The sequence below is a fragment of the Leucobacter allii genome, assembly GCF_022919155.1.
Taxonomy (GTDB): Bacteria; Actinomycetota; Actinomycetes; order Actinomycetales; family Microbacteriaceae; genus Leucobacter; species Leucobacter allii.
This window is the reverse complement of sequence record NZ_CP095045.1, coordinates 3,225,377-3,281,313: the sequence shown is the minus strand read 5'-3', so window position 1 is coordinate 3,281,313 and position 55,937 is coordinate 3,225,377. Positions and strand designations below refer to the sequence as shown.

Annotated in this window: 53 protein-coding genes and 1 pseudogene (2 of these 54 running past the window's edge); 41 read left to right on the top strand and 13 right to left on the bottom strand. The window is 73.5% G+C overall.

The genetic code is table 11. From position 1 onward, the window contains the following. Positions 1–390, top strand: partial view of an RraA family protein gene (locus MUN78_RS15165; protein WP_244730119.1) — the 3' portion only. Its footprint begins 297 nt before the window's first position; 390 of the gene's 687 nt are visible here — the last part of the coding sequence; its start codon lies beyond the left edge, outside the window; its stop codon occupies positions 388–390. Positions 391–452: 62 nt separating this feature from the next. Here the strand turns inward: MUN78_RS15165 and MUN78_RS15160 are convergent, their stop codons facing one another. Next, entirely contained in the window at positions 453–1,556 is a 1,104-nt protein-coding gene (locus tag MUN78_RS15160; protein ID WP_244727557.1) for a diaminopropionate ammonia-lyase, read from the bottom strand. 89 nt (positions 1,557–1,645) lie between these two features. On the opposite strand from MUN78_RS15160, the gene MUN78_RS15155 reads away from it, so the two are divergent. Together MUN78_RS15155 and MUN78_RS15150 are read left to right on the top strand one after the other, a co-directional pair. Beyond that, positions 1,646–2,542, top strand: a complete 897-nt coding sequence (locus tag MUN78_RS15155) for a LysR family transcriptional regulator (protein ID WP_244727555.1) — start codon at positions 1,646–1,648, stop codon at positions 2,540–2,542. Positions 2,543–2,644: 102 nt separating this feature from the next. Beyond that, a pseudogene (locus tag MUN78_RS15150) lies at positions 2,645–4,821 on the top strand (heavy metal translocating P-type ATPase). Between the two features lie 65 nt (positions 4,822–4,886). Here MUN78_RS15150 and MUN78_RS15145 read toward each other — a convergent pair. Further along, entirely contained in the window at positions 4,887–6,482 is a 1,596-nt protein-coding gene (locus MUN78_RS15145; RefSeq protein WP_244692044.1) for an isocitrate lyase, read from the bottom strand. Positions 6,483–6,882: 400 nt separating this feature from the next. Between MUN78_RS15145 and aceB the strand changes: the two genes are divergently transcribed. Beyond that, a complete protein-coding gene (gene aceB / locus MUN78_RS15140; RefSeq protein WP_244694079.1) occupies positions 6,883–8,472 on the top strand; it encodes a malate synthase A in 1,590 nt (529 codons plus the stop codon). 131 nt (positions 8,473–8,603) lie between these two features. Then, positions 8,604–8,744, top strand: coding sequence for a hypothetical protein (locus tag MUN78_RS15135; RefSeq protein WP_244727553.1), 141 nt, complete (start codon positions 8,604–8,606; stop codon positions 8,742–8,744). On the opposite strand, the gene MUN78_RS15130 is transcribed toward MUN78_RS15135, so the two are convergent. Further along, the gene (locus MUN78_RS15130; RefSeq protein WP_244692042.1) at positions 8,707–9,366 is read right to left on the bottom strand and encodes a MarR family winged helix-turn-helix transcriptional regulator; all 660 of its coding nucleotides are present in this window, start codon (positions 9,364–9,366) and stop codon (positions 8,707–8,709) included. The two genes, MUN78_RS15135 and MUN78_RS15130, sit on opposite strands and share 38 nt — an antisense overlap. Positions 9,367–9,531: 165 nt before the next feature. Here MUN78_RS15130 and MUN78_RS15125 point away from each other — a divergent pair, with 165 nt between their 5' ends. The 7 genes from MUN78_RS15125 to MUN78_RS15095 all read left to right on the top strand — a co-directional run bounded on the left by MUN78_RS15125 (position 9,532) and on the right by MUN78_RS15095 (position 16,078). Further along, complete coding sequence (locus MUN78_RS15125) at positions 9,532–10,659, top strand: polyprenyl synthetase family protein (RefSeq protein ID WP_244727551.1); 1,128 nt, start codon at positions 9,532–9,534, stop codon at positions 10,657–10,659. Positions 10,660–10,750: 91 nt separating this feature from the next. Beyond that, on the top strand, positions 10,751–11,566 hold the full coding sequence (locus MUN78_RS15120; RefSeq protein WP_346730639.1) for a phytoene/squalene synthase family protein: 816 nt from the start codon (positions 10,751–10,753) through the stop codon (positions 11,564–11,566). Next, positions 11,563–13,167: a phytoene desaturase family protein gene (gene crtI, locus MUN78_RS15115; protein WP_244727550.1), complete on the top strand. Its 1,605-nt coding sequence runs from the start codon at positions 11,563–11,565 to the stop codon at positions 13,165–13,167. Before MUN78_RS15120 ends, crtI begins: the two co-directional genes overlap by 4 nt. After that, positions 13,164–13,514, top strand: a complete 351-nt coding sequence (locus MUN78_RS15110; RefSeq protein ID WP_429951080.1) for a lycopene cyclase domain-containing protein — start codon at positions 13,164–13,166, stop codon at positions 13,512–13,514. Before crtI ends, MUN78_RS15110 begins: the two co-directional genes overlap by 4 nt. Continuing rightward, positions 13,511–14,689, top strand: a complete 1,179-nt coding sequence (locus MUN78_RS15105; protein ID WP_244692039.1) for a prenyltransferase — start codon at positions 13,511–13,513, stop codon at positions 14,687–14,689. The genes MUN78_RS15110 and MUN78_RS15105 overlap by 4 nt, the downstream gene beginning before the upstream one ends. A gap of 220 nt (positions 14,690–14,909) precedes the next feature. Next, entirely contained in the window at positions 14,910–15,413 is a 504-nt protein-coding gene (locus tag MUN78_RS15100; RefSeq protein WP_244692038.1) for an FBP domain-containing protein, read from the top strand. Between the two features lie 101 nt (positions 15,414–15,514). Beyond that, positions 15,515–16,078 (top strand): dihydrofolate reductase family protein, encoded by a 564-nt coding sequence (locus MUN78_RS15095; protein ID WP_244727548.1) that lies wholly within the window; start codon positions 15,515–15,517, stop codon positions 16,076–16,078. Positions 16,079–16,130: 52 nt separating this feature from the next. Here MUN78_RS15095 and MUN78_RS15090 read toward each other — a convergent pair whose 3' ends face one another. Next, the gene (locus tag MUN78_RS15090; protein WP_244727546.1) at positions 16,131–16,793 is read right to left on the bottom strand and encodes a VOC family protein; all 663 of its coding nucleotides are present in this window, start codon (positions 16,791–16,793) and stop codon (positions 16,131–16,133) included. A gap of 158 nt (positions 16,794–16,951) precedes the next feature. Here MUN78_RS15090 and MUN78_RS15085 point away from each other — a divergent pair, with 158 nt between their 5' ends. The 8 genes from MUN78_RS15085 to MUN78_RS15050 are packed head-to-tail and all read left to right on the top strand — an operon-like array spanning position 16,952 to position 25,600. Next, a complete protein-coding gene (locus MUN78_RS15085) occupies positions 16,952–17,986 on the top strand; it encodes an ABC transporter substrate-binding protein (RefSeq protein ID WP_244727544.1) in 1,035 nt (344 codons plus the stop codon). A 39-nt stretch (positions 17,987–18,025) separates the two neighbouring features. Beyond that, positions 18,026–18,838: an ABC transporter permease gene (locus tag MUN78_RS15080; protein WP_244692034.1), complete on the top strand. Its 813-nt coding sequence runs from the start codon at positions 18,026–18,028 to the stop codon at positions 18,836–18,838. Then, positions 18,811–19,638, top strand: coding sequence for an ABC transporter ATP-binding protein (locus tag MUN78_RS15075; RefSeq protein ID WP_244727542.1), 828 nt, complete (start codon positions 18,811–18,813; stop codon positions 19,636–19,638). The genes MUN78_RS15080 and MUN78_RS15075 overlap by 28 nt, the downstream gene beginning before the upstream one ends. After that, positions 19,635–21,080, top strand: a complete 1,446-nt coding sequence (locus MUN78_RS15070) for an acyl-CoA thioester hydrolase/BAAT C-terminal domain-containing protein (protein ID WP_244727540.1) — start codon at positions 19,635–19,637, stop codon at positions 21,078–21,080. Before MUN78_RS15075 ends, MUN78_RS15070 begins: the two co-directional genes overlap by 4 nt. Continuing rightward, entirely contained in the window at positions 21,077–22,099 is a 1,023-nt protein-coding gene (locus MUN78_RS15065) for a zinc-binding dehydrogenase (RefSeq protein WP_244727538.1), read from the top strand. The genes MUN78_RS15070 and MUN78_RS15065 overlap by 4 nt, the downstream gene beginning before the upstream one ends. Continuing rightward, positions 22,096–22,524 (top strand): PaaI family thioesterase, encoded by a 429-nt coding sequence (locus MUN78_RS15060; protein WP_244727536.1) that lies wholly within the window; start codon positions 22,096–22,098, stop codon positions 22,522–22,524. Before MUN78_RS15065 ends, MUN78_RS15060 begins: the two co-directional genes overlap by 4 nt. A gap of 8 nt (positions 22,525–22,532) precedes the next feature. Next, the gene (locus MUN78_RS15055) at positions 22,533–24,155 is read left to right on the top strand and encodes a class I adenylate-forming enzyme family protein (protein WP_244727534.1); all 1,623 of its coding nucleotides are present in this window, start codon (positions 22,533–22,535) and stop codon (positions 24,153–24,155) included. Then, positions 24,152–25,600, top strand: a complete 1,449-nt coding sequence (locus MUN78_RS15050; protein ID WP_244727532.1) for a M20/M25/M40 family metallo-hydrolase — start codon at positions 24,152–24,154, stop codon at positions 25,598–25,600. Before MUN78_RS15055 ends, MUN78_RS15050 begins: the two co-directional genes overlap by 4 nt. Before the next feature lie 84 nt (positions 25,601–25,684). Here the strand turns inward: MUN78_RS15050 and MUN78_RS15045 are convergent, their stop codons facing one another. Next, positions 25,685–26,464 (bottom strand): SDR family NAD(P)-dependent oxidoreductase, encoded by a 780-nt coding sequence (locus MUN78_RS15045; protein WP_244727530.1) that lies wholly within the window; start codon positions 26,462–26,464, stop codon positions 25,685–25,687. Positions 26,465–26,747: 283 nt separating this feature from the next. Between MUN78_RS15045 and MUN78_RS15040 the strand changes: the two genes are divergently transcribed. Beyond that, positions 26,748–27,356, top strand: a complete 609-nt coding sequence (locus MUN78_RS15040) for a flavodoxin family protein (RefSeq protein ID WP_244727529.1) — start codon at positions 26,748–26,750, stop codon at positions 27,354–27,356. Positions 27,357–27,362: 6 nt separating this feature from the next. Here the strand turns inward: MUN78_RS15040 and MUN78_RS15035 are convergent, their stop codons facing one another. Then, entirely contained in the window at positions 27,363–28,466 is a 1,104-nt protein-coding gene (locus MUN78_RS15035) for a type I restriction endonuclease (RefSeq protein ID WP_244727527.1), read from the bottom strand. An 88-nt stretch (positions 28,467–28,554) separates the two neighbouring features. Next, positions 28,555–29,580, bottom strand: a complete 1,026-nt coding sequence (locus tag MUN78_RS15030) for a dioxygenase family protein (protein ID WP_244727525.1) — start codon at positions 29,578–29,580, stop codon at positions 28,555–28,557. 254 nt (positions 29,581–29,834) lie between these two features. Between MUN78_RS15030 and MUN78_RS15025 the strand changes: the two genes are divergently transcribed. Next, positions 29,835–31,568, top strand: a complete 1,734-nt coding sequence (locus MUN78_RS15025; RefSeq protein WP_244727523.1) for an HNH endonuclease signature motif containing protein — start codon at positions 29,835–29,837, stop codon at positions 31,566–31,568. A gap of 4 nt (positions 31,569–31,572) precedes the next feature. Here MUN78_RS15025 and MUN78_RS15020 read toward each other — a convergent pair whose 3' ends face one another. From MUN78_RS15020 to MUN78_RS15010, 3 genes are read right to left on the bottom strand one after another with little or no spacing between them, the layout of a single operon-like run. Next, positions 31,573–32,577, bottom strand: coding sequence for a dihydrodipicolinate synthase family protein (locus tag MUN78_RS15020; RefSeq protein WP_244727521.1), 1,005 nt, complete (start codon positions 32,575–32,577; stop codon positions 31,573–31,575). Beyond that, positions 32,574–32,963 carry an antibiotic biosynthesis monooxygenase family protein gene (locus MUN78_RS15015; protein WP_244727519.1) on the bottom strand — a complete coding sequence of 130 codons (390 nt, stop codon included), beginning with the start codon at positions 32,961–32,963 and terminating at the stop codon, positions 32,574–32,576. Before MUN78_RS15015 ends, MUN78_RS15020 begins: the two co-directional genes overlap by 4 nt. Beyond that, the gene (locus MUN78_RS15010) at positions 32,960–33,970 is read right to left on the bottom strand and encodes a redoxin family protein (RefSeq protein ID WP_244727517.1); all 1,011 of its coding nucleotides are present in this window, start codon (positions 33,968–33,970) and stop codon (positions 32,960–32,962) included. The genes MUN78_RS15015 and MUN78_RS15010 overlap by 4 nt, the downstream gene beginning before the upstream one ends. Before the next feature lie 211 nt (positions 33,971–34,181). On the opposite strand from MUN78_RS15010, the gene MUN78_RS15005 reads away from it, so the two are divergent. Further along, positions 34,182–34,712 (top strand): DUF805 domain-containing protein, encoded by a 531-nt coding sequence (locus MUN78_RS15005; RefSeq protein WP_244727515.1) that lies wholly within the window; start codon positions 34,182–34,184, stop codon positions 34,710–34,712. On the opposite strand, the gene MUN78_RS15000 is transcribed toward MUN78_RS15005, so the two are convergent. Continuing rightward, a complete protein-coding gene (locus MUN78_RS15000) occupies positions 34,709–35,842 on the bottom strand; it encodes a LacI family DNA-binding transcriptional regulator (RefSeq protein ID WP_244727513.1) in 1,134 nt (377 codons plus the stop codon). The two genes, MUN78_RS15005 and MUN78_RS15000, sit on opposite strands and share 4 nt — an antisense overlap. Positions 35,843–35,971: 129 nt before the next feature. Between MUN78_RS15000 and MUN78_RS14995 the strand changes: the two genes are divergently transcribed. From MUN78_RS14995 to MUN78_RS14935, 14 genes are all read left to right on the top strand, one after another. Beyond that, positions 35,972–37,492, top strand: a complete 1,521-nt coding sequence (locus tag MUN78_RS14995; RefSeq protein WP_244727511.1) for an aldehyde dehydrogenase family protein — start codon at positions 35,972–35,974, stop codon at positions 37,490–37,492. A gap of 63 nt (positions 37,493–37,555) precedes the next feature. Beyond that, entirely contained in the window at positions 37,556–39,535 is a 1,980-nt protein-coding gene (gene iolD / locus MUN78_RS14990; protein WP_244727509.1) for a 3D-(3,5/4)-trihydroxycyclohexane-1,2-dione acylhydrolase (decyclizing), read from the top strand. After that, positions 39,532–40,347 (top strand): HpcH/HpaI aldolase family protein, encoded by an 816-nt coding sequence (locus MUN78_RS14985; RefSeq protein ID WP_244727508.1) that lies wholly within the window; start codon positions 39,532–39,534, stop codon positions 40,345–40,347. The genes iolD and MUN78_RS14985 overlap by 4 nt, the downstream gene beginning before the upstream one ends. Further along, positions 40,344–41,261, top strand: a complete 918-nt coding sequence (locus MUN78_RS14980; RefSeq protein ID WP_244692015.1) for an NAD(P)-dependent oxidoreductase — start codon at positions 40,344–40,346, stop codon at positions 41,259–41,261. The genes MUN78_RS14985 and MUN78_RS14980 overlap by 4 nt, the downstream gene beginning before the upstream one ends. Positions 41,262–41,341: 80 nt before the next feature. Then, positions 41,342–42,364, top strand: a complete 1,023-nt coding sequence (locus tag MUN78_RS14975) for a substrate-binding domain-containing protein (protein ID WP_244692014.1) — start codon at positions 41,342–41,344, stop codon at positions 42,362–42,364. Between the two features lie 22 nt (positions 42,365–42,386). Continuing rightward, complete coding sequence (locus MUN78_RS14970; protein ID WP_244692013.1) at positions 42,387–43,433, top strand: ABC transporter permease; 1,047 nt, start codon at positions 42,387–42,389, stop codon at positions 43,431–43,433. Beyond that, the gene (locus MUN78_RS14965) at positions 43,430–44,410 is read left to right on the top strand and encodes an ATP-binding cassette domain-containing protein (RefSeq protein ID WP_244727506.1); all 981 of its coding nucleotides are present in this window, start codon (positions 43,430–43,432) and stop codon (positions 44,408–44,410) included. The genes MUN78_RS14970 and MUN78_RS14965 overlap by 4 nt, the downstream gene beginning before the upstream one ends. A gap of 337 nt (positions 44,411–44,747) precedes the next feature. Beyond that, complete coding sequence (locus MUN78_RS14960) at positions 44,748–45,971, top strand: Gfo/Idh/MocA family protein (RefSeq protein WP_244727504.1); 1,224 nt, start codon at positions 44,748–44,750, stop codon at positions 45,969–45,971. A 64-nt stretch (positions 45,972–46,035) separates the two neighbouring features. Next, a complete protein-coding gene (locus MUN78_RS14955; protein WP_244727502.1) occupies positions 46,036–46,905 on the top strand; it encodes a sugar phosphate isomerase/epimerase family protein in 870 nt (289 codons plus the stop codon). After that, positions 46,902–47,978: a Gfo/Idh/MocA family protein gene (locus MUN78_RS14950; protein WP_244727501.1), complete on the top strand. Its 1,077-nt coding sequence runs from the start codon at positions 46,902–46,904 to the stop codon at positions 47,976–47,978. The genes MUN78_RS14955 and MUN78_RS14950 overlap by 4 nt, the downstream gene beginning before the upstream one ends. A gap of 53 nt (positions 47,979–48,031) precedes the next feature. Beyond that, complete coding sequence (locus MUN78_RS16750; protein ID WP_346730591.1) at positions 48,032–48,550, top strand: SDR family NAD(P)-dependent oxidoreductase; 519 nt, start codon at positions 48,032–48,034, stop codon at positions 48,548–48,550. After that, positions 48,520–48,831 carry an SDR family oxidoreductase gene (locus tag MUN78_RS16745; RefSeq protein ID WP_346730590.1) on the top strand — a complete coding sequence of 104 codons (312 nt, stop codon included), beginning with the start codon at positions 48,520–48,522 and terminating at the stop codon, positions 48,829–48,831. Before MUN78_RS16750 ends, MUN78_RS16745 begins: the two co-directional genes overlap by 31 nt. Positions 48,832–48,891: 60 nt before the next feature. Next, the gene (locus MUN78_RS14940) at positions 48,892–49,890 is read left to right on the top strand and encodes a Gfo/Idh/MocA family protein (RefSeq protein WP_244727499.1); all 999 of its coding nucleotides are present in this window, start codon (positions 48,892–48,894) and stop codon (positions 49,888–49,890) included. Further along, positions 49,887–50,954, top strand: coding sequence for a Gfo/Idh/MocA family protein (locus MUN78_RS14935; protein WP_244727497.1), 1,068 nt, complete (start codon positions 49,887–49,889; stop codon positions 50,952–50,954). The genes MUN78_RS14940 and MUN78_RS14935 overlap by 4 nt, the downstream gene beginning before the upstream one ends. On the opposite strand, the gene MUN78_RS14930 is transcribed toward MUN78_RS14935, so the two are convergent. Then, entirely contained in the window at positions 50,854–51,528 is a 675-nt protein-coding gene (locus tag MUN78_RS14930) for a TetR/AcrR family transcriptional regulator (protein ID WP_244727495.1), read from the bottom strand. The two genes, MUN78_RS14935 and MUN78_RS14930, sit on opposite strands and share 101 nt — an antisense overlap. 53 nt (positions 51,529–51,581) lie before the next feature. On the opposite strand from MUN78_RS14930, the gene MUN78_RS14925 reads away from it, so the two are divergent. Continuing rightward, entirely contained in the window at positions 51,582–51,965 is a 384-nt protein-coding gene (locus MUN78_RS14925; protein WP_244727493.1) for a DUF952 domain-containing protein, read from the top strand. Here the strand turns inward: MUN78_RS14925 and MUN78_RS14920 are convergent. Then, positions 51,904–53,295 (bottom strand): amidase, encoded by a 1,392-nt coding sequence (locus MUN78_RS14920; protein WP_244727491.1) that lies wholly within the window; start codon positions 53,293–53,295, stop codon positions 51,904–51,906. The genes MUN78_RS14925 and MUN78_RS14920 overlap by 62 nt on opposite strands. 109 nt (positions 53,296–53,404) lie before the next feature. Here MUN78_RS14920 and MUN78_RS14915 point away from each other — a divergent pair, with 109 nt between their 5' ends. The 3 genes in view from MUN78_RS14915 to MUN78_RS14905 are tightly spaced (each overlapping or abutting the next) and all read left to right on the top strand, a layout consistent with a single transcriptional unit that may run on beyond the window. After that, complete coding sequence (locus tag MUN78_RS14915) at positions 53,405–54,526, top strand: metal ABC transporter substrate-binding protein (protein ID WP_244727489.1); 1,122 nt, start codon at positions 53,405–53,407, stop codon at positions 54,524–54,526. Continuing rightward, positions 54,523–55,305, top strand: coding sequence for a metal ABC transporter ATP-binding protein (locus MUN78_RS14910; RefSeq protein WP_244727487.1), 783 nt, complete (start codon positions 54,523–54,525; stop codon positions 55,303–55,305). The genes MUN78_RS14915 and MUN78_RS14910 overlap by 4 nt, the downstream gene beginning before the upstream one ends. After that, a protein-coding gene (locus MUN78_RS14905; protein WP_244727485.1) for a metal ABC transporter permease crosses the window boundary here: on the top strand, positions 55,302–55,937 show its 5' portion. The gene runs 246 nt beyond the window's last position; the window shows 636 of its 882 coding nt (coding positions 1–636); it begins with the start codon at positions 55,302–55,304; the stop codon falls past the right edge of the window. The genes MUN78_RS14910 and MUN78_RS14905 overlap by 4 nt, the downstream gene beginning before the upstream one ends.

Genomic DNA, 55,937 nt, shown 5'->3' with positions numbered 1-55,937 from the left:
ACCCAGCTCCGCGTCAGGGGAGCGGCCGGCGTGGTCGTCGACGGCGCGGTGACCGACATCGAGCAGCTCCGCCGGATCGGCGTGCCGGTCTACGCGCGGGGCACCAGCCTGCTGACCACGAAACTGCATGGCACGGGCGGCGGCGGGATCGGCGTCGGCGTGGCCTGCGGCGGCGTGAGCGTCGTGGCCGGGGACATCGTGCTCGCCGATGCCAACGGGGTGCTCGTCAGCGACCGCGAACGGCTGCGCAGCGTGCTGCGGGAGGCCGCCGACGACGACGCCGCGGAGCCCGAGCTGCTGCGCGCGATCGAGGCCGGCGGGCTCCTCGGCGAGCTGAGCGGGGCGACGGCCCTGGTGCGGCGGCTGAGCCGCCCCGCGGGCGCCGAATAGAGGCGAACGGATCGGCGGCGCCGCGCCCGCACCGGAGCGCGGGGCGCCGCCGATCCTGCGTCTCAGACCGGATTCGCCGCGAGGCTCTCGGTGTTGAAGAGCACGATCGTGCTGCTCGCCCCCAGCCCGAGCGCCTCGCCGAGGCGCTCGAGCGCCCGACGTGCGCCGGCGAGGGTCGCAGCCCCGCACGGGCCGGCGTCGACACCGGCCTCCCGCAACTCGCGCACGGCGCGGAGCGTCTCGGCGTCGTCCACGAGCACGGCCGCGTCGACGCCGTCGCGGAGCACCGGCCAGGCGAGTTCCGAGGGGGTCCCGCAATTGAGGCCGAGCATCACGGTCCGTCCCGTCGCCACCGGCTCGGCGACACCGGTCTGCAGGGCGTGCATGATCGCCGGAGCAGCGACCGGCTCGACCACCGCGACCGTCGGGGGAGCATCGACGCTGCGGAAGTGGGTGACGATCGCCTGCGCCAGCGAGCCGACCCCGGCGGGGGCGACGACGAGATCCGTGCGCGGCTCGCCGGTCTCGTGGAGCTGCGCCTCGAGCTCGGCGAGCATGGTGCTGTAGCCGTCGACGATCCAGCCGGGGATCTCTCGATATCCGGGCCACGCCGTGTCCTGGATCACGAGCGCCTCCTCGGGCGTCGCCGCGTGCGCGCGCATCGCGGCGACGACATCGTCGTAGGGAGCATCGAGCTCGCGCACCTCGGCGCCCTCCGCGGCGATCGCCCGCTTGGCCTCCTGCGTGAGGGAACCGGGGATGAAGACGCGGCACGGCAGTCCGATCGTCGCCGCCGTGCGCGCGACGGCCCTGCCGTGGTTGCCGTCCGTGGCGCAGAGGAGCGTCACGGGCGGCTGCCGCCGCGCGGCGGCCCGCAGCTCGTCGACCGTCACCGCCCCGGTGAGGTTCCAGCGCGCGGCGAGCGCGCGGGAGATGGCGTACGAGGCGCCCAGCACCTTGAACGCCGGGAGGCCGAGTCGCGAGGACTCGTCCTTGAGCAGGACGCGACCCACGCCGAGCTCGGCGGCGATCCCCGGGAGCTCGAGGAGCGGGGTCGGGGCGTAGCCGGGGAGCGATCGGTGGAAGGCGAGGACCTCGGCGCCGGGCCGCGCGAATCCGCGGTGCCGGGCCGGGGGATGGTGATAGATCGTGTCGATGGTGTGCATGGGACCAGCGTGGCAAATCTCTTTGTGCAAGAAAAGCGGATAGAATCGGCCGTGAACGTTCAGAAAAAGCGGATGATACGGAGGAACGCATGGCGGAGATCCGTCGCCTGCAGACCTTCCTCGACTTCGTCAGGCTCGGCACGATCGCGGCGGTGGCGGCGGAGGCCCGGTACAGCAGCTCCGCCGTCTCGCAGCAGCTCGAGCGACTGTCCGTCGAGCTCGGCGCTCCGCTCCTCGAGGCGGACGGCCGCGGGCTGCGGCTGACGCCCGAGGGCGAGCTGCTCGCCGAGCTCGGCCCGCGGCTGCTGGACGACTGGGAGGAGCTGCGCGCGCGACTCGCCGCGCGTCGCGACGAGCTCGTCGGCGCGGTCGCCGTGGCCGCCTTCCAGACGGGGTGCCTCGCGCTCTTCCCGCCGCTCATCGAACGGCTGCGGGAGGACGCGCCCGGCATCGAGCTCGGCTGCGTCCAGGCCGAGCCCGAACGCTCCATCCCGGCCCTGCGCGCGCGGGAGATCGACATCGCCATCATCGAGCGCTACCCGCGGCATCGCGGGGCCCCGCTCCCGGAGCTGCGCGAGACGCCGCTCGGCGACGACGCCATGCTCGTCGCGGCGCCCGCCTCGTGGGGCGCCGCCGGGGAGCTCGCGCGCCTGGCCGATCGGCCCTGGGTGCTCGAGGCGCAGGGGAGCCCCGCGCGCGCGTGGGCCGAGTCGCTCTGCCACGAGGCCGGGTTCGCCCCGCGGATCGCGCACGAGACCTCCGACGTGGTCGTGCAGTGCGCGCTCGGCGCGTCGGGCGCCGCCGCGGCGCTCATCCCCGCCCTCACGCCCGAGGCGCTGCGCGGCGGCGCGCACTGCGTTCCCCTCGCGCCCGTCCGCACGCGCGCCATCCTCGCCGTGACCCGGCGCAGCGCCGCCGAACGACCCGCGGTCCGGGCCGTGCTCGCCGCGCTCGCCGCCGACGCGGGCGCCCGCACCGACGCGTGAGGCGCACCGTTCGCGTAGACCGCTCGCACGGAATACCCCCAGGGGGTACTCTGTTGTGAGTGGCGAGGCGCCCGGAGGGGTGCCGGACGAAGGAGCGAGGCCATGAGCGATCCGCACGCGCAGCACGAGCACCACCACGGGCGCCACGACGGGCCGGGCACCGCCGAGCGCGGCAGCACCGCCGAGGGCATCGGCACCGGTGGTCACGTCCATCCCGACCACGACGCCCCGGACCACGCGGACCACACGGGACACGCAGGCCCTACCGGTCACGCGGACCACTCCGGCCATGCGGGCCACGCGGGGCACGTCTCGCGCTTCCGCCGCCTGTTCTGGGTGAATCTGCTCGTCGCGGTGCCCGTCGTGGCCGCCTCCCCCATGTTCGCGATGCTCCTCGGCTACCGGGTGCCCGGTTGGGCGGGGTGGATCGCCCCGGTGCTCGGCACGGCGATGTTCGCGTGGGGCGGCTGGCCGTTCCTCTCGGGCGCCGTCGGCGAGCTCCGGGCGCGCAAGCCGGGCATGATGCTGCTGATCGGGCTCGCGATCTCGGTCGCCTTCCTCGCCTCGTGGGGGGCCACGATCGGCATCCTCCACCACGAGCTCGAGTTCTGGTGGGAGCTCGCGCTCCTGATCGTGATCATGCTGCTCGGGCACTGGCTCGAGATGCGCTCCCTGGCGCAGACCTCCTCCGCGCTCGACTCCCTCGCCGCGCTGCTGCCCGATACGGCCGAGCGGGTGGAGGGCGATCGGATCGCGGTCGTGGCGCCGAGCGCGCTGCGGGTGGGCGACGTCGTCCTCGTGCGGCCGGGCGGCGGCGTGCCGGCAGACGGGACGATCGTGGACGGCCGGGCCGACATGGACGAGTCCATGATCACCGGCGAGTCGCGCCCCGTCGCCCGCGGAGCCGGTGACGGGGTGATCGCGGGCACCGTCGCGACCGATTCCGGGCTCCGGGTCCGGGTGACCGCGATCGGCGACGACACGGCGCTCGCGGGCATCGGGCGCCTCGTCGCCACCGCGCAGGCCTCCTCCTCGCGCGCGCAGCGGATCGCCGATCGCGCCGCCGCCCTGCTCTTCTGGTTCGCGCTCGCCGCGGCCGTCGTCACCGCGGTCGCCTGGACCGTCTGGGGCAGCCCCGACGACGCCGTCGTGCGCGCGATCACGGTGCTCGTGATCGCCTGCCCCCACGCGCTCGGCCTCGCGATCCCGCTCGTCGTCTCCATCGCGACCGAGCGGGCCGCGCGCGGCGGCGTGCTCGTCGCGGATCGGCTCGCCCTCGAGACCATGCGCACCGTCGAGACGGTCGTGTTCGACAAGACGGGCACCCTCACCACGGGGGAGCCGACGCTCACCTCCGCAGCGCCCGTCGCAGGAACGACGGGCGACCGGCTGCTGGCGCTCGCGGCGTCCGCGGAGGCCGACAGCGAGCACCCGCTCGCGCGGGCCATCGTGCGCGCGGCTCGGGAGCGCGGCCTGCCGCTGTCGACCGTCTCGGGATTCGTCTCCGCGCCCGCGGTCGGGGTGACCGCGACGGTCGACGGCCGGGAGATCCGGGTCGGCGGCCCGCGCCTGCTCGAGGAGCTCGGGGCGGCCGAGGTCGCCGAGGCCGACGACTGGCGCGCCGAGGGCGCCATCATCCTGCACGTCGCCGCGGACGGCGCCGTCATCGGCGGCCTCGCGCTCGCCGATGAGGTGCGCCCCGAATCGCGGGAGGCGGTCGACGCGCTGCACGCGGCCGGCGTGCGGGTGGTGATGCTCACCGGCGACGCCGAGGCCGTGGCCCGCTCGGTCGGCGCGCAGCTCGGCATCGACCGCGTGTTCGCGGGGGTGCGGCCGGAGGACAAGGCCGCGACCATCGCGGAGCTCCAGGCCGGGGTGCGAGGGTCGCGATGGTCGGCGACGGCGTCAACGACGCGCCGGCGCTCGCGCAGGCGGACGTCGGGATCGCGATCGGCGCCGGGACGGACGTCGCCATCGCCTCGGCGGGCGTCGTCCTCGCGAGCGACGACCCCCGCTCCGTGCTGTCGGTGATCGAGCTCTCCCGCGCGGCGTATCGCAAGATGCGTCAGAACCTCTGGTGGGCGGCCGGGTACAACCTGCTCTCCGTGCCCCTCGCCGCCGGCGTCCTCGCCCCGATCGGCTTCGTGCTCCCCATGTCCGTCGGCGCCGTGCTCATGTCCCTCTCCACGATCGTCGTGGCGGCGAACGCGCAGCTGCTGCGCCGGCTCGACCTCTCGCCCGCGGCGAGCGCCCGGGCCGTCCGCGCGGGGGCTCGCTGATCGACCCCGCCCGGACACGGCGGAGGGGGTCCCGGCCGCGGCCGGGACCCCCTCGAGGCGTCCGCTCAGGCGAACTGGTTCATCGTGTTGTCCTTGCCGCCGGCCTTGAGGGCCGCATCCCCGGCGAAGTACTCCTTGTGGTTGTCGCCGATGTCGCTGCCGGCCATGTTCTGGTGCTTCACGGTGGCGATGCCTTGCCGGATCTCCTCGCGCTGCACGTCGCGAACGTAGGTGAGCATGCCCTCCTCGCCGAAGTAGCCCTTCGCGAGGTTATCGGTCGACAGCGCCGCCGTGTGGTAGGTCGGGAGGGTGATGAGATGGTGGAAGATGCCGGCGCGGGCCGAGCCGTCGCGCTGGAAGGTGCGGATCTTCTCGTCGGCGAGGCTGGCGAGCTCGGTGCCGTCGTAGTCGACGCTCATGAGCTTGTCGCGATCGTAGGCCGAGACGTCCTTGCCCTCCGCGACGAACTGGTCGTACGCCTGCTGGCGGAAGTTGAGCGTCCAGTTGAACGAGGGGCTGTTGTTGTAGACGAGCTTCGCATCGGGCACGACCTCGCGGATGCGATCGACCATGCCCGCGATCTGCTCGACGTGGGGCTTCTCGGTCTCGATCCACAGCAGATCGGCGCCGTTCTGCAGCGAGGTGATGCAGTCGAGCACCACGCGGTCCTCGCCCGTGCCGGCGCGGAACTGGTAGAGGTTCGAGGCGAGGCGCTTCGGGCGCAGCAGCTTGCCGTCGCGCTTGATGACGACGTCGCCGTTGCCGAGCTCCGCCTCCGAGATCTCCTCGACGTCGAGGAAGGCGTTGTACTGGTCGCCGAGGTCGCCCGGCTCGGCGGTGACGGCGAGCTTCTGCGTGAGGCCGGCGCCGAGCGAGTCGGTGCGGGCGACGATCACGCCGTTGTCGATGCCGAGCTCGAGGAAGGCGTAGCGGACGGCGTTGATCTTCGCGATGAAGTCCTCGTGCGGCACGGTGACCTTGCCGTCCTGGTGGCCGCACTGCTTCTCGTCGGAGACCTGGTTCTCGATCTGGATCGCGCAGGCGCCCGCCTCGATCATCTTCTTCGCGAGGAGGTAGGTCGCCTCGGGGTTGCCGAAGCCGGCGTCGATGTCGGCGATGATCGGCACGACGTGGGTCTCGTGGGTGTCGATCTGGGACTGGATGAACTCGATCGCCGTCTCGTCGCCCGCGGCGCGGGCGTCGTCGAGCTGCGCGAACAGGAGGTCGAGCTCGCGGGCGTCCGCCTGGCGCAGGAAGGTGTAGAGCTCCTCGATGAGGGCGGGGACCGCGGTCTTCTCGTGCATCGACTGGTCGGGGAGGGGGCCGAACTCCGAGCGGAGGGCCGCGACCATCCAGCCCGAGAGGTAGAGGTAGCGCTTGTTCGTGCTCTTGAGGTGCTTCTTGATGGAGATCAGCTTCTGCTGGCCGATGAAGCCGTGCCAGACGCCGAGGGACTGCGTGTAGACCGAGGCGTCGGCGTCGTACTCCGCCATGTCGCGGCGCATGATGTCGGCGGTGTACTGGGCGATCTCGAGACCGGTGCGGAAGCGGTTCTGCGCCCGCATGCGGGCGACGTACTCGGGATTGACGGCATCCCAGCCCGAGCCGTTCTGGTCTTTCAGCGTCTGCACGGCGGCGATGTCGGTGGTGAACGCACTCATGATGGATCTCTTTCAAGGTCGATGTTCTGGAGTAGTTCCACTCTGCGCCCCTGACCAACCGCGCCCTGGCCCAATTGGGGGGTGAAGATACGCGAATATTCTGCGAATTCGAAAAATTCACACTTCCTCGAGGCGGATCGGGCCTTCAGTGGCGCGGATTGCGTGGACAGTCCGGAAATCCTGGATTCTTTCAGATCGGTGAAAAGTGTCGGATGTTCCCCCGCGGAATCGCCGGAGCGCCGCACCGCGGGCCCCGCATGATGGATCCATCAGCAGGCATCGCCCCGCGCCGGACGGCCGGGGCCCGGACACAGGAGTCATCGTGAACGCTGCATCGACAGGAACCATCGAGACGGTCCGCCCCGCGGCGGCGGAGCGACCCGCGGCGAGCGCCGCGCGCATCGAGGTGCTCGGCCGCCCGTTCGAGCGCAGCGATGAGATCCTCACGCCCGAGGCGCTGCAGTTCCTCACCGAGCTGCACGACCGCTTCGCGAGCACGCGCCACGAGCGGCTCGCCGACCGCCAGCGCCGCCGCTACGAGATCGGCAACGGGCGCGACCCGAAGTTCCGCGAGGACACGCGGAGCATTCGCGAGGACGCCAGCTGGCGCGTGGCCGGCGCCGGTCCGGGGCTCGAGGACCGGCGCGTCGAGATCACCGGTCCCACCGACCCGAAGATGACCATCAACGCCATGAACTCGGGCGCGCGGGTCTGGCTCGCCGATCAGGAGGACGCGACGAGCCCGACCTGGCGGAACGTCGTCGGCGGCCAGCTCTCCCTCTTCGACGCGATCCGCGAGCGGCTCGAGTACACGAGCCCGGAGGGCAAGGAGTACCGCGTCACCGCCGACCGCACGCCGACGATCGTGATGCGGCCGCGCGGCTGGCACCTCGTCGAGAAGCACCTGCGCTACACGGACGCGCAGGGGCGCGCCGGCGCCGCCTCGGGCAGCCTCGTCGACTTCGGCCTCTACGCCTTCCACAACGCCCGCGAGCTCGTCTCCCGCGGCCGCGGCCCCTACTTCTACATCGCGAAGCTCGAGTCGAGCGAGGAGGCGAAGCTCTGGGACGACGTCTTCGCCTACACCGAGCGGGCACTCGGACTCGATCACGGCACGATCCGCGCCACGGTGCTCATCGAGACGCTGCCCGCCGCATTCGAGATGGAGGAGATCCTGTACGTGATGCGGGATCACATCGCGGGGCTCAACGCGGGCCGCTGGGATTACATCTTCTCGATCATCAAGAACTACCGCGGTCGCGGCGCGCGCTTCGTGCTCCCGGATCGCAGCGAGGTGACCATGACGGTGCCGTTCATGCGGGCCTACACCGAGCTGCTCGTGCAGACCTGCCACAAGCGCGGCGCGCACGCCATCGGCGGCATGAGCGCGTTCATCCCGAACCGGCGCGATCCCGAGGTCACGCAGCGCGCGGAGGAGAAGGTCCGCGCCGACAAGCACCGCGAGGCCGGCGACGGCTTCGACGGCACCTGGGTCGCGCACCCCGACCTCATCCCCGTCGCCCAGGCGGAGTTCGACGCCGTGCTCGGCGACCGCCCGAACCAGCTCGACCGTCTCCGCGACGACGTGCACGTGACCGCGGCGCAGCTGCTCGACGTGCGCATCGGCCGCGACATCACCGAGTCCGGGGTGCGCGAGAACGTCTCCATCGGCATCCGCTACATCGAGGCCTGGCTCCGCGGCCTCGGCGCGGTGGCCATCGACAACCTCATGGAGGATGCGGCGACCGCCGAGATCAGCCGTTCGCAGATCTGGCAGTGGATCCACCAGGACCAGTCGACCGCCGACGGCACGCGCATCACCCGGGAGTGGGTGGCGGGCATCGTGGAGGAGACCGTCGCCGGCTTCGCGCGCTTCGACGGCGACCGCTACGACGACGCGGCGGAACTCTTCGCCGACGTCTCGCTCGGCGACGACTTCCCCACCTTCCTCACGGTGCCGGCCTACAGCCGCTACCTCGTCGACGCGTAGAACCGGGCGGCGGCGCGGCGCGGGGATCGCGCCGCGCCGCCGCATGACGAGCCCGCGGAGGCTCTTCGTCACTGCACGGCGGACAGGGCCGACGGCTCCCGCCCCATCGCCGTCGAGCGCGCGCCGTCCCTGTGCTGGCCGGGCTCGGCCGCCTCGGCACGAACGGATTCGCCGCGGGCATGATCCTCTCCTCCTGCGCCGTGGTCTGCCCGCTCCTCGCGATCCTGCTCGCGGTCATGGCCGCGATCTCGGCGCTCGCCCGGCGTCGGTGACGTCGGCGTGCTCCGCGGCCGAGCCGACTCCCGCGCCCCCTGCCGCATCCTCCCCTGCCCAGGCGACGTCGCGGAGCGAGAGCTCCTGCGTCATGTCCGTGAGGAAGCCGATCACGACCTCACGCTCATCGCGCGTGAGCCGGGCGGCCGCGAGGAAGCGCCGCGACTGCTGCTTGCCGAGGGTCTGCATCGCGGAGTGCTCGGTCTCGGCGGTCACGGCGATCGCGAAGGCGCGGCGATCCGAGGGGTGCATGTTGCGCATGACGTGCCCGCCCCGCTCGAGCCGGTTGAGCAGCTTCGTGGTGGAGGCCGGGGAGATCTTCAGGTGCGCGGCGAGCCGCCCGGGGGTGACGATCTCCTGCCGGTTCTTCGCCACGATGAGGTAGTGCAGCGCCCGCATGTCCTGCGCGCTCAGCCGCATGTAGCGCTCGGAGGCCTGCGCGAGCGCGCGCTCGGCGTCGCGCAGGCCCGAGAGCGCCTGCATGAGGCGTCCGATCTGGGCGATGTCCTCGCGGTCGAGGTCGGAGCGATCCACGAGCTCGCTCCGAGGGTCGCTCGAATCGATGTCGTACAGCCTCTCTGAGACCGCATCTCGACCGGGGGTGGCACCGGAATCCGCCATATCGCAATCCTATGCTCAGGAGAACATTCGGGGAATATATTCAACTGTTAGTTACTATAACTCAAAGTACTCAGTATGCTGAGGGAAATAGTTGTCCCGAGTGAAGGGAGTCGCGATGCTCGCGAATCAGCCCGGCGCCGCGGCGCCTCCCGCCGGGGAGCGATCGTGAGCCGCGGCGTGCTCACCCGGAGCGGGCCGGCTGCGCTCGAGATCGAGGACGTGCAGCGGGAGATCGACCGCATGCTGGCCGAGCGCGGCGCGCGAGCCACGGCCTACGGCGCGCACTTCGCTCGGCTCTGGGCGGCGGCCGCCGAGTGCATCACCGGCGGCAAGCTGCTGCGACCGCGCCTGCTCATCGGCACCTTCGAGGGCGCGGCGGACGGTGATGGCGGCCCGGCGGCCGACCGCGGCGCCGTGCTCCGGGTCGCCGCGGCCGTCGAACTGCTGCACTACGCCTTCCTCCTCCATGACGACGTGATCGACCGCGACCTGCTGAGACGGGGCCGGCCGAACCTCATCGGCACGGTGCTGCGGGACCGCGACGCGGCGGCGTTCGAGGGGGCGAGCGCGGGCGGCACGCCGCCGGACCCCGCAGACCTGCACTGGGCGAGTACCAGCGGCATCCTCATGGGGGATCTCCTGCTCGCCGCGGTGCACCAGGTGTTCGCCCGCGAGCGGCTCCCGGAGCCGATGCGGCTGCGCCTGCTCGATCTCCTCGACCACGCGATCACGGAGTCGGTCGCCGGCGAGCACCTCGATGTCGCGCTGAGCCACGGCGTCGCCCCGTCCGAGCTCGCCTCCGTGCTCGACATGAGCCGGCTGAAGACCGCGACGTACACCTTCGAGCTGCCGCTGCGGGCCGGCGCCGTCCTGGCCGGCGCCTCGGCGGAGACGGAGGAGGCGATCGCACGGCTCGGCCGGCACCTCGGCGTCGCGTTCCAACTGCAGGACGATCTGCTCTCCACCTTCGGCCGCGCGGAGGAGCACGGCAAGGACCCGTACTCGGATCTCCGCGAGGGGAAGGAGACCGCGATCATCGCGTACGCGCGGCTGACCGAGGCCTGGCCCGAGATCGCCCGGGGCTTCGGCAGCCCGACGCTCACCGCGGCGCAGGGCGCGCGGATGCGCGACCGGCTCATCGACTGCGGCGCCCACCGCTTCCTGCGCTCGCTGATCGAGGAGGAGATCGGGGCGTGCGCCGAGCTCCTCGCGGCGCCGGGAGCGGGCATCCCGCCCGCGCTCGCCGCCTACATCGGGCGCCTCATCGAGTCGATCGAGGAGCGGCGGCTGTGAGGCGCTCGCTGGACGGGATGAGCACCTTCGACCGCTACACGGCGGCCTCGGAGCTCGCGGCGGGCCGGATCATCGCGGCCTATTCCACCTCATTCGGCGCGGCGACCCGGCTCCTCGGGCCCCGCCACCGCACGCACGTGCGCAGCATCTACGCCCTCGTGCGCGTGGCCGACGAGCTCGTCGACGGCGCGACGGCCGAAGCCGGCATCCCCCGGAGGCGCAGCGCGAGGCCCTCGCGCGGCTCGAGGCCGAGACGGACGGCGCGATCGCCTCCGGCTACAGCAGCAACCCCATCGTGCACGCCTTCGCGCACACGGCGCGGGCGGCGGGCATCACGCGCGAGCTCACCGGGCCGTTCTTCGCCTCGATGCGCTCCGACCTCGCGGGGGAGCGCGCAGACGGGGACCCGCTCACCGGCCTCGACGACGCGGCGCACGCCGCGTACGTGCACGGCTCCGCCGAGGTCGTCGGCCTCATGTGCCTCCGGGTCTTCCTCCGGGAGGAGCACCGGACCGACGCGCAGCGGCGCACGCTCGAGTTCGGTGCGCGCCGCCTCGGCGCGGCGTTCCAGAACGTGAACTTCCTCCGCGATCTCGCCGACGACACGGAGCGCCTCGGGCGCAGCTACCTCAGCGCGGACGGCACGGTCGACGCGGCGCTGCAGCGGCGCTGGATCGCGATCATCCGGGAGCAGCTGGACGATGCGGCCGCGGCGCTGCCGCTGCTGCCCCGGGACGCGCGGATCGCGGTCGACTGCGCGCTCCGGATGTTCGCGCGCCTCGCCGAGCGCCTGGCGCGCACGCCGGCCGCGCAGCTCACCGAGCGACGCGTCCGTCTCTCGGCCCCGGCGAAGGCCGGGATCGTCGCGCAGTCGGCCCTGGCGCTGCGGAAGGAGCGCATCGCATGACCCGCACGATCGTCATCGGCGGAGGCGTCGCGGGGCTCGCGACCGCCGCCCTCCTCGCGCGCGAGGGGCACAGCGTCCGGCTCCTCGAGCGGAACTCCCGGGTCGGCGGCCGCGCCGGCGTGCTCGAGCGCGACGGGTTCCGCTTCGACACCGGTCCGTCCTGGTACCTCATGCCGCGCGTCTTCGAGCACTTCTTCTCGCTCCTCGGCACGAGCGCCGAGGAGCAGCTCTCGCTGCGCACCCTCGACCCCGGCTACCGGGTCTTCGCCGAGCCGAACCGCGACGCGCCCGCGCGCGAGCTCGAGATCCCCCTCGGCGCCGACCGCGTCGTCGAGGTCTTCGAGCGCGTGGAGCCGGGGGCGGGCGGGCGGCTGCGGCGGTATCTCGCCTCGGCCGCGCGCAGCGCCGACATGGCCGAGCGCTTCTTCCTCTACAACCCCTTCACGAGCGCCCGCTCGCTCGCAGCGCCCGAGGTGCTCCGGGCGCTGCCGCAGCTCGCCGCCCTGCTCGGGACGAGTCTCGAGCGCTTCGTCGCCCGGCGCTTCGCCGACCCCGTGCTGCGCCAGGTGCTCGGCTACCCCGCGGTCTTCCTCGGCACCGACCCGAGCCGCGCACCGGCGATGTACCACCTCATGAGCGCGCTCGATCTCGAGGAGGGCGTGCAGTACCCCATGGGCGGCTTCTGGGGCCTCGTCGAGCGCCTCGAGGCGCTCGCCGTGGCCGAGGGCGTCGAGATCGCGACCGACGTCGAGGTCACCGGCATCCTCACCCGCACCGAGGGCGGCCGGCCCGCGGTGAGCGGGGTCCGCTCGCGCGATGCGCGCGGCGAGCACATCGAGCACGCCAACATCGTCGTGTCCGCCGCGGATCTGCACCATACCGAGACCGCCCTGCTCGAGCCCGCGATGCGCAGCTACCCCGAGCGCTGGTGGCGCCGCCGCGAGAGCGGACCCGGTGCGGTCATCGCCATGCTCGGCGTCGAGGGGGAGCTGCCGCGACTCGCGCACCACTCCCTCTGCTTCACCCGGGACTGGCACGCGAACTTCGACGCGATCTTCGGCGATGCGCCGCGCCTGCCCGATCCCGCCTCCCTCTACGTCTGCAAGCCGAGCGCGACCGATCCGGGCGTCGCGCCGCCCGGGCACGAGAACCTCTTCGTGCTCATCCCCGTGCCCGCCGACACCGGGATCGGCGCCGGGGGAGCGGATGGCGGCGGCGACCCGGCCGTCGAGGGCGCCGTCGACGCGGCGATCGAGCAGATCGCGCGCTGGGCCGGGATCCCGGATCTCCGCGCGCGGATCGTCGTGCGCGAGACGCTCGGCCCCGCCGACTTCGCCGCGGACTACCACTCCTGGAGGGGCGGCATGCTCGGGCCCTCGCACATCCTCAGGCAGAGCGCCCTCTTCCGGGCCCAGAACGCCTCGAAGCGGGTCGATCGGCTCTACTACGCCGGGGCGACGACCGCCCCCGGCGTCGGGGTGCCGATGTGCCTCATCAGCGCGGAGCTCGTGCTCAAGCGGATCCGCGGCGATCGCTCCGCCGGGCCCTCGGCGGCCCGCGCCGCCGCGGCCCGGTCCGCGGCCGGGTCGGAGCGCCGATGATGCCGCTCGGCTACCTCGGCTGCCTGCTGCTCGGGATCGCCTGCATGTTGCTCCTCGACCGGCGCTTCCGGCTCTTCTTCTGGCGCGACCCCGCGGCTGCGGGACTCGTGACGGCGGCGGGCACGGCCTTCCTCCTGCTCTGGGACGCGGCCGGCATCGCGAGCGGCATCTTCCTCCGCGGCGCGTCCGGCTTCGCCACCGGCATCGTCCTCGCCGAGGAGCTGCCGCTCGAGGAGCCCGTGTTCCTCGTGTTCCTGGTGCTCTGCTCGATGGTGCTGTACACGGGGGCCGAGCGAATCCTCGACCGGCGCAGGCGCGGCCGCGCTCGGCGGCGGGGCCGCGCATGAGCTACGCGCTGCTCTCGGCCGGATTCCTCGTCGCCGCGCTCGCCGCCGCCGTGCTCCTCGCGCGGGCGGCGGGTCCGCGGCGGCCGCGCTGGGCCGCCGTCGCGGTCGCCGGGGTCGCGCTCCTCCTCCTCACCGCCGTCTTCGACAGCCTCATGATCGGGCTCGATCTGTTCGACTACGCCCCCGGGCTGATCTCAGGGATGCGGATCGGCCTCGCCCCCGTCGAGGACTTCGCCTATCCCGCCGCCGTGGCGGTCGCCCTTCCCGCGCTCTGGGCGGCGCTCACCCGACGCGGCGGCGTGCCCCTCGGCGCGCTGCTGACGCAGGCCCTCGTCGCTTCGCGTCCGGTGAGCTGGGTGAACACGGCCTTCCCCTTCGCCGCCGCGATGCTGCTCACCACGCGCGAGATCGACTGGCTGCTCGTCGTGGGCACCCTCTACTACCTCGTCCCGTACAACCTCGCGATGTACGGGATCAACGACGTCTTCGACTACGAGTCCGACGCGAAGAACCCGCGCAAGGGCGGCATCGAGGGGGCGCTCCTCGCGCCCGAGTACCACCGGCCGCTCCTCCGGCTCGTGCTCGCGACGAACTTGCCCTTCCTCGTCCTGCTGCTGGCGGCCGGCGGCCCCGCCGCGTGGGCCGCCATCGCCGTGAGCACCTTCGCGGTCATCGCCTACTCGGCGCCCCGTCTGCGCGGCAAGGAGCGTCCGGTCTGGGACTCGATCATCTCGAGCACGCACTTCGTCAGCCCGGCCGTCGTCGGCCTCGCGCTCGCCGGCGCCCCCGTCGACGCGGGGGTGATCGTGCTGCTCGCGGCGTTCTTCCTGTGGGGGATGGCCGCGCACGCCTTCGGCGCCGTGCAGGACATCATCCCCGATCGCGAGGCGGGGATCGGCTCCATCGCGACGAGCTTCGGCGCGCGGCGCACGGTGCGCCTCGCGCTCGCGCTCTGGCTCCTCGCCGGGCTGCTCGTGCTCGCGGCGCCGTGGCCCGCCCCGCTCGCGGCCGTCGTGGCCGTGCCCTACCTGCTCAACTGCGCGCCGTGGCGCTCGGTCCCCGATGCCGATTCCGCCCGCACCAATCGGGCCTGGCGCCGCTTCATCCTGCTGAACTACGGCTCGGGCTTCATCGTCACGCTGATCCTCATCCTCGCGTGGAACTCCTCCGCATGACCGGGCCCCGGGGTGCGCCGCGTCCGCGACGGGCTACACTGGCCGCGTGAGTTCCCGAGAGCTGTACTCCCGGCGTCAGGAGGTCGTCGGCGACGCGCTCGCCGACGGTGAGTCGCCGAGTCCCCCGCCGTGCCCGCGCCATCCGCCCCCACGGCGCTGCGACGACCCCTCCCGCTCTCGACTCGCTCGGGCGCCCTCCCGCGCCCGGAAAGGCCCCGTCATGCACCCCCTGACCGAATCCGACATCCGCTCCTCGTTCATCAACGCCTCCCGCAAGGAGGTGGCCGATCTCACGCTGCCCGAGGGTTTCGACGCGCTCCGCGAGGCCGACTGGCGCGCCCTCGACTACCTCGGCTGGCGCGATCCGAAGTTCGCGCGGCGCGCCTACGTGCTGCTGCCGCGGCCGGACGGCGCGCCCGTCGGCGTCGCCCTCCGGCAGGCGGAGGCCGCGCCGCGCTCGCGCGCCATGTGCAACTGGTGCCGCGATGTGCGGCTGCCGAACGACGTGGTGTTCTGGAGCGCGCGCCGCGCCGGCCCCGCCGGGCGGCGCGGCGGCACCGTCGGCACGCTCGTCTGCCGCGACTTCGAGTGCTCGCGCAACGTGCGCAACGACCCGCCGCCCGCCTACGAGGGCTACGACGTGGCCGCGGCCCGCGCCCGTCGCATCGAGGAGCTGCGGCTGAAGGCCGCGGGCTTCGCCGACATGCTCCTCACCGGGCGGTAGACGGCGGCTCGGGCCCCGGGGCGGACGCCCGGGCCCGAGCCGCGCCCGTCCGACCTCCCGTCGCCTCTTGCCCCGGCGGCTCCGAAGAGGGATGATGCCTCATGGGCACGCTGAGCTTCACCGCGACGATCTCCCTCGACGGCTTCGCCACGGATGCGGACGGCGACTTCCGCTGGTCCTCGCCGAGCGCCGAGGTCTTCGACTTCCATGTCGAGCGCATGGCGGCCGTCTCCACCGAGGTGCTCGGGCGGCGCGCGTACGAGCTCATGCGCTACTGGGAGGCCGAGCCGCCCGGGGAGGAGTGGGGCCCGGCCGAGCGTGAGTTCGCCCGCCGGTGGTGCGCCCTCGAGCTCGTCGTGGCGTCCACGACGCTGACGCCCGCGGAGCTCTCCTCGGAACGCGCCAGGCTCGTCCCGCGGCTCGATCTCGCAGAGCTCGAACGGCTCGTCGCGGAGGCGCCAGGCGAAGTCGAGATCTTCGGCCCGACCACGGCCGCCGAGGCGATCCGGGCGGGGCTCGTGCGCGACTTCCGGCTCTTCGTCGTCCCGCAGACGCTCGGCGGCGGCCTCCCGGCGCTCCCGCCGGGAGCGGTGCTCGATCTCGCGCTCGTGGAGCAGCGGGTCTTCGCCAACGGCACCGTCCTCCTGCACTACGCCGCACGCTGAGCCGGGGGCTCGGGCCGCGGCGGCAGAGCGCCCGCACGCCGGCCCGCATCGCTCAGAGCGCGCTGAACTCCACCTCGCCGCGGGGCGTGCCGAGCCGCAGCACGAGGGCGGGCTCGTCGCCCCGGGCGACGTCGAGCCCGACCCCGGCGGCGGCCAGCCGTGCGCGCAGCCGTTCGGGCTCGGGGTGCCGCCCGCTCAGTCCGAGCAGCTCGACGGCGGGAGCGGTCGCGCTCGCGGGGTGCCGGCTCGCCAGCCAGTCGATGCTGAACGGCTCGAGACTCGTCGCGACCCCGGACGGCGGCGAGATGAGCCGCCACGCGAGCAGTTCGCCGTCAGGCGTGCGGCGCGATTGATCCCCGATCCCGTGCGGCTCGATCCCCGCGGCCCGCAGCCGCTCCGCGTGGGCGTCGAGGTCCTCCGGGCGGATGCAGAACGCCGCGACGCCGATGCCGTCCCGGGTGTTCACCCCGAATACGTCGCGCTCGGCCGGCGCCGACCGATCCGGCCCGAGGCCGATGAGCTCGAGGTAGCGCGTGTCGGGCTCGCCCGGCACCGTGAGGCGCAGCAGCGCGTTCGCGGTGCCGATGTCGTGCTGCCCGCCCGGCTGCGCCTGCACACCGGTGAGCTCGGCGAAGCGCGCGACGACCTCGGGGAGCGACGGGCCGGCGATCACCACGTGGTCGAGGAAGTCTGGGAAGCGATGCGCTGCGGTCATGCCCTCCATCGTGGGCCGCGCGGAGCCGGATGTCGAACCCGCCGAAACATCCTGAAATATTATGGCTTCCAGCGCGTTGGGTTATATACGCTTGATCGGTCATGCCCACAGGCGCCTCGCACGTCACGCATCCTCTCAGAAAGCCGGATCGGAACCCCATGAAGTCACGTCGTATCCTCCTCGCCGCCGCCGCGGTCGCCATCGGCGCCCTCGGCCTCTCCGCCTGCTCGGCCCCCGCCGCGGACGACGGCGAGGCGACCATCGCGGACAAGCTCGTCGTCGGCGACGTGGGCGGCTGGCTCGAGAGCCACCTCGAGGCGGCCGAGCTGCTCGACGACGTGCCCTACGAGATCGAGTTCAAGGACGTCGGGGGCGCCAACGCCTACACGACCCTCGCCTCGGGGCAGATCGACGCCGGCGTATGGGGCTTCGACGCCAACGGCGCCAAGACGATCGTCAACGGCTCCGGCGCGCGCATCGTCGGCCTCATCGGACGCGACGGCGACGACGAGGCCTCCCGCGAGCAGGGCAACATCAACCTCTTCGTCTCGGAGCAGTCCGGCATCGAGGACCTCGACGACCTCCGCGGCAAGACCATCGGCGTGAACTGGGGGCAGGGGACGACCGCCGACGTCGTGCTCCAGGCCGCCCTCGCCGAGGCCGGCCTCGCGCCCGCCGACCTGGACGTGAAGTACTTCACCGACGCCACGGGCAACACGGCGTTCCTCAGCCGCCAGCTCGACGGCTTCGTGACGAGCGTGAACGGCGCGCTCGTCGAGGACATGGAGAACGAGGGCACCGAGGTCCTCTACTACGCCAACGAGGCGAGCGCGGTCAGCTACGTCATCGCGAGCACCGAGAAGATCATGGACGACCCCGCGAAGTCCCTCGCGGTCGCCGACTTCGTCGAGCGCGTCACCGCGTACTACGACTGGCGCCACCTCGACGAGAACCACGAGGCGTTCGCCGAGGCCGTCGGGGTGCAGCAGAGCATCGACGCGGAGCTCGGCGGCAAGGTCGCCGACGCGATCGCGACCACGGTCTCCGTGCAGCCCTACACCGACGAGGCGATCGCCGACTACCAGGAGGACCTCGACAACCTCGTCACCTGGGGCCTGCTCGACGAGGCGATCGACGTGCAGGATCTCATCGACACCCGCTACGCGGAGAACATCGATGCGGCGCGCGACTGATCCGGCGACCCCGGCACCGACGCGAGGAGGGATCCCGCGGTGACGATCGCGCCCCCCGAGCTCGCCCTGAGCACCCGGCCGCGCAGGAGCCCGATTCCGCGCTGGGTGCGCAAGTGGAGCATCCCCATCCTCGTGATCGCCCTCTGGGAGCTCATCAGCCGGATCGGCCTCGTGGACGAGGTGCTGCTGCCCCCGCCCTCGAAGATCGTGGGCACCATCGGGGAGCTGCTCCAGGACGGCAGCCTGCAGCAGGGCATCCTCGTCTCCTTCCTCCGCGCCGTCACCGGACTCGCGATCGGCACCGTCTTCGGCGTCGCCCTCGCCGTCGTGGCGGGCCTCTGGCGGACGGGTGAGGACACCTTCGATCCGATCGTCCAGCTGCTGCGCCCGCTCCCGGCGACCGCGCTCATGCCGCTCGTCGTGCTCGCGATGGGCATGGACGAGGCGCCCAAGATCTTCCTGGTGAGCTACGCCTCCTTCTTCCCCGTCTACCTCAACGTCTTCCAGGGCATCAGGGACGTCGACAACCGGCTCGTGGAGTCCGCGGCCGTGTTCGGGCTGAGGCGGAGCGAGCTCATCAGGCAGGTGATCCTGCCGAGCGCCATGTCGTCGTTCTTCGTCGGCTTCCGCTTCTCCGTGAGCATCTCCTGGGTCGTGCTCGTCGTCGCCGAGCAGCTCAACGCGCAGTCGGGCGTCGGGTACCTGATGATGGATGCTCAGCGCTACTTCCGCGCCGACATCATCTTCGTCGGCCTGATCGTCTACGCGCTCTTCGGGCTGGGGTCCGACATGCTCGTGCGTCTTGTGGAGAGGAGGGTGCTGAGATGGCGCAACGCCTTCGCCGGGGCGTGACGGCCGCCTCCGACCGCCCCGAGCCCCGCGAGAGCGAGAACGTCGTCGAGGTGCGGGGCCTCACCAAGTCCTTCGGGGAGCAGCGCGTGCTCACCGAGCTCGACCTCACCGTGCGCTCGGGCGAGTTCGTGGCCCTGCTCGGCCGCAGTGGCGGCGGCAAGTCCACGCTGCTCCGCCTGCTCGAGGGCCTCGACGACGAGTACGAGGGCGAGATCCTCGTGCCGGCGGCGCGGAGCGTGGTCTTCCAGGATCCGCGGCTGCTGCCCTGGCGTGCCGTGTGGAAGAACGTGGTGCTCGGGCTGCGCGCCCCGGCCGCGGAGCTGCGCCGCATCGCCGAGCGCGCGCTCGGCGAGGTCGGCCTCGCCGCGAAGGCCGATGCGTGGCCCGGCACCCTCTCGGGCGGCGAGGCGCAGCGCGTCGGGCTCGCCCGCGCGCTCGTCCGCGAGCCGCGCCTGCTGCTGCTCGACGAGCCGTTCGGCGCCCTCGACGCGCTCACCCGGCTGAAGATGCACGGGGAGCTCCGCCAGCTCATCACCGCGCACCGCCCCGGGGTGATCCTCGTCACGCACGATGTGCAGGAGGCGCTCGACCTCGCCGATCGGGTGCTCGTGCTCGATCGGGGCGCGATCGTCTACGACCGCGAGATCGCCGCCGACCGCGAGGCCGCCGACGCCGAGCACCGCTTCGCGGAGACCCGGCGCGTCGTGCTCGCCGCGCTCGGCGTCGACGTGGGCGAGTCCGGCGCGCAGCCGCACACCCGGCCTGAGCCGGGGGCGGACGGCCCGGACGCCGCCCGGTGACGGCGGCGCTCCGGCTGCGCGCGAGCCCGGAGCTCGGCACCGTCGAGGATCCGGTCGAGATCGAGGCGACGGGGGCGGTGCCGGGCGGCGCCGTCCGCGTCGACGCCCGCCTCCGCCTGTCCGGCGGGCGACGGCTCAGCGCCTGGGGCGTCTTCGGCGCCGACGAGCGGGGCCGGGTCGACCTCGGAAAGGCCACCCCGATCGACGGCAGCTACGCCGTCGCCGACGCCTCCGGGCTCATCTGGTCGCTCCGACCCGACGCCGACTGGCCCGCGCAGGAGGGCAGCGAGCTGCGCGCCGCGAACCCCTTCCTCATCGACGAGCTCGACGACTACGCCGTCGAGCTCACCGCCCGCGCCGAGGTGCCGGGAGGCCGGACCGAGACCGCGTCCGCGCGCCTCCGGCGCCGCGTGCTCGCCCCCGGGGTGCGCCGGATCGCGCTGCCCGACGCCCCGTTCTCGGGGGTGCTGTTCCTGCCGCCCGCCGAGCACGCCGCCCCGTACCGCACGCTCGTGCAGTTCGGCGGCTCCGGGGGAGGGATCCAGGGGCGGCGCGCCGCCCAGTACGCCGCGCATGGGTTCGCGGTGCTGGCGCTCGGCTACTTCCTCGTGCCGGGGGACGACCGCGTGCCGGCCGAGCTCACCGAGATCCCCCTCGAGTACTTCGCGGGGGCGATGGCCTGGCTGCGGGAGCGGCCCGAGCTCGACGCCGCGCGCGTCGGCCTCGTCGGCACCTCGCGCGGCGGGGAGCTCGCGCTGCTGCTCGGCGCCACCTACCCCGAGGAGATCGCGGCGGTCGTCGCCTGGGTGCCGAGCGGCGTCGTCTGGGGGGAGCACGCCCAGCCGGGCGGCGACCCGCGCGGCGAGCGCGCGAGCTGGACCCGCGGCGGCGCGCCCGTGCCGTTCGTCCCGCCGCGCTCCCGGGTCGCGGACTTCGGCGTGCGCGACGGGCGCAGCGTGCACGCCTCCGCGTTCCTCGCGAACGTCGCCCGCGCGGCCGCCGCCGGAGAGCTCGAGCGCGCGACGATCCCGGTCGAGCGGATCGGCGGCCCGGTGCTGCTCATCGCCGGCGAGGACGACGCGCTGTGGCCCTCCGCCTGGTTCGCCGAGCGCATCGAGACGCGCCTCCTGGCCCACGGCTTCCCGCACCGCGTGCGCCGGCTGAGCTTCCCGCGCGCCGGCCACAGCGTGAGCTTCGAGCTCGAGCCGACCACCTTCGTCGCGAAGGGCGAGCCGGTGCGGGACCCCGATCCCGCGAGCTGGCCGCAGGGGTTTACTGTGGAGGTGACGGAGAGCTTCCACCTCGGCGGAGCCCCCGACGGCATCGCCGCGGCGAACCGGCGGATCGGCCCCGAGCTCTGGGCCTTCCTCGACGAGGCGCTGCCCGGGCGGCAGGCCCCACGGACATCACCCATCGACCCGACACAGGAGCAACACCCATGAAAGCACTCGTCCTCAGGCAGCACGGCGACGTCTCGGAGCTCGACCTCGTCGATGACTACCCGGTGCCGACGGCCGAGCCCGGCTACGCCGTGGTGCGGGTCACCGCGACCTCGTTCAACTACCACGACATCTTCACCGTGCACGGCATGCCGGGCATCACGATCCCGACGCCCGTGATCATCGGCCTCGACGCGGTCGGCGAGCTGCACGAGCTCCCCGCGGACGCGGGCGACTGGGCGCTCGGGGATCGCGTGCTCATCCACCCGATCAACTCCGAGGGCAAGCTGCTCGGCGAGGTCGTCGACGGCGGCATGGCGCAGTACGTCAAGGTCGAGGTCGGCCAGCTGATCCGCATCCCCGACGCGGTGACCGACGTGCAGGCCGCGTCGCTGCCCATCGCCTACGGCACGGCGCACCGCATGATCGTCGGCAAGGGGGCGGTGTCCGCGGGCGACAAGGTGCTCGTGCTCGGCGCCTCCGGCGGCGTCGGCACGGCGAGCGTGCTGCTCGCGAAGAGCCTCGGCGCCTACGTGGTGGCCGCCGTCGGCGACGACGCGAAGCGCCAGGCCGTGCTCGACCTCGGCGCGGACGAGGTGTTCAACTACCGCGAGATCGGGATCCTCGACTACGTCAAGCAGCATCACGGCAAGCCGAGCCGCTTCAGCTCGGAGCCCGGCATGGACGTGATCGTCAACTTCACCGGCGGCGACACCTGGGCGCCCACGCTCCGCGCCGCCTCCCTCGGCGGCCGGATCCTCGTCTGCGGCGCCACCGCCGGCTTCGATCCGGTGGAGGACCTGCGCTACATCTGGACCTTCGAGCTCAAGATCGTCGGCTCCAACGGCTTCGACACCGAGGACTTCGTCGCGCTCCTCGACGCCGTCGCCGAGGGCCGGATTGACCCCGTGGTCGACTCCGTCGTGCCGCTCGAGCAGGCGGTCGAGAGCCTCGAGCGCCTCGAACGCCGGGAGTTCATCGGCAAGCTCGTCGTCGATCCGTGGGCGGGGGCGGCGCAGTGAGCTCCGCATTCTCGGCCCTCGGGGCCGATTCCACGGCGGCCGAGGTCGAGGCGGCGCTGCTCGCAGCCCCCTATCACCGATGGCTCGGGCTGCGCGTGCACGCCTTCGGGCCGGAGGGCATCGAGCTGCGCGCGACCGTCGCGCCCGAGTGGCTGAACAACGACGAGGGCGGCGTGGTGCACGGCGGCATCATCGCCGCGCTGCTCGACATCGCCGCGGACTGGGCGCTCCTCAGCCGCGGCATCGCGCCCAGCCCGACGATCGACCAGACGGTGCACTACCTCCGCGCCGCCGCGGGCGAGGAGCTCGTCGTGACGGGCGTCGTCCGCAAGCCCGGCCGCGCCGTGTCGGTGGCCGAGGCGACGCTCACGAGCGACGGCCGGGAGGTCGCCGTCTCGCGCGCCAGCTACGCGACCGCAGGATAGGAGTCCCCGTGACCGGCCCCACCCCCGAACCGTTCGCGCTGCGCCTCGCGCGCTCGCGGAACCAGGCGGCGACCATCGACGCCCGCCACCCCGAACGCGACGCCATCGTCTTCCGCGAGCCGGGCGCCGCCGACGACGGGGGCACGCGCGCGACCCGGATCGGCTACGCCGAGCTGCTCGAGCGACTCGAGCGGCGGAGCGCGGCGTTTGCCGGGCGCTTCGCCGTCGGGGAGCGGGTGGGGATCCTCGCCCTGAACTCGCCCGACTGGCTGATCGCGTTCCTCTCCCTGCAGCTCGCGGGGGCGGTGCCGGTGCCCATCGGGACGAAGCTCCCGGCGCCCGGCGTCGCGCACGTGCTCGCCACGGCCGAGGTGCGCACCGTGCTCGCTGCGGACGGGCTCGAGGAGCGGGCGCGGACGGCGGGCGCGGCGGTGCTGCCGCTCGGGGCCGATCCGGCGGGCGGCGACGCGGATCCCGCGACCCCGCCCCGGACCGTCCCCTTCGAGCCCGGACCCGACGACCTCGCGATGGTGCTGGCGACCTCGGGGTCGACGGGCGCGCCCAAGGGGGTGCCGCTCACCCACGCGAGCCACCGCTGGGTGCAGGAGCACACGCGCACCGGCCGCGCCGAGCCGTGGCCCGTGCTCGTCTCGGCACCGCTCTACCATATGAACGCGCTCGCGCGCAGCCAGAAGGCGCTCGCGAACGGCGAGACGATCGTGCTGCTGCGCCAGTTCGACGCGGCCGAGACGCTCCGCTCCATCGCCGAGGAGGCGGTCGCCGAGGTGAGCGGCGTGCCGCCCATGTTCGCGCTCATCACGGAGCAGGCGGAGCTCCTCGGGGCGCTGCCGCGCGACTCCGTGACGCACGTCAACATGGCCTCGGCGCCCGCCGGCGCCGCGCTCGACGCGCGGATGCGGCAGCTCTTCCCGAACGCCCGGGTGACCCTCGGCTACGGCACGACCGAGTCGGGGCCCGTCGCCTTCATGCACCCCGCCGACCGGGAGGTGCCGGTCGGCTCCGTCGGGATCGCGGACCCCGGGGTCGAACTGCGGCTCGTGGAGCCGGGGACGGGCGCGCCGGCCGCGGGGCGCGGGGTGCTCGAGATCCGCACGCCCGCCATGTTCCCGGCATATCTGGGGCGGAGCGCGGCGGATTCCGCGATCACGCCGGACGGCTTCTACCACACGCGGGACATCTTCGAGGTGCGCGACGGCGCCTACTTCTTCGCCGGCCGCGAGGACGACATGTTCTCCTCCGGCGGCGAGAACGTCTACCCGTCCGCGGTGGAGTCCGCTCTGACGGCGCACCCCGCGGTCAAGGAGGCCGTCGTCGTGCCCGTGCCCGACGAGGTGAAGGCCTGGAAGCCGGTCGCCTTCGTCACGCTGCAGGACGAGCTCGCGGGGAGCGAGGCCGAGGCGGCAGCGGACCGCGCCGCCGAGGCGGCCGGCGGCGACGCCGCGCTCGAGGCCGCGCTCCGCGCCCACGCCCTGACGCTCGTGGAGCCCTTCGCCCACCCGAGGCGCGTCTGGCGGCTCGCCGAGATGCCGCTCGCGGGCACCAACAAGATCGATCGCGCCGAGCTGACGCGCCGCGCCGCGCGGCTCATGGCCGAGGAGGCCGAGCGATGACGGACGCCGCGGGACCCCGGTCCGAAGCGCGCGCATCGGGGCCGGGCGCGTCGGGAGGGCTCGCACCCGAGCCGCACCGGCCGCTCACCGCCGTCGAGGCCGAGCGGATCGTCGACGGCATGATGGGCGAGGCCTTCGCCGAGCTCGCGGAGCTCGTGGCCTTCCCCTCCGTCGCGGGTGTCCCGGAGACCGCGGGGGCGTGCGCGGCCGCGGCGGACTGGATCGTCGCGCGCCTCGCCGCGCTCGGCCTCGCGGACGCCGCGCGCGTGCCGATGCCGGACGGCAGCGACGCGGTGCTCGCCTCCGCGCCGGCCCCGGAGGGCGCGCCGACCGTCGTGCTCTACTCGCACTACGACGTGCAGCCGCCGCTCGATCGCGCGAGCTGGCGCAGCGACCCCTTCGCGCTGACCGTCGGCGACGACGGCCGGTGGTACGGCAGGGGCTCCTCGGACGACAAGGCGAACACGGTGATCCACCTGCTCGTCCTCGCGCGGCTGCGCGAGCGCTACGGGGACCGGCTGCCCGTCGGCATCCGCGTGGTCGTCGAAGGCTCCGAGGAGCGCGGCGGCGGCGGTCTCGACCGCTTCGCCGCGCAGCACCCCGAGCGCCTCGCGGGCGACGTCTTCCTCGTGCAGGATACGGGCAGCCGCGCGCTCGGCCGCCCCGGCATCACCGTCGCGCTGCGCGCGGTCGCGAACCTCACCGTGCGGGTCGACGCGCTCGCCGGCTCGGTGCACGCCGGGCAGTTCGGGGGCGGCGCTCCCGACCCGGCGATGGCGCTGATCCGCATGCTCGCGACGCTGAAGAACGACGCGGGCGATGTGACGGTCGCGGGGCTCCCGGCCGAGCAGCGCTGGGACGGCGCCCCCTACGGCGAGGACGAGCTGCGCGCGGACGCCGGCGTGCTCCCCGACGTGGAGCTGCCGGGATCGGGCGATGCCGCGAGCCGGCTGTGGGCGCGGCCCTCGGTGAGCGTCACCGGCTTCGACGTGATGCCGATCGCCGAGGCGACGGCCGCGATCCAGCCCGCGGCCGCGGCCCGGCTCAACCTGCGCTTCGCACCGGGCACCGACGCCGAGGCCTCGCTCGAGCTCGTCCGCCGGCAGCTGCGGGAGGCCGCGCCGTGGGGGGTCAGAGTCTTCTTCGCGGACGAGAGCCACGGGGCGGGCATGCGCGCCGATCCCGACGGCCCGCTGTTCCGGCGCTTCGCCGAGAGCCTGAGCGCGGCGCACGGCGGCGCGGAGGTCGAGCACCTGGGCGCGGGCGGATCGATCCCGTTCTGCGGGGCGATCGCGGAGGCGCTGCCCGACGCGGAGCTCGTGCTCTTCGGCACGGGGGAGCCGCTCACCCGGCCGCACGCGCCCGACGAGAACGTGCACCCGGACGAGCTGCGCCGCATGGCCGTGGCCGTGCTGCTCTTCCTCGACGGCTTCGGATCCGCCTGAGGCGCCGCCCCGGCCTCCGTCTTGCCTCCGCGGCCCGCGGTCTTACCGTCGTGGCCCGCCGTTTCGCCGTCGCGGCCCGCCGTCTCAGCGCAGCGGACGCCCGGTCGCGTCGATGACCTGTCCCGTCACCCACCGGGTCGCGGGGGAGACGAGCGTGCGGACCACGTCGGCGATCTCCTCGGGGGAGGCGGCGATGCCGCGCTCCCTGAGCAGCGCGATGCGCTCCGGCTGCTGCAGGGGGGTGTCGACGGCGCCGGGGGAGACCGCGTTGACGCGGATGCCCTGCTCCGCCACGAGCGCGGCGGTCGCGCGCACGAGATGATCGAGGGCCGCCTTCGTGGCGCCGTAGGGCAGCGAGGTGGCGAGGGGCTGGGTCGCCGCGACCGAGGAGATCGCGACCACGCTGCCGCCGGGGCGGACGCCCGCGGCGACGCCCTGCAGAATGTGGAGCGGGGCGATGGCGTTCACCTGGAAGAGCCGCACCACCTCGGCGTGCATGTACTCCGCGAAGGGACGCCGGAGGTCGACGCCGGCGTTGCTCACGAGAGCGTCGAGCTGGCGGGCCCCGAAACGCTCGGCCGCCACCGCGGTCACCGCGTCCCAGAATCCCGCCGCGTCGTCCAGACCCTCGAGATCGATCGGCAGCAGCGCCGTCGCGGCGCCCGCCTCGTCCGCGAGCTCGGCGGTCCGTTCGGCGCCCTCCCGGTTCCCGCCGTAGTGCACGATCACGTCGAAGCCGTCGGTCGCGAGCCCCACGGCGGTCGCCCGCCCGATCCCCGAGGAGGCCCCCGTGACGAGGGCGAGCGGACGCGGCGCGGCGGACGCGGGCGTCCCGGGGGTCGTCTGGGGCGCGGGCTCGGTCATGGGGCTCCTCGGATCGCCGATCCCGCGATGCGCGGGTCACCCGTCACGCTACCGGATCGCGGTCGCGGATGAGGCGCGAGGGGATCCGGATCCCGCGCCGGAAGCAGCGGCGCCCGTGTCCGCCCCTCCCGAGCGGGGTGCTGTCGTCTCCCGAGCGGGGTGCCGTCCTCTCCCGAGCGGGGTGTCGTCCTCGCCCTAGCGGGGTGTCGTCCTCGCCCTAGCGGGTCGAGCCGCGAAGCGGAACCCCCTCCCCTCGCCGCGGTGCGCTGCCTAGCGTGGGGCCATGGATACGTCGCTGACCGCACTGATGATCAACTGCACCCTCAAGCCCTCGCCGGAGCCCTCGAGCGGGGACGAGCTCGGAGGTCTCGTGCTCGCCGAGCTCGCGCGGCGCGGGGTGACCGCCGAGCGCATCCGCGCCGTGGACCGGAGGATCCTCCCCGGGGTGCAGGACGATATGGGCGAGGGGGACGCCTGGCCCGAGCTGCGTCGCCAGGTGCTCGACGCCGACATCCTCGTCTTCGTGACGCCGACCTGGCTCGGCCAGCACTCGAGCGTCGCCCAGCGGGTGCTCGAGCGTCTCGATGCGGAACTCTCCGCCACGGACGCGGACGGTCGTCCGACGCTCTTCGACAAGGTCGCGATCCCCGTGATCGTCGGCAACGAGGACGGTGCGCACCACATCGCCGCCGTGCTCGCGCAGACGCTCGGGGACGTCGGATACACGATCCCCGCCCAGGCGTCGGTCTACTGGAACGGGGAGGCGATGCAGCGAACGGACTACCGCGAGCTGCCCTCGACGCCCGACGCCGTCGCCGCCGCGGCCGCGACGGCCGCGGCGAACGCCGCGCACCTGGCCGGCCTGCTCGCGGAGCGGCCGTATCCGGCGTGAGGGGACTCAGTCGTAGTAGTGCACCGTCTCACGGATACGGTCGGCAAACTTGTAGATCTCGTCGAGGGTCTCGATCGGCTCCCGCGTTTCGTTCTTCTCGGCATCGAAGAGCCCGATGTACTTCTGGGACGTGTTGAACCAGAGCCGAGCGATAGGGCGGCGGTTGTTGTCGTCCAGCAAGATGCCGAAGTATGACTTGTTGTCTCGCTGTGCGATGCGTGACGGTGCAACCTCGCTGCACGCGATCGCGCGCACGATTTGAAACGCCTCGATCTCCTCAAGAGTGGTATCGATGCCGTCTTTGCGATCGGCGGCCTCCACGGAGGCCTCAGCCACGTGCTCGCTCGCTTCGGATGAGGAAACCGTGGTGTTATCCGGAGCCACGACCTGGCCTCCCAGGGCGGCCTTCAGACGATCATTGATGCGATCATTCAGGAACTGCTTCGCGGCCTTGCTGACGAGTGCCGTGAACTGGTCGCGCACCTTCTGGGTGAACGCGCCTTCGTAGACGCGACCGGTCAAGAACTTCACCCATTCGACATCCGGCGAGACGAACTGCGCGGCGAGAACGCGCTTCAACTCCCCGACGTACTTGAGCTCTTCGGCAGCGCTGATGATCGAATCAAGGTCGAAGACGTCCTTGGTGAGCTTCCGGAGTTCCGGAACATGGGCGGCATCCAGGTCGGTGATCTGCACGACGAGGAAGGGCTTCTCATCCATCCGGTTTGGGGCATCGAGGTCGGTGAAGAACTGATACTCGTCACCGTTCGTCAGCACGGCGATTCGGGCATTCGCCACCGCGAAGTACCGGAAGAGCTGGGACGCATGTTTGATGTTCAACGGCGCCCCGATGTGCTTGCACTCGATGAGGATCTGTACTTCGTCGTCCTTCACGATCGCATAGTCGATCTTCTCACCCTTTTTCGTCCCGACATCAGCGGTGAACTCGGGGACGACCTCATTGGGATTGAATACGTCATACCCGAGGACGAGTGAGATGAAGGGCATCACGAAGGCGTTCTTCGTGGCTTCCTCGGTCTCGATCGAAGATCGCTGCTGCTCGATTTTTCCTGCAAGGCTGGCGAGTCGTTCAGAGATATCTACCGACATTGAGGCTCCTATGGCAAATGACGAATTCATCTCGATCATATCGCTGAGAAACCTAGTCCGCGGTAATGATGCAGCAGAGGTCCTCGGGTTACGCGCCGCCGGTACCCGGGGCGCCGCTCGGCGGTTCGCCGCCCGGCCCTCCGGCGGCGCCGCCGGCGTCCGATCCCGGGCCGCCGCCCGAGCCCGAGCCGCCGCCGGAGTCCGGGTCGCCGGCCGGCGCCGCACCCGCCGTCGGGGTCGTCGCGGTGTCGATGCGCACGTCGAGCTCGGCGCGATAGCCGTTCGCAGTATCGCCTGAGACGGTGGCGAGCTGCAGCTCCGCGCCGTCGTCGCCGAACACGTTGTCGGAGGCCAGGGTGATCCGCGCGAGGTTCTCGGCCGATCCCGCGTAGGCGTTCTGCGCGTACACATCGGCGAGCACATCCTCGGGGATCGCCAGCTGAGAGGTCGCGATGGCGTTCGACGCATCGGTGATGGCGTCGACGTCCGGGTACACCTCGAAGTGGATGTGGGTCCAGCGGCCGGTGTAGCAGCCGGGCATCACCGAGATGAACGTCACCTCGCCCGCCGAGTCGGCCACCTGCACGCCGCGGAGCCAGGATTCGTCCTCGACGCCCTCGGAATAGAGCGAGTAGCGGCCCTGGGCGTCGCAGTGCCAGGCGTACACGGCCACACCGGCGAACGCCGCGTCGCCGTGCTGCATATCCGAGATCCTGAGGGTGAATTCGAGCGGGATCCCGTCGACGGGGTCGTCGGCCCCGATGCTGGAGCGGATGTCTCGTCGGACGATCCCCGTCTCGTCGAGGACGTCGGGGCCGTTCGACCCGTCACCGGGGTAGGGGCCGGCGGTCTCGTCGGGGATCTCGCCGGCGGCGGAGCTCGTCCCGGCGGATCCTGCGGAACTCCCCGAGCCGCCTCCCCCGGTGCAGGCCGTCAGCACGACGGCGCCGACGCCGAGCAGGCCGGCACCGATGAGGGCGCGACGGCCGAGCAGCGTGCGCATGTCGAAGCGGACCCCTTGGTCGACGACCTCCTCCTCGGGTCGGTCGAGCAGCCGCCCCTCGTAGGCGGGACCCGCCGGGGTCTGATCGGAATCGGGGATGCCGGTTGCCATGATGCCTCCTGTGCCGGTGCGAGAACGAGCGGTGCTCGTCGACCATCCTCATTCGGCGACATTGCCCGGCGGTAAGCGCGAGCCGCGAACTTCCCGCACCGATCCCCGGCCGTTCGGCCGTTCGGCCGTTCTGCCGTTCTGCCGTTCTGCCGTTCGGCTGCTCCGGCGACCGGTCTACAGTCGCCGGGCGATCGCCGCGGTTTCCTGCCGGTCTGCGGTCCGCCGATGTCGGAGGTCCGTGCGACACTGCGAGCATGACGAACCTCCTGCACGACCCGCCTCGCGAAGCGCTCGACGCGCTGGCCGCGGTGGTCTCGGGGGTGCGGGCGGTTCGCGCCCAGCTCGCCGCGCTGCAGGCCGCCGAGCTGCTCCTGCTGCAGGCGGGGGAGACGATCGCCGAGGGGATCGCGACGGCGGGCGCCGCCAGGGACCGCGAGATGGCTCATCGCATGGTGCACTCCGAGATCGGCGCGGCCGTCCGTGAATCGGATCGGGCGATCGCGGCGAAGTCGGGGCGGGCGGCGAGGCTCGTCGAGGCCTACCCCGCGGTGTATGCGGCGCTCTCCGCGGGGCGCGTGTCGCTTGCGCACGCGAACGTCATCGCCGACGCCGGCGCGATGGTGAACGATGATCGTGCCCGCCCCGCCTACGAGGAGGCAGCGCTCGCCTGCGCGGAGACGGAAACGGCCGGCCGCCTGCGCCCGGTGGCCGCCGAACTCGCGGAGCGCTTCGCCGAGCGCACCCTCGACGAGCGTCACGCCGAGGCGTGCGCGAGCCGCCGGGTGGTCGTCGTCCCCGGGGAGGACGGCATGGCCGACCTCATCGCGCATCTGCCCGCCGTCCAGGCCGCAGGCATCAAGGACCGGCTCGACCGCATCGCTCACCACCTCCGCGGGACGGCACTCGCTCGCGCGGCCCAATCCGACGTCGGCGTCGCATCCGACGGCCCCGCGCCGACCCACGCGGCGGCACCCGCTCCCGCTGCCTCGTCCGACGCGTCCACGGCCCGGAGCGATCGGCGGAGCATGGACGAGCTCCGCGCCGACGTGTTCACGGACCTGCTCCTGGGCGCCGCGCTCACCCGCGTCGGGGCGGCCGCGACCGACGGCATATGCGGCCGCGGCGACGCCGCAGCTGAGGACGTCTCGGGGATCGCGGCGCGGGTGCAGGTGGTGATTCCCGTGTCCCGGTTCCGGCCGAGTGCGCCTGACGACCCGGGATCGGCCGCCCCGGCGATCGGCGTGCCGGGACACGACGGCCCCGCGACGCTCGAGGGGTTCGGGCCGATCGACGACGCCGGCGCACTGGCGCTCGCCGCAGAGGCCGGCGCGTGGGACCGGGTCGAGGTCGAGTCGTCCACGGGAGACGTGATCTCGGTGGACCGCTACCGCCCCTCGGCGCAGTTGCGCCGCTTTCTCGGGGCCAGGGATCTCCGGTGCCGTTTCCCCGGCTGCCGCGCCGTCCTGCGCCGCTGCGACATCGACCACACCGTCGACGCGGCCCTCGGCGGGCCGACGACGAGCGCGAACCTCGGGCACCTGTGCCGCAGGCACCACACGATGAAGCACGCGACCGCGTGGACGGTCCGTCAGGACGGCGCCGGAGTGTTCACCTGGACGAGCCCCCTCGGCCGGCAGCACGTGGATCAGCCCGGGAGCCGGGTCCGGTTCATGCCGGTCGACACTGATGCCCCTACCGGCGTCAGGACCGGTTCACAGCCCGCTGGCGGCGCCGCCTGCCCGGCATCGGCTGACGCGAGACCGGATGGCGCGAGACCGCCTGACGCGAGCCCGGACGGCTCAAGACCGGACGGCGCGAGACCAGGTGACTCGAGGCCGGGTGACTCGAGACCGGACAGTCCGACACCGCGCGGCGCCGCGCGCGAGCGCCGACGGTCGACCGGCCCCGACCCGGGCGGAGGACCGCCCCACGACGGCGCAGCACCCCACGACGGCGCCCCGCCCGACGACGGCGCCCTGCCTTTCTGAGCCGTCAGCGCAGCAGCTCGGGGTCGATCCCGCTGAGGAAGCGGTCGAGACGCTCCCGCTGCGCGGTGTCGATGTCGCGCAGCGGGAGCGGCAGGCAGCCGCCCTCGACGAGATCGAGGCGCTCGGCGATCGCCGCGACGACCCGCAGGCTGCCGCACTCGGCGAAGAGCGCCCAGAGCGGCTCGAACGTCTCCGATGCGGCCAGCGTCGCCTCCGCGTCCTCGCTCCCGGCCGTCCGAGCGATCCGGAGGGCGAGCCTCGGCAGCGTCCCGCCGATCACCGAGTACCAGGTCTCGCAGCCGGCGAGCAGCCCGGTCGCCGCCAGTGCATCCCCAGACACGCCGACCGCGACCGCCTCCGGCAGCTCGGCGCGGATCCCGCGGAGCCGAGCGACGGCACCGTCGAGACGGGCGGTGCTGTCGAGACGGGCGGTGCTGTCGAGACCGTCGATGCCGCTCCTGCCGTCCCCCGCTGCCGCGTCCGACGCCCCGCCGGGGTCCTCCAGCAGCGCGGTGCCGGGGATCTTGATCCCGGTGATCCGGGGCAGCTCGGCGATCCTGCCGTACAGGGCCGGGGTGAACGCGAAGCGCGTCGTGCCCGGATTGTCGTAGACGACGACCGGCAGACCGGTCCGCTCGCACACCGCACGGTACAGCTCGAACACCTCGTCCTCGGTGAGCGGCTGGTAGCTCATCGGCGCGAGCAGCACTCCCTGGGCGCCCGCATCCTCGGCCCGGGCCGCGTGCTCGAGCACCCACGAGGTGCGCAGCGCCCCGATCCCGACGATCACGGGAGTGCCGTCGGCATGCCGCACGGTCAGCCGAGCGATCTCCGCGCGCTCGGCGGCGTCGAGATACGCGTACGAGCCCGTCGAGCCGAGCGCCGTCACGGAGTCGACCCCCGCCGTCACGAGCCGCTCGACGAGACCGGCGAAGGCCCGCGCGTCGGGGCGGTCTCCGGAGAACGGGGTGAGCGGGAAGGCGCTCAGGCCCGCGAATGCGCGGTTCATGTGCCCGGCTCCGCCTGAGCCGCAGCGCCCGGGCGATGCTCCCGTCCGAGCAGCGGATCCCCGTAGACGCTCTGCACCTCCGCGATGACCACCCGGTATCGGCCGAGCCATTCCGTGTGCCGTCCCTTCGCCAGGCGATGGGTGTCCATGCCGACGAGCTCCTGCAGCGCCTCCATGCTCGCCCAGTAGTAGACCTCGGCGTGCAAGCCGGTCTCCGTGTTGTGCCAGGCCTCCTCCCCGAGGAAGCCCGGGATCCGCCGTGCGCGCGCAGCGATCTCGTCGTCGATGCGGTGGAACTCCGGGGTGAGATCGCCCGTCTCGAAGATGAAGGTCGAGCTGAAGCGCGGGCGCGGCGCTCCGCCGGCCGGGGGTCGGTGCGTGGTCATGCGTCGGTTTCCGTTCTCGGGTGGGCCTCGAGCCACGCGAGCACCTGCTGCGCGTGGGTATTGGGCGGGAAGATGGGGAAGAAGACGTGCTCGATCGTCCCGTCGACCACGATCAGGGTGAGTCGCGCGTGCAGTCGCGCGTGCCCCGATGCCGGGAACACGGGCAGCCCGAGCGCCTCGGCGAGCGCGAAGCCCTCGTCGGAGATCATCGGGAACGGCAGCCGCAACCGTGCGACCACCTCCGCCTGGTACGCGGGATCCTGGCTCGACATGCCGAACACGCGCGCGGCGCCCGCGTCCTGCAGCTGCGCGAAGTGGTCGCGGAAGTCGCATGCCTCGGTGGAACAGCCGCGGGCGCCGGGGATCGCATCCCAGCCCTCCGGCAGATCCGTCCCCGGTCGGCCGGTGAGGGGATAGAGATAGACGACCGTGCGCCCGGGGCCGAGCGCGCTGAAATCGACGGTGCCGCCGTCGCTCGTCGGCAGTCGCAGCGCGGGCAGGCGCAGCCCGGGCAGGTGATCCGCGGCGCCGTCGTCGGCGGGCACGGGGAGTCCGTCTGGCAGCACCGTGTAATCGGGCAGTGCGGTGTCGTCGGGGGCGCTGCGGTCGTCCGCCTGTCCGGCACCGGCATGCTCGGCACCCGCCTGTCCGGCGCCGGCCTCGAGCCGTTGCTGCAGGGCCGTGCGCCGCCGCGCGAGCTCCGCGATCGTCCGATCCAGCTCCGCGATCGCGTCGCGATACACGGCGAGGGAGCTCACGCACTCGTCTCCGTGCGCATGCCCGGCTTCGAGGCAGTCGAGGAAGGGCCTGGCGCGGGAGGGCGCGATCCCGAGTGCTCCGAGCTCCCGCACCTCCTGCACCGCGCGCAGCTGATCCTCCCCGAAGGTGCGGTAGCCGTTCGGCTCCCGCGGCGCCGAGATGAGCCCGAGCCGCTCGTAGTAGCGGACGGCCTTCACCGTCACCCCGGCCCGGGCGGCCAGCTCGCCGATGCGCATCCGAGTCTCCATGCCGTCCACGCTAAACCCTCCCCTGCGGGGCAGGGTCAAGCCGATCGCGCGGCCCGGGGCGGCTCGCCCGGGCGGGCGAATTCGCGAAGCGCGCGTCACGATTCGGGGCTGCGCCCGTTCCCCGTGATGGAGCACTCCCGGATCGGATTCCGGTGCCCCTCCCGGGATGCGGATCGCATCCATCGCCCGCGACGGAAGGACGAGGCAGACCATGAGCAGCGCAGCGACGACCCCGCGTCACGCGACCCGGAGGGAGGCGCCGCACGAGCAGACCGTCGCGGCGCCCGGGCCGGCCGAGGACCCCGGTGCCGTCAGGATCGGGCTCGACCCGCACGACGGTCGCCCGGTGCCGGCGCTGGTCGAACCGGCGCCCGCGGCGGACCTGCCCGAGGCGGCTCGCCGCCTCCTCGCGGGCTACGCGAGGTTCGCCGGCCGGGCCTCGCGCCGCGAATACTGGTGGGCCGTGCTGCTGCTCGCGCTGCTGCAGCTCCTCCCGTGCGCGATCGTGATCGTCGGGGTGCTGCGAGGCGCGGAGGGGGCGCCGCTCGTGGTGCTCGGCACCGGCGTGGCCGTCCTCCTCGGGCTCGTCTTCGCGCTGCCGGTGCTCGCCCTCAACTGGCGCCGCTTCCGGGACGCGGGGGCGCCCGCGCCGCTCGCGCTCGTGCTCCTGCTGCCCGGCGTCGGCCCCCTCGTCGCGGGCGCGATCGCGCTGAGCCCGGCGCGTGCGGAGCGGGCGGCCTAGCGTCTGGGCGCCGCCGTGCTCTCGCGCACGGCGAGGGTCGGCGCGACGAGCGCGACGGACGGCGGCGCGCCGGGGGCCTCGAGCCGCGCGTGCACCGCGGCGATCGCGAGCTCGGCCAGGCGCTCGGGATCGGGCCGCACGCTCGTCAGCCGCACGAAGGGGAGCGCGGCGGCCGTGCTGTCGTCGAATCCGATCACGGAGACGTCCTCCGGGACGCGCACCCCGGCGCGCACGAGAGTCTGCAGCACCCCGATCGCGCAGTGGTCGTTGTTGCACACCAGCGCGGTCGGCGCGGCGGACGTCCGGCCGGAAGCGCCGGCGACGGCGCCGCCGAGCCCCTCGTCCAGCAGCGATGCCGCCGCGCGGTACCCGCCCGCCTCGGTGTAGTCGCTCGGGACGATGCGGTCCCGCAGTCCGCGCTCGTGCATCGCGGCGCGGTAGCCGGAGATGCGCTCGGCGGCGTTCGGGCCCGTCTCCGGCCCGACGTATGCGATGCGCTCGTGGCCGAGGCGGGCGAGATGGTCGACCGCGAGGGCGATCCCCGCGGCGTTCTCGACGCCGACGCGATCGTGCGGCTCGTCCGAGGTCGGCCCGCCGAGGAGCAGCGCCGGAATCCCACCGGGCAGGCCGGAGAGGCGCTCGGCACCGATCCCGCCCGCGCCTTCGGCGTCGAGCGCGATGAGCGCCTCGATCCGCTGCCGCATGAGCTCGGCGAGCGCGGCCTCCTGCGGGCGGCTCGTGCCGATCGCGCCGAGGGCGAGCGTGTAGCCGCGCGCGGCGGCGCTGCGATAGAGCGCGTCGACGACGTCGAGCTCGAAGGGCTGTCGCATGGTGAACAGCACGCCGATCTGCCCGCTGCGCCGCCGGCGGAGCATCCGGGCGGAGTCGTCGGGGTGGTAGCCGAGTTCGCGCGCCGCCGCGAGGATCCGCTCCCGCGACGCCTCGCTCGCGCCCGGCGCGCCCCGCAGCACGATCGAGACGAGCTGGCGGGAGAGCCCGACCCGTTCGGCGACGTCTCGCATGGTCGGACGGCCCGAGCCGGCGTCCGGGCCCGAGCTGGCGTCCGGGCGCGAGCCCGCGTCCCGGCCCGCGCCGGACGCCCGGGTCGGCGCATCGTCTCGGGGGGTCACGAGACCATCGTGCCACGCGCGAGCGGGCAAGCGCGCCGGGCAGACTGCCCCCGGCGGCGCCCTTGACCTCGCGACGCACATGTGCATACAATTTGGACCGGTCCAAATCAACGGCGAAAGGGGCGGCGCATGCACGAGGAGCGCGATCGAGACGAACGGATCGACCGGGAGGCGCGGCGCGAGCGCGCGGCGCCGGACGGCGGCGCGCAGCGGCGGGGCTTCGGCCGCCACGGCCTGCTCATCGACGGCGCCTGGCGCGAGGCCTCGGACGGCGGGCGCGCCGAGATCCGATCCCCCTTCGACGGATCCGTGGTCGGCGAGGTGGCCGTCGCGACCGCCGTCGACGCCGACGCCGCGGTCGCAGCCGCCGTGCGGGGCGCCGCGCGCTGGCGGCGCACCCCGGCCCACGAGCGCGCCGCGATCCTGCTCCGCGCCGCGGAGCTCGCCGAGGCGCGTTCGGCGGAGCTCGCGGCGACGATCTCCGCCGAGAACGGCAAGCCGCTCGCCGAGGCGCTCGGTGAGGCGCGGCGCTCGGGCGCGATCATCCGTCTCGCGGCCCACGAGGGGACGCAGCTCTACGGCGACAGCCTCCCGGTCGACGCGAACCCCGGCACGGGACAGGACAAGGTGGGGTTCACGCTCCGTCAGCCCGTGGGGGTCGTCGTCGCCATCACCCCCTTCAACTACCCCGCGCTGCTCGTGCTGCACAAGGTCGGCCCGGCCCTCGCCTCGGGCAACGCGGTCGTCCTCAAGCCGGCGAGCGCCACCCCGCTCACGGCGATCGCCCTGGCGCGCGTCTTCGAGGAGGCCGGCCTGCCCGCGGGCGTGCTCTCGGTGCTCACGGGCTCCGGCGGGGTCCTCGGGGACGCGCTCGTGCAGGATCCGCGCGTGCGGAAGATCTCCTTCACCGGCTCCACGGGTGTGGGGGAGCGGATCTCGGCGCTCGCCGGCATCAAGAAGCTCTCCCTCGAGCTCGGCGCGTCCTCGCCCACGCTCGTCCTCCCGGGCGCGGATATCGAGCGCGCGGCGAGCGCCGTCGCCGCCGGCGGCTACGCCAATGCCGGGCAGGTCTGCATCTCCGTGCAGCGCGTCGTGGTGCACCGCGCCGTCGAAGCCGACTTCCTCGCCGCGCTGCAGCCGAAGGTCGAGGCGATCCGCATGGGCGACCCCTTCGCGGAGGGCACCGCGCTCGGCCCGCTCATCGCCCGCCGCGAGGCGGAGCGGGTCGAGCGCAGCATCTCGCGCGCCGTCGCGGACGGTGCGCGGCTCCTCACCGGCGGGGAGCGCGACGGGGCCTTCGTCTCGCCCGCGATCGTGACCGGGGTCGACACCCGGCACCCGCTCGCGCAGGAGGAGCTCTTCGGCCCCGCCGTCGCCGTCACCGCGGTAGATTCCTTCGACGCCGCGATCGACGCCGCGAACGGCACCCCATACGGGCTCGCCGCCGGGGTCTTCGGCGGCACCCTCGCCGAGGGCGTGCGCGCGATGCGCGAGATCGACGCGGGCAGCGTCCATCTCGGGTGGACGCCGCTGTGGCGCGCCGATCTCATGCCCTACGGGGGCTTCAAGGCGAGCGGTTACGGCAAGGAGGGCATCCGCTCGACCGTCGAGGAGATGACGGAGGTGAAGACCGTCATCCTGCACGGCTAGCACGGCACCCCTCCGCCCCCCCCAGATCAGCACAGCACGCACAGGAAGCACAGGAGCTCACCCATGACCCAGCACCCCGCCCCGCAATCGACCGCCGTGCCCGGCCCCTCCGGGCGGACGGTCCGGCTCACCGTCGCCCAGGCGATCGTCCGCTACATCGCCGCGCAGTACTCGCTCGCCGACGGCGTCCGCGAGCGCTTCGTCCCCGCCGCCCTCGGCATCTTCGGCCACGGCAACGTCGCCGGCCTCGGGCAGGCGCTCGCCGAGCACGCCGACGCCCTGCCCTTCGTGCAGGGGCGCAACGAGCAGGCGCTCGGGCACCTCGCCACCGGCTTCGCGCGGGCGGCGAAGCGCCGCCGCACGCTCGCGGTGACGGCGTCGATCGGCCCCGGCGCCACGAACCTCGTGACGGCGGCCGCCCTCGCCACCGTGAACCGCATCCCGCTGCTCCTCCTGCCCGGCGACACCTACGCGACCCGCCGCCAGGGGCCCGTGCTGCAGCAGCTCGACCTCCCCGGCACCCCCGACGTCACGGTGAATGACGCCTTTCGCCCGGTCTCCCGCTTCTTCGACCGCATCACCCGCCCCGAGCAGCTGCTCACGGCGCTGCCGCAGGCCTTCCGGGTGCTCGCGAATCCCGAGGAGACGGGCGCCGTGGTGCTCGCGCTGCCGCAGGACGTGCAGGCGCACGCCTTCGACTTCCCCGTCGAGCTCTTCGCCGAACGCGACTGGACGATCCGCCGCCGCGTCCCCGATGCGGCGGAGATCGCCCGGCTCGCCGAGCGCATCCGCGGCGCGGAGCGTCCGCTCGTCATCGCCGGCGGCGGCGTCGTCTACGCCGACGCGCAGGGCGTCCTCACCGAGCTCGGCCGCGGGACGGGGCTGCCCATCGCGGAGACCTTCGCCGGCAAGGGCGCGGTCACGGAGGACGGGCCGTGGAGCGTGTTCGGGATCGGGCTCGAGGGCGCGCCGACGACGAACCGCCTTGCGGAGCGCGCCGATCTCGTCGTGCACGTCGGCACCCGGCTCACCGATTTCGCGACCGCCTCCCAGTCGCTGTTCGCGGACCCGGGGGTGCGGTTCGCATCCATCAACATCGTGGAGCACGACGCCGTGAAGCAGGGCGCCGAGGCCGTGCTCGCCGACGCCCGCCTGGCGCTGGCGGCGCTCGCCGCAGAGCTCGGCGACTACCGGATCCCCGCGGCGTGGGCCGCGGATGTCGCGGGCGCCCGCGACGCGTGGCTCCCCGTGCGCGATGCGGCGACGGACCCGGATGCGCCGTTCCCGCTGGCGGATCACCCGGAGCTCCCGGTCACGGGCGCGACCCTCACGCAGGGCCAGCTCATCGGGTTGCTGCAGGAGCACGCCCGCCCGGGCGACACGATCGTGGCCGCTGCCGGGGGCCCGCCCGGCGATCTGCAGAAGGTGTGGGACGCGACGGGCGGCCGCGCCGCGCACCTTGAGTTCGGCTTCTCCTGCATGGGGTACGAGCTGCCGGCCGCGATGGGGGTGCGGCTCGCCGATCCGGATCCCGCGCACCGGGTCACGGCGCTCATCGGCGACGGCACCTTCGTGATGATGCCGACCGAGATCGTGACGGCGGCGCAGGAGGGCATCCCGTGCACTATCGTCGTCTCCGAGAACCACGGCTACCAGGTGATCCGGCGGCTGCAGATGTGGCGCACCGGCGAGCACTTCGCCAACGAGTTCCGCTACCGCGAGGCGGGCGGCTCGCTCGCCGGCTCGGACGCGGCCGGCCTCTCGGGCGACTATCTCCGGATCGACCTCGCGCAGATCGCGGCCGGCCTCGGCGCCGAGGTGCGCACCCCCGCGACGGCCGCGGAGGTGCGCGCGGCGCTCGCCGAGACCCGCGACGCGGCCGGTCCCGTCGTCATCGTCGTGCCCACGATCCCGCACGCCGACCTGCCCGCCTCCGAGGTGTGGTGGGACGTCTCGCCCGCCGAGGCCTGGGAGCGCGTCGACACCTCGGCGAAGCTCGCCGAGTACGGCGCGGGCCGCGCGCAGCAGCGGTGGCACGGATGAGCGCGCCGGCGTCCGACGGCGTGGCGGCCCCCTCGCCGCTCGCGCCCGGCCGCGCGCTGCGCGCCCGGCTCCGCGCGGGCGGGCCGACCGTCGGCACCTTCCTCGGGCTCGGCTCCGCGACCGCGGCGGAGGTGTGCGCCTCCGCCGGCCTCGACTGGGTGCTCGCCGACCTCGAGCACGGCGGGGGATCCGAGGCGCAGGTCGGCGCGATCGTCGCCGCGGTGGGCGGCTACGGCGCGGCCGCGCTCGTGCGCGTAGAGGAGCCGACGCGGATCCGGATCGGGCGGGTGCTCGACGCCGGGGCCGCCGGAGTCATGCTGCCCCGCGTCTCGAGCGCCGCGGAGGCCCGGGTCGCGCTCGGCCATCTCCGCTATCCGCCCGCGGGGGATCGCGGCGTCGCCACCTACAACCGCGCGGCCCGCTGGGGCGCCGAGGTCGACGCCCTCGACGCCGCCGACGCGCGCGCGGTCGGGATCGTGCAGATCGAGACCGTCGGCGCGCTCGCGGAGCTCGACGCGATCGCGGCGACCCCCGGCGCCGATGTCCTCTTCGTCGGCCCGCAGGATCTCAGCTACGCGCTCGGCGCCCCGCGCCGCTTCGACGCGCCGGAGTTCCAGGAGGCGCTCGGCGCGGTCGTCGCCGCCTGCCGCGCGCACGGCGCGGTCGCCGGGATCCTGACGAACGACCGCGCGGGCGCCGAGGCGTACCTCGCCCGCGGCTTCGGCTTCATCGCCATCGGCTCCGACGCCACCCTGCTCGCGGCGACGATGCGCGGGGCGATCCCGCCGGGTCTCGGGGGGAACGGGCGGTGAGCGACCGCCCCGTCGTCGTCGGGCTCGGCCCCGTCGATCCCGCGCTCGTGACCCCGTTCCTCCCCGCCGACGCCCGCTTCGTCGCCGATCCGGGGGACGCCGAGCTCGCGGCGGCCGAGGCGGCCATCGTGCGGGCCGCGGTCGACGTCGACCGCGCGCTGCTCGCCCGCATGCCCCGGCTGCGGGTCATCGCCCGCACGGGCGTCGGCGTCGAGCGCGTCGACGTCGCCGCCGCACGGGAGCGGGGCGTCGCCGTCGCCGTGACGCCCGGCAGCAACAGCCGCGCGGTCGCCGAGGGGGCCTTCGCGATGCTCGCCGCGCTCGTGAAACGGGTACCGCAGTCCCACGCGCACGTCGCCGGCGACCGCTGGGGCCGGGATCCCGTGCCGACGCCCGGCGACCTGCACGGCAGCACCCTCGCCGTGCTCGGCTACGGGCGCATCGGCCGGATCGTGGCGGGCTTCGGCGCGGCGTTCGGCATGCGCGTGCTCGTGCACGATCCCCACGTGCGGGCCGAGGCGCACGAGAACGTGACGCTCGCCGAGGCGGTGGCGCGCGCGGACGCGCTCACCCTGCACCTGCCGGGCGGCGGCGGGGAGCTGCTGCCGCTGCCGCTCCTGCGCACCGCGAGACCGGGGCTCGTGCTCGTCAACTGCGCCCGCGCCGGGCTCGTCTCGACCGGGACGCTCGAGGCCGCGCTGGCGGAGGGCGTGCTCGGCGGGATCGGCCTCGACGTGTTCGCCGCGGAGCCGGTGCGCGGGCATCCGCTCGCCGACGCGCCCGGGGTGCTGCTCAGCCCGCACACCTCCGGCCTGTCGGAGCAGGCGCTCCGCGAGACCTTCCGCATGGCGGCGGAAGCGGTGGCGGCTACGCTGGAGGGTCGTTATCCAACCTTTACCGTGGGTGATGCCTAACGGGCGAAGTTGCGGTACTGTAAACGCAGAGCGCAAGCTTTGTAACGACATTAGTTCAAAAAGCACGATGGAGTGAAACTATGTTGAAGTCACGTTTTGGCCGGTGGAGCAAGCTCGGACTCGCCGGAGTCGCGGCGACCGGAGCCCTCATGCTGGCGGCCTGCGGCAGCCCGGCGGGAGCGGGCGGCGGGGCCGCCGGCGGCGGCGGATCCGCCGTGGAAGAGGACGAGCTCAAGGTCGCCCTGGTCACTCACGCCGCCCCGGGCGACACCTTCTGGGACACGATCCGCGCCGGTGCCGAGGCCGCGGCCGAGCGCAACAACGTCGAACTGCTCTACAGCTCCGATCCCGACGGCGCGCGCCAGGCCCAGCTCGTCCAGCAGGCGGTCGATCAGGACGTCGACGGCATCGTCGTCACCCTCGCGAAGGCCGACGCCATGGCCGGCGAGGTGCAGAAGGCGGTCGACGCCGGCATCCCGGTCTTCAGCATCAACGCGGGCGAAGAGGCCTACAAGGACATGGGCGTGCTCGCGCACTTCGGTCAGAACGAGTTCATCGCCGGCCAGGCCGCGGCGGAGGAGTTCAACGAGGCCGGCGCCCAGAAGGCGATCTGCGTGATCCAGGAGCAGGGGCACGTCGGCCTCGAGTCCCGCTGCGAGGGCTTCGCCGACACCTTCGCCGGATCCTCGGAGGTGCTGTACGTCACGGGCACGGACATGACGAACGTCGCCTCGACGATCACATCGAAGCTCCAGACCAACGCCGATATCGACGCGGTGCTCACCCTCGGCGCCCCCTTCGCGATGACCGCGCTCGACGCGATCGCCGACGCCGGCTCGAGCGCGAAGCTGGCCACCACCGACCTCAACGCCGACGTCTACTCGGCGATCGGCGACGGGTCGATCCTCTTCGGCATCGATCAGCAGCCGTTCCTGCAGGGCTACGAGTCGGTCGAAGCGGTGCGCCTCTACGCCACGGGCGGATACGTGCTCGGCGGCGGACAGGCCGTGCTGACGGGCCCCGCGGTCGTCAACGCCGACAACCTCGACAGCGTCGCCGCGCAGTTCGAGGGCGCGGAGGACGCGGCCGACAGCGAGAGCTGATCGCCCGAGAGAGTTGAGTTCCATGTCTACAGCAACTGCTCCGAAGTTCGACGAGCGCATCGCTCGGGGGAACCTGTTCACCCGGTTCTTCACGAAGCCCGAGGCGGGGGCGACCGCGGCCGCCCTCGTGCTCGCGATCATGTTCGCGGTGGTCGCGCCGCAGTTCACGAAGCCGGATTCGATCGCGACGATCCTGTACGGGGCGTCGACGGTCGGGATCATGGCGGTGGGCGTCTCCCTGCTGATGATCGGCGGCGAGGTCGACCTGTCCGCCGGCGTCGGCGTGATCTCCGCGGCGCTGTCGTCCTCGCTCTTCATGTACTGGTTCGGCGGCAACGTGTGGGTCGGGGCGCTCATCGGCCTCGTGTTCTCGCTGCTCGTCGGGCTGCTGAACGGGTGGCTGCTGACGAAGACGAAACTCTCGAGCTTCATCATCACGCTGGCGACCTTCTTCATGCTGACGGGTCTGAACCTCGGCGTGACGCGGGCGCTCACGGGCGGCGTCGCCGCCCCGTCGATCGCGGCGTGGCCGGGCTTCGACTCGGCCGCCGCGGTCTTCGCCTCCGACATCCCGGTGTTCGGGGTGAAGGTGAAGATCACGGTGTTCTACTGGATCCTCCTCGTGATCATCGCGACCTGGATCCTGCAGCGCACCCGGATCGGCAACTGGATCTTCTCCTCGGGCGGCGCCCCGGATGCGGCCCGCGCCGTGGGCGTCCCCGTCGTGAAGACCAAGATCGGCCTGTACATGGGCGTCAGCTTCTGCGCGTGGCTGCTGGGCATGCACCAGCTGTTCGCGTTCAAGACGGTGCAGTCCGGCGAGGGCATCGGCAACGAGTTCCTGTACATCATCGCGGCGGTCGTGGGCGGCTGCCTGATGACCGGCGGGTACGGCTCGGCGATCGGCGGCGCCATCGGCGCGCTGATCTACGGCATGGCGCTCAAGGGCGTCGTGTACGCCGAGTGGAACCCCGACTGGCTGAAGTTCTTCCTGGGCGCGATGCTCCTGGGGGCGACGGTCCTGAACTTCACGCTGCAGCGCCGCGCTGCGAGGGGAGGCAAGAAATGAACGCCACGGTGACGGCCGAGTCGGCCTCGGGGGCGGCGGTGCTCGAGCAGCCGCTCGTCGAGCTGCGGGACGCCGAGAAGCGCTACGGGAACATCATCGCCCTGCGCGATGTGAGTCTGAAGGTGGGCGCCGGCGAGGTGATGTGCGTGCTCGGCGACAACGGCGCCGGGAAGTCCACGCTCATCAAGATCATCGCGGGGCTGCACCAGCACACGGCGGGCGAGTACCTCGTCGAGGGCGAGCCCGTGAAGTTCAACTCGCCGCGCGAGGCGCTCAACCGCGGGATCGCGACCGTGTACCAGGATCTCGCGGTCGCCCCGCTCATGCCGGTGTGGCGCAACTTCTTCCTCGGCTCCGAGCAGACGAAGGGGTGGGGGCCGTTCAAGCGCCTCGACGTCGACTTCATGAAGCGGACGGCGAAGAAGGAGCTGCTCGACATGGGCATCGACCTGCGCGACGTCGACCAGCCGATCGGCACGCTCTCGGGCGGTGAGCGGCAGTGCGTCGCGATCGCGCGCGCCGTGTACTTCGGGGCGAAGGTGCTCATCCTCGACGAGCCGACGGCGGCCCTCGGCGTGAAGCAGTCGGGCGTCGTGCTCCGCTACATCATCCAGGCGCGGGATCGCGGCCTCGGGGTGATCTTCATCACCCACAACCCGCACCACGCGTACCCGGTGGGGGATCGCTTCCTGCTGCTCAAGCGCGGGCAGTCGATCGGCTACCACGAGAAGTCGGGGATCACGCTCGAGGAGCTCACGGGCCTCATGGCCGGCGGCGCCGAGCTCGAGCAGCTCGTGCACGAGCTGCGGAACGTCGGCACCTCGACGGACACCGTGCGCACCATCCGCGACGAGATCCAGGACGACTCGGCCGCGGGCGTGGGCCGGGTGTCCGTGACCGAGGCGGTCGGCGTCATCCCCGGCGAATACCCGGACGATGCGGAGGACGGGGACGACGCGGAGGACGGCCGCCGGTAGCGGCGCCGGACCCCCGGAACTCCGAGACCCTGCGAGATCCCCCGGGCGCCACGAAGTCACCCAGGCACTACGAAGTCACCGAGGCCCTGCGTTCTGCACCGTCAGCAACGCAGGGCCTCGGTGACTTCGTGGGGTTTCGTGGGGTTTCGGTGGGCTTCGGCGGGGCGGGGGCGGATCGGCGCCTGCCCGCCGCGCCGGGCGCCGCTTGACACCCGCTCGCGCATGTACTTACAATTTGGACCGGTCCATTTTCTGGGGGCGTCAGCGTCGACGCGTCGCACCCGGCGGGCCCGGACCAGGGAAGCGGTGCCCGGCACCACGACGGAAGCGAACGACCATGCGCACTCTTGCAGACGGCACCACCGAGATCGGAGTCGGCCTCATCAGCGTCGGATGGATGGGCCAGCTGCACAGCCGCGCGTACGCGAACCTGCGCTACGCCTACGCCGACCTCGGCATCCGCCCCCGCCTCGTCCACGCCGCCGATCCGGCCCCCGCACGCGCGGAGGAGGCGGTGCAGGTGCTCGGCTACGCGCGCGCCTCCGCCGACTACCACGAGGTGCTCGCCGATCCCGAGGTCGACGTGGTCTCCATCTGCGCCCCGAACTTCCTGCACGCCGAGATCGGGATCGCCGCCGCGCGGGCCGGCAAGCACTTCTGGATCGAGAAGCCCGTCGGCCGCGGCGAGGACGAGACGCGCGCGGTCGCCGAGGCTGCGGCCGAGGCCGGCGTCGTCAGCTCGATCGGCTTCAACTACCGGCACGCGCCCGCCGTCGAGTACCTCCGCGAACTCGTCGCCTCCGGCCGTCTCGGCCGCATCACGAACGTGCGCGGCCAGATGTTCGCCGACTACTCGGCCGACCCCCGCGGCGCCCTCTCCTGGCGCTTCGTCCGCGGGCTCGCCGGCAACGGCGTGCTCGGGGACCTCATGGGGCACCTCGTGGACCTCGTGCAGTACGCGCTCGGCCCGATCGCCGAGGTCAGCGCCGTCGCCTCCACCGTCTACACGGAGCGCCCCGAGCTCCCCATGGGCACCGGGACGCACTTCGCCGTCATCGAGGACGGCGAGATGAAGCCGGTGGAGAACGAGGACTACGCCGGCATGCTCGTGCGCCTCGCGGACGATGCGACGGCCGCGGGCGCCGTCGGCACCCTCGAGGCCTCGCGCGTCGCGGTCGGCCCGCGCGCCAGCTACGGCATCGAGGTCTACGGCACGGCGGGCTCGGCCCACTGGGACTTCGAACGGCTCAACGAGCTGCACCTCTCGGGCGGTCTCGGCGCCGAGGATCAGGGCTACACCCGCATCATGGCCCGCCCGGGCATGGGGGACTTCGGCCGCTTCCAGCCGGGGGCGGGCACCTCGATGGGCTACGACGACCTCAAGGTGATCGAGGCCAAGAAGTTCCTGCAGGCCGTGCTCGGCCGCGAGTCCCTGAACTCGAACATCCAGGACGCGCTCTCCGCCGCCCAGGTCGTCACCGCCGCCGAGCGCTCCGCCGAGTCGCGGGCGTGGGAGGCGAGCGCCCCCGTCGCCGGCACGACCGCGGCGATCCGATCCTGAGCGTACGGACCACCCCAGCCCCCCGGCCGGCACCCCCGGCCCGACCCCGAACGAAGGAGTTCATATGACCCCGCGCATCGCCTCCGCCCCGATCAGCTGGGGCGTCATCGAGGTCCCCGAATGGGGCCTGCAGCTCGACCGGGAGCGCGTGCTCTCCGAGATGGTCTCGCTCGGGATCACCGCCACCGAGTTCGGCCCGGAGGGCTTCCTCCCGGACGCGCCGGCCGAGCGGGCCGCGGCGCTCGCCGAGGCCGGGCTCGAAGCCGTCGGCGGGTTCTTCCCGATCGTGCTCCACCGGGAGGAGGCGGATCCGCTCCCCGCGATCGAGCGCGAGCTCCGCGCCTATTCCGCCGCCGGCGCGGGCACGCTGGTGCTCTCCGCCGTCACCGGCGCCGCCGGCTACGACGGCGCGGCCGAGCTGAGCGACGCGGAATGGCGGACGCTGCTCGCGAATCTGGATCGCGCGCTCGACGCGGCCGCGGCGGCCGGGGTCGTCGCCGTGCTGCATCCGCACCTCGGCACCGTCGTCGAATCCCCCGAGGCGGTCGAGCGGGTGGTCGCGGGCTCGCGCATCGGCCTCTGCCTCGACACGGGGCACTACACCCTCGGCGGCGGCGACGCGGTCGCGTTCGTGCGACGGCACGCCGGACGCATCGTGCACGCCCATCTCAAGGACGTGAGCCTGGAGGTGGCCGGCCGCGTGCGCGCGGGCGAGATCGACTACCGCGAGGGCGTGCGGCAGGGCATGTACCGCGCGCTCGGATCCGGCGACGCGCGCATCGCCGAGATCCTCGCCGCGCTGCGGGACGCCGGGTACGCCGGCTGGTTCGTGCTCGAGCAGGACGCGGTGGTGGAGGACGAGGCGGGCGCCGCGCGCGCCTTCGCCGACGCGCGGCGCAGCGTGGCGTTCATCCGCGAGGCGGTCGCAGCGTGAGCGCATCGCCGCACGCGGAGGCCGCTCCGCTCCGGATCGGCATGCTCGGCGCCTCCCGGATCGCGGAGCTCGCGATCCTGGAGGCGAGCGCGGCGACGGGCGAGATCCTCGCCGCGGTCGCGGCTCGCGACCCCGAGCGCGCCCGCGCCTACGCCGCGGAGCACGGATTCGCCCGCGTGCACGAGGACTACGGGGCGCTACTCGCCGACGACTCCCTCGACCTCGTCTACATCGGCCTGCCCAACGGGCTCCACGCCGAGTGGACGGCCCGCGCCCTCGACGCGGGCCGCAACGTGCTCGTGGAGAAGCCGTTCGCGGCGAACCTCGCGGAGTTCGACCGGGTCGCGGCGCGGCTCGAGGCCGCCGAGGGGTGGGCGTGGGAGGCGTTCCACTACGCCGACCACCCCGCGCTCGCCCGCCTCATCGCGATCGTGCGCGACGGCGGCATCGGGCGGCTGCGCCAGATCGAGGTGCGCATGGAGATGCCGGCGCCGCCCGCGAGCGATCCGCGCTGGAGCTTCGACCTCGCCGGCGGCGCGATGATGGATCTCGGCTGCTACGCCCTCAACGTGCTGCTGCTGCTCGGGGAGGAGCTGGGCGCGGATCCGACCCCCGCGATCCCGCAGCTGCGCAGCGCCCGTGCCGTGCCGTACGCCCCGGATCCCCGCGTCGACGCGACCGTCGAGGCCGAGCTCTCGCTCGCCGGCATCCCGGTCGATCTCCGCACGAGCATGGAGAGCGACGGCTGGGATTTCTCCCTGCGGCTCGTCGGCGACACCGGCGAGGTGCTGCTGCCCAACTTCGTGAAGCCGCAGGAGGACGGCCGGCTCATCGTCCGCGGCGGCGGCGCGGGCGCGGGCGCTGCGGAAGCGGCCGGCGGTGCCGCCGAGCGGGTGGAGCGGGTCAGCGGCACCTCGTCCTACGCCTTCCAGCTGCGGCGCATCCGCGCGGCCGTGCGGGGCGGCGAGCGCGCGACCGCGCTGCTCGCGCGCTCGCGCCGCACGATGGCGCTGATCGATGAGATCTCCCTGGCGAGCGGGCTGCCGCTGCGACCCGGGCGGCTCGCGGACTGACCCGCGGTATGTGCAGGACATCGGAGGGGAACCTCCCGGACGAAGGAGACGGCATGCAGGCGCTGATGCAGGACAGGGTGGTGCTGGTGACGGGCGGCACGCAGGGACTCGGGCGCGCGATCGCCGAGGCGGCCGCCCGCGAGGGCGCGAGCGGCATCGCGATCGTCGGGCGGAACCCCGAGAAGGCGGAGGTCGCGCTCGCGGCGATCCGTGCCGCGGCAGCGGGATCCGCGGACTGCGACGCCATCGCGATCATCGCCGATCTCGGCGCGGCCGGCGCGGCCGAGCGCGCCGTCGCCGAGACGGTCGCGCGCTTCGGCCGCATCGACAGCCTCGTCAACGCCGCCGGCGCGACGAGCCGGGGCACGCTCCTCGACACGACGCGCGAACTGCTCGAGGAGCACCTGACCCTCAACATCACGGCGCCGTTCATGACCATGCAGGGCGCCGTGGCCGACATGACCGCGCGGCGGGCGCCCGGCACGATCCTGAACATCATCAGCATGTCGATGCACGGCGGCCAGCCCTACCTCGCCCCTACGTGGCCTCGAAGGCGGGACTCGCGGGGCTGACGAAGAACGCGGCGTTCGCGCACCGCTTCGATCGGATCCGGATCAACGGCCTGAACATCGGGTGGACGGCGACGCCCGGCGAGGCCGTCACCCAGCAGACCTTCCACGACGCGGCGCCGGACTGGCTCGCCGAGGCATCGGCCGCGCAGCCGATGGGCAAGCTCGGGCAGCCCGACGAGATCGCCGACGCGGTGGTCTTCCTGCTCAGCGACCGCAGCGGCGTCGTCACCGGATCGATCATCGACTGGGATCAGAACGTCCCGGGCGCCTACGACCAGTAGCCCGCGCCGCATCCCGCACCACCTCCCACCATTCCCACGCACCAGACACAGGAGCGCACTATGAGAATCGGCATCATCGGCACCGGCGTCATGGGCGCCTTCCACGTCGGCCTGCTGCACGAGCAGGTCTCCGGGGCGACCGTCGTCGCGGTCGCGGACCCCGCGATCGACCGCGCGGAGGCCGTCGTCGCCGCGATCCCGGGAGCCCGCGCCTTCGCCGACGCGCAGGAGCTCATCGCCGACCCCGAGGTCGAAGCGGTGCTCATCGCCTCGCCCGACTCCCTGCACGCCGAGCAGACCCTCGCCTGCATCGCCGCCGGGAAGCCGACGCTCTGCGAGAAGCCGCTGTCGTACTCCGTGGCCGATGCCGAGCGCGTCGTCGCCGCGCACCGGGAGAAGGTGGGCGACGGGATCCCGCTCGTGCACCAGGGCTTCATGCGCCGCTTCGATCCCGGGTACGTCGAGCAGAAGCGGGCCGTCGATTCCGGCGCGCACGGCCGCCCCGTCATGGTGCACTCGATCGGCCGCGGCATGGCGACCGGCCCCGGCGCCACCGACGAGACGGTGATCTACAACTCCGCGATCCACGACATCGACGTGGTGCCGTGGCTGCTCGGCTCGCCGGTCACCGCGGTGAGCTGGCACGCCCCCGAGACGCCGAGCGGGCAGCACCCCGAGCTGCGCGAGCCCTTCCTCCTGCTGCTGCGCACCGCCGACGGGGCGCTCTCGACGGTGGAGAACTCGCTCAACGCGCGCTACGGCTACGACATGCGCTCCGAGGTGCTCTGCGAGACGGGCACCGTCGCGATCACGGAACCGCATCGCGTCGTCACGGGATCGGCGCTCGCCGCGAGCACGCCGATCCCGGCGGATTTCCGGCCGCGCTTCGCCGAGGCCTACCGGCTCGAGCTGCAGGAGTGGGTGACGGCGCTGAACGAGGGCCGGGCGCCGACGCTCGCCACCGTCGAGGACGGCGCGCAGGCCACCCGCGTCGCGGCGGCCGCGGTCGCCTCCATGCGCGCCGGCGGCGCCTTCGTGGCGGTCGGGGACGCGCGATGAGCGTCCCCGTGCTGCCGCAGCCGCAGCTGCCCGATCCCCGCACCGGACCGTCCCTGCGCTGGGCGATCCTCGGCAGCGGCTGGATCGCCGCGCAGTTCGTGCGCTCGCTGCGGGAGCACACGAACCAGCGCGTCGTCGCGGTCGGTTCGCGCAGCCTCGCCCGCGCCGAGGCGTTCGCCGCCGAGCACGGCATCGCGCACGCCTACGGCTCCTACGAGGAGCTCGTCGCGAGCGACATCGACGTCGTCTACGTCGCCACCGGGCACCTCGACCACTTCGCGCACGCCGCGCTCGCGCTCGAGGCGGGCAGGCCCGTGCTCGTGGAGAAGCCGATGACGCCGCGTCTCGCCGAGACCCGAGCGCTCGCGGCGCTCGCCCGGGCTCGGGGGCTCTTCGCGATGGAGGCCGTGTGGACGGTGACGCTGCCGCGCTACGCGGTGATCCGCCAGATCCTCGAGCAGGGGATGCTCGGCGACGTGGTCGAGGTGCAGGCGAATCTCGGCGAGCGCCTCGTCGACCACCACCGCGCGATGGACCCGGCGCAGGGCGGCGGCGTGATGAACGACCTCGGCTCGTACACGCTCATGTTCGCGAACGAGATCATCCCGGGGCTCCGGGTGCGGGCGGCGCACGGCCGCCGCCACGCCCTGCCGGGTGCGGCCGGCCCCGGTGCGATCGGCGAGTTCCACGCGCTGCTCGGCGACGACGGGGATCGCCTCGCCACGGTCAGCGCCTCGATGCTCGCGGACACCCCGACCACGGCCTACGTGGCGGGCACCGAGGCGACGCTGATCCTCGAGGCGCCCTTCTACCAGCCGGGTCCCGTCGTCGTGCGCTTCCACGGCGATGCGGCGCGGACGGGCGTCCCCGCGGGCACGGAGCTGCGCGTCGACGAGCCGGCGCTCGCGCACGACCAGCTCTTCTGGGAGGCGCTCGAGGTCGCCCGGTGCATCGACGCCGGGCTCACCGAGTCGCCGCTGCGTCCGCTGGATCGCTCGATCGAGACGATCGCGCTCGTGGAGGAGGCGCGTGCGGCGATGGGGGATCCGCTGCCCGCGGCGTGAACGCGGCGAGGACGCGGTCGACGTGGGCCGCGACCGCGGCGTCGAGCGGCGCCGGATCGAGACCCAGGAGGCGCCGCCGGTGCGGTTCGCCGAGGAGCGCCGCGAAGAGGATCGCCGCGCGCTCGGCGGGTGGTGCCGGCGCGTCCGGCGGCACCGCCGCCTCGGACAGCAGCGCGGCGAGGCGCTCCTGCGCCTGCGCGGGGCCGGCGGCGTAGAACGCGGCCGCGAGCTCCGGATCGCGCGCGGCCGCGGCGATGACGGCGCGGTGGACGCCGACGGCCTCGTCGCTCAGCAGCTGCGCGACGAGGTCGCGCGCGGCGTCCTCGAGCCGCTCGGGCCGGGGCGGGTCGTCGAGGGTGCCGTGCAGCCGCTGCATCGCCGCGCGCACGAGCCCCGCGCGGTCGCCGAAGTCGGCGTAGAGCGTGCGCTTGGCGACCCGGGTCTCGGCGGCCAGGCGGTCGAAGGTCACCGCGTCCCAGCCCTCGGCGACGAGCAGCTGGGCGACGGCCCGCGCGACGCGGAGCCGCCGGGATGCGCGCTCCGCGGCGGTGGGGCGTCCCCGTTTCACGGTCATGGGAGTATCGTAGCCGAATAATGCTACGCAATCGTTTCATTCAGGAGGCCGCCGTGACCATGGAGATCCATCACATCGCGATCGAGGACGACTGGGAGATGAGCCGCGGCTTCGGCGAGTACGAGGTCGCCACCCGCGGCACGCACCTCGATGACGTCGGCTACCTCCACGCGACGACCGCCGCGGGCGTCGAGGCCGTGCTCCGCGCCCGGTACGCGGATCTCGCGCTGCCGCTGCTCGACATCGTGATCCGCGTCGAGGCGCTCGAGGCGGCCGGCGTGCCCGTGGAGTGGCACGACGGCCGCCCGCGCATCATGGGCGCGCTGCCGATGTCGCGCGAGGTCATCGCCTCGGAGGAGCGGATCGCACGGCACCTCACGCCAGGAGCTGCGCCGCGAGCCGGAGCAGCTGCGGTTCGGAGCCCGCGCGGCCGATGAGCTGCACGCCGATCCCGAGCCCCTCCGCCGCGGGAACGACGACCGCGGGGACGCCCGCGACGTTGACCATCGAGGTGTACGGCGCCCACTCGCACTGCAGCCGGTAGTCCTCGTCGGGGTCGAGCGCGGTGAACGCGCCGACGCGCGGAGCGGGCATGGCGAGTCCCGGGGTGAGCACCGCGTCGAAGGCGCCCCAGCGCTCGCGGACCGCGGCGGCGAAGGCGCGCAGCACGGCGCCGGCCGCGTCCTGCTCCGCGGGATCGCGCGCGAGCGCGCGCTCCCGGAACCTCCGGGTGAGCGGCATGAGCCGCTCCGCCGCGCCGCGCGCGAGGCGGAGCCGGGCGAGTCCGGCGGTCCAGGCCGTCAGGAAGGCCTCGGGGTACCGCGGATCGTAGCGGAACTCGGCGGGTTCGACCCGATGGCCGAGCTCCGCGAGCCGCTCGGCCGCGGCCGCGTGCGCGCGGCGCGCGGCGGCCGAGAGCGGCACGGGGAAGGCGGCGGCGAAGGGCGAGTCGGCGCTGACGGCGATGCGGAGCCCCGACGCCGAGTCCGCCGTCCGCACGGCGCGCAGCGCGGGCTCCGTCGTGGCGCCGCGCTGGGCGTCGAAGAGCAGCGCGGCGTCCCGCGGGGTGCGCGCGATGGGCCCGCTCACCGTCATCCGCGGGGCGCCGTGCTCGTCGTGCGGCCCGCCGCGCGCCGGAAGATCGCCGGGGATCGCGCCGAGGCCGGGCTTCAGGCCGACGAGCCCGCAGGCGAGCGCGGGGATGCGGATCGACCCGCCGCCGTCGCTGCCCGGTCCGAACGGCAGCAGCCCCGCCGCCACCGCCGCGGCGCTGCCGCCCGAGGAGCCGCCGGCGGTGCGCTCGGGATCGAGCGGATTGCGCGCGGGCGGCGCGATCGCGTTCTCCGAGTACGCGGTGAGCCCGAGCTCGGGCACCTGCGTCTTCGCGAGCGGGATCCCGCCGCTCGCGCGCAGGATCGCGACGCCGGGGGCGTCGGCGGCCGCCACCGGGTGGCGCATCGCCGCGCTGCCGTGGGTCGTGGGGAGCCCGGCGACGTCGACGAGGTCCTTCACCGCGAAGGGGACGCCGTGCAGGCGCGGCAGCGCCGCCGCGCGCTCCGAGGCGGGGAGTGCGGCGAGGCGCTCGTCGGCCGCCCGGGCCGCCTCGAGCGCGCGCTCGGCCGCGACCGAGACGACGGCGCCGAGTCCCGCGCGCGCGGCGAGGCGCTCGAGCGCGTCGGACACGGCCTCCCGCGCCGACATCTCACCGGCGCGGAGCGCGTCGCGCAGCTCCTCCGCCGTCCCCGGGAATCCGCGCGCCTCCTGCATGGTTCCAGGGTAGGCGCGCGGGCCGCCCGCCGCGGAGCCGCTCCGGCCGTGTTGCGAACCGTTCTCACGAGAGTTAGGATGATTCCCGTTCTCATTTAGAAAGCGTGCAATGACTCCGAAGCCCCGTTCCCCGAAACTCCTCGCCCTGGCCGGCGCGGCCGCCGCCGCGCTCCTCGCCCTCACCTCCTGCAGCTCGGCGGGCGCGAGCGGCGGAGACGGAGGCGGCGGCGACGGCGACGGCCTCAAGGTCGTCGCGACGACGACGCAGCTCACGGACTTCGCGAGGGAACTCGGCGGCGACGACATCGCGCTCACCGGGCTGCTGCAGGCCGGCGCGTCGGCGCACCACTTCGATCCGAGCCCCGCGGACCTCCTGGCGCTCGGCGAGGCGGATGTGCTCATCGTCAACGGCGCCGGACTCGAGACCTTCGTCGACGACGCGGTGGAGTCGTCGGGCTTCGACGGCGAGATCATCACCGCGGCCGACGGCATCGACCTCGACGCGGCGCGGGCCGTGACCGCCGAGGGAGGCGGGGCCGCGGACGAGCACGAGGATCACGATCACGCGGAGCACGATGATCACGAGGCCGAGGCCGAGGCCGAGGCCGAAGACGCGCACGACGACCACGATCACGCGGAGCACGACCACGATCACGGCGACCTGAACCCGCACATCTGGACCTCCCCGGCGAACGCCGAGGGCATGGTCGCCGAGATCGCCGACGGCCTCGCCGCCGCGGATCCCGCGCACGCCGACGCCTACGCGGAGCGCGCCGAGGCCTACACCGCCAGGCTCGCCGAGCTCGACGACTGGGTCGCCGCCCAGTTCGACCGCGTCCCGGCCGCGGAACGCGTGCTCGTGAGCGGGCACGACTCGCTCCGCTACTACCTGCACGACTACGGGATCGCCTTCGCCGGGTCGATCCTGCCGAGCTTCGAGGACAACGCGGAGCCGAGCGCCGCCGATATCGACGCCCTCGTGGCCGAGATCGAGGCGCAGGGGGTCCGGGCGATCTTCGTGGAGTCCTCGATGAGCCCGAAGCTCGCGCAGACGATCGCGGAGGAGGCCGGGGTCGAGGTCGTCGACGCCGAGACCCTCTACGCGGACTCCCTCGGCGCCGCCGACAGCGACGGCGCCACCTACCTGGACGCCACCGTGCACAACACCCGGGTGATCCTCGAGGCCTGGGGCGCGCAGGCGGACCCGGTCCCCGATAGTCTGCAGGGATGACGGCCGCACTCGAACTGCACGACGCGGCGTTCGGCTACGACGGCGTCGCCCGGGTCGAGGGGCTGAGCCTCGAGGTGCCGTGCGGAGCGGCGGTCGCGCTCATCGGGCCGAACGGCTCGGGGAAGTCGACGCTGCTGCGGGGCATCCTGGGCCTCGCGGAGCGCACGGCCGGCACGGTGCGCGTGCTCGGGGAGGCCCCGGAGCGCGCGAGGCGACGCATCGGTTCGCTGCCGCAGGCCGACACCCGGGACGCGACGCTCCCCATCACGCTCCGGCAGGCCGTGACGATGGGCCTGTACCGCTCCCGCGGCGCGCTCGCCCCCATCGGCCGCTCCGGCCGCGCCGCGGTCGCCGCGGCGCTCGAGCGGGTCGGTCTCGCGGAGCTCGCGGCCCGGCGCTTCGGCGAGCTCTCCGGCGGGCAGCAGCAGCGCGGGATCCTGGCGCGCGCGCTCGTTTCCGACCCGCAGCTCCTGCTGCTCGACGAGCCCTTCAACGGCCTCGACCGCGAGAACCGAGAAGTGCTGCTGCGGCTCGTCGGCGAGCTGCGGGCCGAAGGGCGCACGATCGTCGTGTCGACCCACGACCTGGAGATCGCCCAGGAGGCCTGCTCGCACGTGCTGCTGCTCGCGAGCGGGCACCGACCCGGCCAGCCGGGCCACCCCGCCGCCTTCGGCCCGCTCGACGCGGCGCTCACGCTCGACGCCGTGCAGCACGCCTTCCAGGGCACCACCGTGGAGCTCGACCACCACACCGTGACCACCACGCGGGAGACGGAGTGACGCCCGAACTGCTGCACGCCGTGTCGCCCGTCGAGGCCTTCGCGCTGCCGTTCATGTGGCGCGGGCTCGTGACGGTGGCGATCCTGGCGGTCGCGGCGGGCGTCGTCGGCCTCTTCATCAGCTTCCGCGAGCTCGAGTTCGTGAGCGACGGTCTCGTCCACTCCGTGTTCCCCGGCCTCGTGGTCGGGGCGGCGGTCGGCGGGACGGCGGGGCTGCTCCCGGGCGCGGCGATCTCCGCGGTGCTCGCCGCCGTGCTCTTCACGGTCATCGAGCACCGCGGCGGGGTCGGCGCCGATGCCGCGATCGCGGTCGTGCTCACCGGGCTGTTCAGCCTCGGCGTGGTGCTCGTCTCCCGGCAGGAGGGGTACGTCTCGCAGCTGCAGGAGCTGCTCTTCGGCCGGCTGCTCACCGTCACGGACGCGCAGCTCTGGCAGATCCTCGTCGTCGCACTCGCGGCCGTCGGCATCGTGGGCGTCACCTGGCGGGCGCAGCTCTTCCGCGCCTTCGACGCCGCCGGCGCCGAGGCCGCGGGGTTCCGCGTGCTCCGCGCCGATCTCGCGCTCGGCGTCGCGGTCGCCCTGCTCGTCGTCGCGGGCGTCCAGGCACTCGGCGTGCTCATGGTCATCGCGCTG

Coding starts and splice junctions, on each gene's coding strand:
- MUN78_RS14970 (WP_244692013.1), top strand. CDS start 42,387: ATGTCTACAGCAACTGCTCCGAAGTTCGACGAGCGCATCGCTCGGGGG.
- MUN78_RS15015 (WP_244727519.1), bottom strand. CDS start 32,963: ATGACCACGCACCGACCCCCGGCCGGCGGAGCGCCGCGCCCGCGCTTC.
- MUN78_RS15145 (WP_244692044.1), bottom strand. CDS start 6,482: ATGAGTGCGTTCACCACCGACATCGCCGCCGTGCAGACGCTGAAAGAC.
- MUN78_RS14920 (WP_244727491.1), bottom strand. CDS start 53,295: ATGCAGGAGGCGCGCGGATTCCCGGGGACGGCGGAGGAGCTGCGCGAC.
- MUN78_RS15050 (WP_244727532.1), top strand. CDS start 24,152: ATGACGGACGCCGCGGGACCCCGGTCCGAAGCGCGCGCATCGGGGCCG.
- MUN78_RS14930 (WP_244727495.1), bottom strand. CDS start 51,528: ATGACCGTGAAACGGGGACGCCCCACCGCCGCGGAGCGCGCATCCCGG.
- MUN78_RS14985 (WP_244727508.1), top strand. CDS start 39,532: ATGAGCGCGCCGGCGTCCGACGGCGTGGCGGCCCCCTCGCCGCTCGCG.
- MUN78_RS14975 (WP_244692014.1), top strand. CDS start 41,342: ATGTTGAAGTCACGTTTTGGCCGGTGGAGCAAGCTCGGACTCGCCGGA.
- MUN78_RS14940 (WP_244727499.1), top strand. CDS start 48,892: ATGAGAATCGGCATCATCGGCACCGGCGTCATGGGCGCCTTCCACGTC.
- MUN78_RS15110 (WP_429951080.1), top strand. CDS start 13,164: ATGATGCCGCTCGGCTACCTCGGCTGCCTGCTGCTCGGGATCGCCTGC.
- MUN78_RS15065 (WP_244727538.1), top strand. CDS start 21,077: ATGAAAGCACTCGTCCTCAGGCAGCACGGCGACGTCTCGGAGCTCGAC.
- MUN78_RS15010 (WP_244727517.1), bottom strand. CDS start 33,970: ATGGAGACTCGGATGCGCATCGGCGAGCTGGCCGCCCGGGCCGGGGTG.
- MUN78_RS15005 (WP_244727515.1), top strand. CDS start 34,182: ATGAGCAGCGCAGCGACGACCCCGCGTCACGCGACCCGGAGGGAGGCG.
- iolD (WP_244727509.1), top strand. CDS start 37,556: ATGACCCAGCACCCCGCCCCGCAATCGACCGCCGTGCCCGGCCCCTCC.
- MUN78_RS15095 (WP_244727548.1), top strand. CDS start 15,515: ATGGGCACGCTGAGCTTCACCGCGACGATCTCCCTCGACGGCTTCGCC.
- MUN78_RS15020 (WP_244727521.1), bottom strand. CDS start 32,577: ATGAACCGCGCATTCGCGGGCCTGAGCGCCTTCCCGCTCACCCCGTTC.
- MUN78_RS15105 (WP_244692039.1), top strand. CDS start 13,511: ATGAGCTACGCGCTGCTCTCGGCCGGATTCCTCGTCGCCGCGCTCGCC.
- MUN78_RS15130 (WP_244692042.1), bottom strand. CDS start 9,366: ATGGCGGATTCCGGTGCCACCCCCGGTCGAGATGCGGTCTCAGAGAGG.
- MUN78_RS15090 (WP_244727546.1), bottom strand. CDS start 16,793: ATGACCGCAGCGCATCGCTTCCCAGACTTCCTCGACCACGTGGTGATC.
- crtI (WP_244727550.1), top strand. CDS start 11,563: ATGACCCGCACGATCGTCATCGGCGGAGGCGTCGCGGGGCTCGCGACC.
- MUN78_RS14915 (WP_244727489.1), top strand. CDS start 53,405: ATGACTCCGAAGCCCCGTTCCCCGAAACTCCTCGCCCTGGCCGGCGCG.
- MUN78_RS15035 (WP_244727527.1), bottom strand. CDS start 28,466: ATGTCGGTAGATATCTCTGAACGACTCGCCAGCCTTGCAGGAAAAATC.
- MUN78_RS15025 (WP_244727523.1), top strand. CDS start 29,835: ATGACGAACCTCCTGCACGACCCGCCTCGCGAAGCGCTCGACGCGCTG.
- MUN78_RS15040 (WP_244727529.1), top strand. CDS start 26,748: ATGGATACGTCGCTGACCGCACTGATGATCAACTGCACCCTCAAGCCC.
- MUN78_RS15155 (WP_244727555.1), top strand. CDS start 1,646: ATGGCGGAGATCCGTCGCCTGCAGACCTTCCTCGACTTCGTCAGGCTC.
- MUN78_RS15075 (WP_244727542.1), top strand. CDS start 18,811: ATGGCGCAACGCCTTCGCCGGGGCGTGACGGCCGCCTCCGACCGCCCC.
- MUN78_RS14935 (WP_244727497.1), top strand. CDS start 49,887: ATGAGCGTCCCCGTGCTGCCGCAGCCGCAGCTGCCCGATCCCCGCACC.
- MUN78_RS15045 (WP_244727530.1), bottom strand. CDS start 26,464: ATGACCGAGCCCGCGCCCCAGACGACCCCCGGGACGCCCGCGTCCGCC.
- MUN78_RS14960 (WP_244727504.1), top strand. CDS start 44,748: ATGCGCACTCTTGCAGACGGCACCACCGAGATCGGAGTCGGCCTCATC.
- MUN78_RS14965 (WP_244727506.1), top strand. CDS start 43,430: ATGAACGCCACGGTGACGGCCGAGTCGGCCTCGGGGGCGGCGGTGCTC.
- MUN78_RS14910 (WP_244727487.1), top strand. CDS start 54,523: ATGACGGCCGCACTCGAACTGCACGACGCGGCGTTCGGCTACGACGGC.
- MUN78_RS15030 (WP_244727525.1), bottom strand. CDS start 29,580: ATGGCAACCGGCATCCCCGATTCCGATCAGACCCCGGCGGGTCCCGCC.
- MUN78_RS15100 (WP_244692038.1), top strand. CDS start 14,910: ATGCACCCCCTGACCGAATCCGACATCCGCTCCTCGTTCATCAACGCC.
- MUN78_RS15160 (WP_244727557.1), bottom strand. CDS start 1,556: ATGCACACCATCGACACGATCTATCACCATCCCCCGGCCCGGCACCGC.
- MUN78_RS14995 (WP_244727511.1), top strand. CDS start 35,972: ATGCACGAGGAGCGCGATCGAGACGAACGGATCGACCGGGAGGCGCGG.
- MUN78_RS16750 (WP_346730591.1), top strand. CDS start 48,032: ATGCAGGCGCTGATGCAGGACAGGGTGGTGCTGGTGACGGGCGGCACG.
- MUN78_RS14955 (WP_244727502.1), top strand. CDS start 46,036: ATGACCCCGCGCATCGCCTCCGCCCCGATCAGCTGGGGCGTCATCGAG.
- MUN78_RS15085 (WP_244727544.1), top strand. CDS start 16,952: ATGAAGTCACGTCGTATCCTCCTCGCCGCCGCCGCGGTCGCCATCGGC.